This window comes from Serratia sp. CY38905, assembly GCF_052168875.1.
Classification (GTDB): Bacteria; Pseudomonadota; Gammaproteobacteria; order Enterobacterales; family Enterobacteriaceae; genus Serratia; species Serratia sarumanii.
This window is the reverse complement of the sequence record NZ_JBJNLV010000018.1, coordinates 1-56,240: the sequence shown is the minus strand read 5'-3', so window position 1 is coordinate 56,240 and position 56,240 is coordinate 1. Positions and strand designations below refer to the sequence as shown.

General features: G+C 56.7%; 54 protein-coding genes, 3 tRNA genes and 1 pseudogene (1 of these 58 running past the window's edge). 14 read left to right on the top strand and 44 right to left on the bottom strand.

Features of this window, described 5'->3' with window-relative positions:
* The 5 genes from ACJ8MK_RS24010 to ACJ8MK_RS23990 form a co-directional block, all read right to left on the bottom strand.
* On the bottom strand, window positions 1–688 hold the 5' portion of the coding sequence (locus ACJ8MK_RS24010) for a hypothetical protein (protein ID WP_442518101.1). It extends 1,058 nt beyond the left edge of the window; 688 of the gene's 1,746 nt are visible here — the first part of the coding sequence; it begins with the start codon at window positions 686–688; its stop codon lies off the left edge, out of view.
* A gap of 684 nt (window positions 689–1,372) precedes the next feature.
* Window positions 1,373–3,508: a DUF927 domain-containing protein gene (locus tag ACJ8MK_RS24005; protein WP_442518100.1), complete on the bottom strand. Its 2,136-nt coding sequence runs from the start codon at window positions 3,506–3,508 to the stop codon at window positions 1,373–1,375.
* The gene (locus ACJ8MK_RS24000) at window positions 3,505–3,819 is read right to left on the bottom strand and encodes a DUF4222 domain-containing protein (protein ID WP_442518099.1); all 315 of its coding nucleotides are present in this window, start codon (window positions 3,817–3,819) and stop codon (window positions 3,505–3,507) included. Before ACJ8MK_RS24000 ends, ACJ8MK_RS24005 begins: the two co-directional genes overlap by 4 nt.
* Before the next feature lie 4 nt (window positions 3,820–3,823).
* Window positions 3,824–4,012: a hypothetical protein gene (locus ACJ8MK_RS23995; RefSeq protein ID WP_196354537.1), complete on the bottom strand. Its 189-nt coding sequence runs from the start codon at window positions 4,010–4,012 to the stop codon at window positions 3,824–3,826.
* Window positions 3,999–4,193: a host cell division inhibitor Icd-like protein gene (locus ACJ8MK_RS23990; RefSeq protein ID WP_442518098.1), complete on the bottom strand. Its 195-nt coding sequence runs from the start codon at window positions 4,191–4,193 to the stop codon at window positions 3,999–4,001. Before ACJ8MK_RS23990 ends, ACJ8MK_RS23995 begins: the two co-directional genes overlap by 14 nt.
* A 190-nt stretch (window positions 4,194–4,383) precedes the next feature.
* Between ACJ8MK_RS23990 and ACJ8MK_RS23985 the strand changes: the two genes are divergently transcribed.
* Window positions 4,384–4,569, top strand: coding sequence for a YlcI/YnfO family protein (locus ACJ8MK_RS23985; RefSeq protein ID WP_045134685.1), 186 nt, complete (start codon window positions 4,384–4,386; stop codon window positions 4,567–4,569).
* 150 nt (window positions 4,570–4,719) lie between these two features.
* Here ACJ8MK_RS23985 and ACJ8MK_RS23980 read toward each other — a convergent pair whose 3' ends face one another.
* The 14 genes and pseudogenes from ACJ8MK_RS23980 to gpt form a co-directional block, all read right to left on the bottom strand.
* Window positions 4,720–5,241 (bottom strand): BRO-N domain-containing protein, encoded by a 522-nt coding sequence (locus ACJ8MK_RS23980; RefSeq protein WP_442518103.1) that lies wholly within the window; start codon window positions 5,239–5,241, stop codon window positions 4,720–4,722.
* Window positions 5,242–5,552: 311 nt separating this feature from the next.
* Window positions 5,553–5,708, bottom strand: a complete 156-nt coding sequence (locus tag ACJ8MK_RS23975; protein WP_442518097.1) for a hypothetical protein — start codon at window positions 5,706–5,708, stop codon at window positions 5,553–5,555.
* Window positions 5,701–6,495, bottom strand: coding sequence for an antA/AntB antirepressor family protein (locus ACJ8MK_RS23970; protein WP_442518096.1), 795 nt, complete (start codon window positions 6,493–6,495; stop codon window positions 5,701–5,703). Before ACJ8MK_RS23970 ends, ACJ8MK_RS23975 begins: the two co-directional genes overlap by 8 nt.
* Window positions 6,496–6,598: 103 nt before the next feature.
* Window positions 6,599–6,796, bottom strand: a complete 198-nt coding sequence (locus ACJ8MK_RS23965) for a helix-turn-helix transcriptional regulator (protein WP_442518095.1) — start codon at window positions 6,794–6,796, stop codon at window positions 6,599–6,601.
* 114 nt (window positions 6,797–6,910) lie between these two features.
* Window positions 6,911–7,729, bottom strand: a complete 819-nt coding sequence (locus ACJ8MK_RS23960) for a hypothetical protein (RefSeq protein ID WP_442518094.1) — start codon at window positions 7,727–7,729, stop codon at window positions 6,911–6,913.
* 68 nt (window positions 7,730–7,797) lie between these two features.
* Window positions 7,798–8,976: pseudogene (locus tag ACJ8MK_RS23955) on the bottom strand (tyrosine-type recombinase/integrase).
* A gap of 164 nt (window positions 8,977–9,140) precedes the next feature.
* A tRNA-Thr gene (locus tag ACJ8MK_RS23950) sits at window positions 9,141–9,216 on the bottom strand.
* A gap of 387 nt (window positions 9,217–9,603) precedes the next feature.
* A complete protein-coding gene (locus tag ACJ8MK_RS23945; RefSeq protein WP_442518093.1) occupies window positions 9,604–11,883 on the bottom strand; it encodes a UvrD-helicase domain-containing protein in 2,280 nt (759 codons plus the stop codon).
* Window positions 11,870–12,667, bottom strand: coding sequence for a hypothetical protein (locus ACJ8MK_RS23940; RefSeq protein WP_442518092.1), 798 nt, complete (start codon window positions 12,665–12,667; stop codon window positions 11,870–11,872). The genes ACJ8MK_RS23945 and ACJ8MK_RS23940 overlap by 14 nt, the downstream gene beginning before the upstream one ends.
* A 414-nt stretch (window positions 12,668–13,081) precedes the next feature.
* Entirely contained in the window at window positions 13,082–14,335 is a 1,254-nt protein-coding gene (proA, locus tag ACJ8MK_RS23935) for a glutamate-5-semialdehyde dehydrogenase (protein ID WP_060422182.1), read from the bottom strand.
* A 9-nt stretch (window positions 14,336–14,344) separates the two neighbouring features.
* Window positions 14,345–15,448, bottom strand: coding sequence for a glutamate 5-kinase (gene proB / locus ACJ8MK_RS23930; RefSeq protein ID WP_033637217.1), 1,104 nt, complete (start codon window positions 15,446–15,448; stop codon window positions 14,345–14,347).
* A 116-nt stretch (window positions 15,449–15,564) separates the two neighbouring features.
* Window positions 15,565–15,966 (bottom strand): sigma factor-binding protein Crl, encoded by a 402-nt coding sequence (gene crl, locus ACJ8MK_RS23925; protein WP_004930258.1) that lies wholly within the window; start codon window positions 15,964–15,966, stop codon window positions 15,565–15,567.
* 60 nt (window positions 15,967–16,026) lie between these two features.
* Window positions 16,027–17,274 carry an esterase FrsA gene (gene frsA / locus ACJ8MK_RS23920; RefSeq protein WP_442518091.1) on the bottom strand — a complete coding sequence of 416 codons (1,248 nt, stop codon included), beginning with the start codon at window positions 17,272–17,274 and terminating at the stop codon, window positions 16,027–16,029.
* A gap of 141 nt (window positions 17,275–17,415) precedes the next feature.
* Window positions 17,416–17,874: a xanthine phosphoribosyltransferase gene (gene gpt, locus ACJ8MK_RS23915; RefSeq protein ID WP_033637215.1), complete on the bottom strand. Its 459-nt coding sequence runs from the start codon at window positions 17,872–17,874 to the stop codon at window positions 17,416–17,418.
* A gap of 339 nt (window positions 17,875–18,213) precedes the next feature.
* Here gpt and pepD point away from each other — a divergent pair, with 339 nt between their 5' ends.
* Window positions 18,214–19,674: a beta-Ala-His dipeptidase gene (pepD, locus tag ACJ8MK_RS23910; RefSeq protein ID WP_197839152.1), complete on the top strand. Its 1,461-nt coding sequence runs from the start codon at window positions 18,214–18,216 to the stop codon at window positions 19,672–19,674.
* A 42-nt stretch (window positions 19,675–19,716) separates the two neighbouring features.
* On the opposite strand, the gene dinB is transcribed toward pepD, so the two are convergent.
* Entirely contained in the window at window positions 19,717–20,778 is a 1,062-nt protein-coding gene (dinB, locus tag ACJ8MK_RS23905; RefSeq protein WP_033653334.1) for a DNA polymerase IV, read from the bottom strand.
* Window positions 20,779–20,961: 183 nt separating this feature from the next.
* Between dinB and ACJ8MK_RS23900 the strand changes: the two genes are divergently transcribed.
* Window positions 20,962–21,858 (top strand): glycerophosphodiester phosphodiesterase family protein, encoded by an 897-nt coding sequence (locus ACJ8MK_RS23900; protein ID WP_442518090.1) that lies wholly within the window; start codon window positions 20,962–20,964, stop codon window positions 21,856–21,858.
* A gap of 32 nt (window positions 21,859–21,890) precedes the next feature.
* Here ACJ8MK_RS23900 and nqrM read toward each other — a convergent pair whose 3' ends face one another.
* The 8 genes from nqrM to ACJ8MK_RS23860 are packed head-to-tail and all read right to left on the bottom strand — an operon-like array spanning window position 21,891 to window position 29,000.
* On the bottom strand, window positions 21,891–22,118 hold the full coding sequence (nqrM, locus tag ACJ8MK_RS23895; protein WP_004930244.1) for a (Na+)-NQR maturation NqrM: 228 nt from the start codon (window positions 22,116–22,118) through the stop codon (window positions 21,891–21,893).
* A gap of 7 nt (window positions 22,119–22,125) precedes the next feature.
* Entirely contained in the window at window positions 22,126–23,157 is a 1,032-nt protein-coding gene (locus ACJ8MK_RS23890) for an FAD:protein FMN transferase (protein WP_103774567.1), read from the bottom strand.
* Window positions 23,158–24,381: an NADH:ubiquinone reductase (Na(+)-transporting) subunit F gene (gene nqrF, locus ACJ8MK_RS23885; protein WP_043135532.1), complete on the bottom strand. Its 1,224-nt coding sequence runs from the start codon at window positions 24,379–24,381 to the stop codon at window positions 23,158–23,160.
* A 15-nt stretch (window positions 24,382–24,396) separates the two neighbouring features.
* The gene (nqrE, locus tag ACJ8MK_RS23880; protein WP_004930235.1) at window positions 24,397–24,993 is read right to left on the bottom strand and encodes an NADH:ubiquinone reductase (Na(+)-transporting) subunit E; all 597 of its coding nucleotides are present in this window, start codon (window positions 24,991–24,993) and stop codon (window positions 24,397–24,399) included.
* 6 nt (window positions 24,994–24,999) lie between these two features.
* Complete coding sequence (locus ACJ8MK_RS23875; protein ID WP_033653338.1) at window positions 25,000–25,629, bottom strand: NADH:ubiquinone reductase (Na(+)-transporting) subunit D; 630 nt, start codon at window positions 25,627–25,629, stop codon at window positions 25,000–25,002.
* Window positions 25,622–26,416, bottom strand: a complete 795-nt coding sequence (locus ACJ8MK_RS23870) for a Na(+)-translocating NADH-quinone reductase subunit C (protein ID WP_015376731.1) — start codon at window positions 26,414–26,416, stop codon at window positions 25,622–25,624. The genes ACJ8MK_RS23875 and ACJ8MK_RS23870 overlap by 8 nt, the downstream gene beginning before the upstream one ends.
* Window positions 26,406–27,647 (bottom strand): NADH:ubiquinone reductase (Na(+)-transporting) subunit B, encoded by a 1,242-nt coding sequence (locus tag ACJ8MK_RS23865; RefSeq protein ID WP_033637208.1) that lies wholly within the window; start codon window positions 27,645–27,647, stop codon window positions 26,406–26,408. The genes ACJ8MK_RS23870 and ACJ8MK_RS23865 overlap by 11 nt, the downstream gene beginning before the upstream one ends.
* 3 nt (window positions 27,648–27,650) lie before the next feature.
* Entirely contained in the window at window positions 27,651–29,000 is a 1,350-nt protein-coding gene (locus tag ACJ8MK_RS23860; protein ID WP_308414496.1) for a Na(+)-translocating NADH-quinone reductase subunit A, read from the bottom strand.
* Window positions 29,001–29,552: 552 nt separating this feature from the next.
* Between ACJ8MK_RS23860 and dpaA the strand changes: the two genes are divergently transcribed.
* Window positions 29,553–30,323 carry a peptidoglycan meso-diaminopimelic acid protein amidase gene (gene dpaA / locus ACJ8MK_RS23855; RefSeq protein ID WP_033637205.1) on the top strand — a complete coding sequence of 257 codons (771 nt, stop codon included), beginning with the start codon at window positions 29,553–29,555 and terminating at the stop codon, window positions 30,321–30,323.
* Here the strand turns inward: dpaA and ACJ8MK_RS23850 are convergent.
* Complete coding sequence (locus tag ACJ8MK_RS23850) at window positions 30,258–31,061, bottom strand: class II glutamine amidotransferase (protein ID WP_019454310.1); 804 nt, start codon at window positions 31,059–31,061, stop codon at window positions 30,258–30,260. The genes dpaA and ACJ8MK_RS23850 overlap by 66 nt on opposite strands.
* A 97-nt stretch (window positions 31,062–31,158) precedes the next feature.
* Complete coding sequence (lpcA, locus tag ACJ8MK_RS23845) at window positions 31,159–31,740, bottom strand: D-sedoheptulose 7-phosphate isomerase (RefSeq protein WP_004930220.1); 582 nt, start codon at window positions 31,738–31,740, stop codon at window positions 31,159–31,161.
* A gap of 246 nt (window positions 31,741–31,986) precedes the next feature.
* Between lpcA and fadE the strand changes: the two genes are divergently transcribed.
* Both fadE and ACJ8MK_RS23835 read left to right on the top strand, forming a co-directional pair.
* Window positions 31,987–34,443: an acyl-CoA dehydrogenase FadE gene (fadE, locus tag ACJ8MK_RS23840; RefSeq protein ID WP_033637204.1), complete on the top strand. Its 2,457-nt coding sequence runs from the start codon at window positions 31,987–31,989 to the stop codon at window positions 34,441–34,443.
* 284 nt (window positions 34,444–34,727) lie between these two features.
* The gene (locus ACJ8MK_RS23835) at window positions 34,728–34,880 is read left to right on the top strand and encodes a Hok/Gef family protein (protein WP_004930217.1); all 153 of its coding nucleotides are present in this window, start codon (window positions 34,728–34,730) and stop codon (window positions 34,878–34,880) included.
* 73 nt (window positions 34,881–34,953) lie between these two features.
* On the opposite strand, the gene mtnK is transcribed toward ACJ8MK_RS23835, so the two are convergent.
* Complete coding sequence (gene mtnK, locus ACJ8MK_RS23830) at window positions 34,954–36,153, bottom strand: S-methyl-5-thioribose kinase (protein ID WP_074027412.1); 1,200 nt, start codon at window positions 36,151–36,153, stop codon at window positions 34,954–34,956.
* A gap of 146 nt (window positions 36,154–36,299) precedes the next feature.
* Between mtnK and mtnA the strand changes: the two genes are divergently transcribed.
* Window positions 36,300–37,328: an S-methyl-5-thioribose-1-phosphate isomerase gene (gene mtnA / locus ACJ8MK_RS23825; protein WP_172904955.1), complete on the top strand. Its 1,029-nt coding sequence runs from the start codon at window positions 36,300–36,302 to the stop codon at window positions 37,326–37,328.
* 17 nt (window positions 37,329–37,345) lie between these two features.
* Here the strand turns inward: mtnA and ACJ8MK_RS23820 are convergent, their stop codons facing one another.
* From ACJ8MK_RS23820 to ACJ8MK_RS23810, 3 genes are read right to left on the bottom strand one after another with little or no spacing between them, the layout of a single operon-like run.
* Entirely contained in the window at window positions 37,346–37,888 is a 543-nt protein-coding gene (locus ACJ8MK_RS23820) for a 1,2-dihydroxy-3-keto-5-methylthiopentene dioxygenase (protein ID WP_033649920.1), read from the bottom strand.
* Window positions 37,885–38,574, bottom strand: a complete 690-nt coding sequence (mtnC, locus tag ACJ8MK_RS23815; protein WP_033653343.1) for an acireductone synthase — start codon at window positions 38,572–38,574, stop codon at window positions 37,885–37,887. The genes ACJ8MK_RS23820 and mtnC overlap by 4 nt, the downstream gene beginning before the upstream one ends.
* Window positions 38,571–39,185 carry a methylthioribulose 1-phosphate dehydratase gene (locus ACJ8MK_RS23810; RefSeq protein WP_048321291.1) on the bottom strand — a complete coding sequence of 205 codons (615 nt, stop codon included), beginning with the start codon at window positions 39,183–39,185 and terminating at the stop codon, window positions 38,571–38,573. Before ACJ8MK_RS23810 ends, mtnC begins: the two co-directional genes overlap by 4 nt.
* Window positions 39,186–39,349: 164 nt before the next feature.
* Between ACJ8MK_RS23810 and ACJ8MK_RS23805 the strand changes: the two genes are divergently transcribed.
* Both ACJ8MK_RS23805 and ACJ8MK_RS23800 read left to right on the top strand, forming a co-directional pair.
* A complete protein-coding gene (locus ACJ8MK_RS23805; protein ID WP_033649917.1) occupies window positions 39,350–40,510 on the top strand; it encodes a pyridoxal phosphate-dependent aminotransferase in 1,161 nt (386 codons plus the stop codon).
* Window positions 40,498–41,271, top strand: a complete 774-nt coding sequence (locus ACJ8MK_RS23800; RefSeq protein WP_047569199.1) for an amidohydrolase — start codon at window positions 40,498–40,500, stop codon at window positions 41,269–41,271. Before ACJ8MK_RS23805 ends, ACJ8MK_RS23800 begins: the two co-directional genes overlap by 13 nt.
* Here the strand turns inward: ACJ8MK_RS23800 and hpxK are convergent.
* The 4 genes from hpxK to ACJ8MK_RS23780 form a co-directional block, all read right to left on the bottom strand.
* Complete coding sequence (hpxK, locus tag ACJ8MK_RS23795) at window positions 41,263–42,516, bottom strand: allantoate amidohydrolase (protein ID WP_197807314.1); 1,254 nt, start codon at window positions 42,514–42,516, stop codon at window positions 41,263–41,265. The genes ACJ8MK_RS23800 and hpxK overlap by 9 nt on opposite strands.
* Window positions 42,513–43,757, bottom strand: coding sequence for a pyridoxal-phosphate-dependent aminotransferase family protein (locus ACJ8MK_RS23790; RefSeq protein WP_442518089.1), 1,245 nt, complete (start codon window positions 43,755–43,757; stop codon window positions 42,513–42,515). Before ACJ8MK_RS23790 ends, hpxK begins: the two co-directional genes overlap by 4 nt.
* Window positions 43,758–43,965: 208 nt before the next feature.
* A complete protein-coding gene (locus ACJ8MK_RS23785) occupies window positions 43,966–44,805 on the bottom strand; it encodes a MurR/RpiR family transcriptional regulator (RefSeq protein ID WP_442518088.1) in 840 nt (279 codons plus the stop codon).
* A 136-nt stretch (window positions 44,806–44,941) separates the two neighbouring features.
* Window positions 44,942–45,820, bottom strand: coding sequence for a siderophore-interacting protein (locus ACJ8MK_RS23780; RefSeq protein WP_033653350.1), 879 nt, complete (start codon window positions 45,818–45,820; stop codon window positions 44,942–44,944).
* A 229-nt stretch (window positions 45,821–46,049) separates the two neighbouring features.
* Here ACJ8MK_RS23780 and ACJ8MK_RS23775 point away from each other — a divergent pair, with 229 nt between their 5' ends.
* The gene (locus tag ACJ8MK_RS23775; RefSeq protein WP_164105754.1) at window positions 46,050–48,290 is read left to right on the top strand and encodes a TonB-dependent siderophore receptor; all 2,241 of its coding nucleotides are present in this window, start codon (window positions 46,050–46,052) and stop codon (window positions 48,288–48,290) included.
* A gap of 105 nt (window positions 48,291–48,395) precedes the next feature.
* On the opposite strand, the gene ACJ8MK_RS23770 is transcribed toward ACJ8MK_RS23775, so the two are convergent.
* A tRNA-Asp gene (locus ACJ8MK_RS23770) sits at window positions 48,396–48,472 on the bottom strand.
* A 144-nt stretch (window positions 48,473–48,616) separates the two neighbouring features.
* Window positions 48,617–49,360 (bottom strand): DNA polymerase III subunit epsilon, encoded by a 744-nt coding sequence (gene dnaQ / locus ACJ8MK_RS23765; RefSeq protein ID WP_004930195.1) that lies wholly within the window; start codon window positions 49,358–49,360, stop codon window positions 48,617–48,619.
* A gap of 72 nt (window positions 49,361–49,432) precedes the next feature.
* On the opposite strand from dnaQ, the gene rnhA reads away from it, so the two are divergent.
* On the top strand, window positions 49,433–49,900 hold the full coding sequence (gene rnhA, locus ACJ8MK_RS23760) for a ribonuclease HI (protein WP_033649910.1): 468 nt from the start codon (window positions 49,433–49,435) through the stop codon (window positions 49,898–49,900).
* Here rnhA and ACJ8MK_RS23755 read toward each other — a convergent pair.
* A complete protein-coding gene (locus ACJ8MK_RS23755) occupies window positions 49,897–50,616 on the bottom strand; it encodes a class I SAM-dependent methyltransferase (protein WP_033637192.1) in 720 nt (239 codons plus the stop codon). The genes rnhA and ACJ8MK_RS23755 overlap by 4 nt on opposite strands.
* Before the next feature lie 44 nt (window positions 50,617–50,660).
* Between ACJ8MK_RS23755 and gloB the strand changes: the two genes are divergently transcribed.
* Window positions 50,661–51,416, top strand: coding sequence for a hydroxyacylglutathione hydrolase (gene gloB, locus ACJ8MK_RS23750; protein ID WP_033637191.1), 756 nt, complete (start codon window positions 50,661–50,663; stop codon window positions 51,414–51,416).
* Between the two features lie 71 nt (window positions 51,417–51,487).
* Window positions 51,488–52,873, top strand: coding sequence for a murein transglycosylase D (gene mltD, locus ACJ8MK_RS23745; RefSeq protein ID WP_151265670.1), 1,386 nt, complete (start codon window positions 51,488–51,490; stop codon window positions 52,871–52,873).
* 52 nt (window positions 52,874–52,925) lie between these two features.
* Here the strand turns inward: mltD and ACJ8MK_RS23740 are convergent, their stop codons facing one another.
* The gene (locus ACJ8MK_RS23740; protein WP_028127832.1) at window positions 52,926–53,720 is read right to left on the bottom strand and encodes an endonuclease/exonuclease/phosphatase family protein; all 795 of its coding nucleotides are present in this window, start codon (window positions 53,718–53,720) and stop codon (window positions 52,926–52,928) included.
* Window positions 53,721–54,051: 331 nt separating this feature from the next.
* On the opposite strand from ACJ8MK_RS23740, the gene yafC reads away from it, so the two are divergent.
* A complete protein-coding gene (yafC, locus tag ACJ8MK_RS23735) occupies window positions 54,052–54,939 on the top strand; it encodes a DNA-binding transcriptional regulator YafC (protein ID WP_197828139.1) in 888 nt (295 codons plus the stop codon).
* A 43-nt stretch (window positions 54,940–54,982) separates the two neighbouring features.
* On the opposite strand, the gene dkgB is transcribed toward yafC, so the two are convergent.
* Together dkgB and ACJ8MK_RS23725 are read right to left on the bottom strand one after the other, a co-directional pair.
* A complete protein-coding gene (gene dkgB, locus ACJ8MK_RS23730; protein ID WP_049213734.1) occupies window positions 54,983–55,786 on the bottom strand; it encodes a 2,5-didehydrogluconate reductase DkgB in 804 nt (267 codons plus the stop codon).
* 212 nt (window positions 55,787–55,998) lie between these two features.
* Window positions 55,999–56,075 (bottom strand) — tRNA-Asp (locus ACJ8MK_RS23725).
* Window positions 56,076–56,240 lie beyond the last annotated feature (165 nt).

Below are 56,240 nucleotides of genomic sequence, written 5' to 3'. Positions count from 1 at the left end.
GGTCGGAGCCTATACTTTCGGCCAGTTGCCCGAACTGGGTTTGCAGCATCCCCATACGCTGAATAAACAGTTCGGTATCTGCATCCAGATTTTCAGGCATATTCCTGCCGACCTGCGCCCAGGACTGCATGGATTTATCCAGGTGTTGAACACCAGCATTCAGAAACGCCTGTGATTTTTCATCCTGTCCGATTGTCGAATTAATTAACTGCTGACGCAGGGTTTGATCCTGCTCCCTGTTTACAGCATCCAGGTAATAGCGAACTGCAGCCAAAGGATCACGTTTATACTCGGCGTTGAATTTTTCAGGTGAAAATGCTCCGCTGATGTACGCTTTCTCATTCAGGGTATGGCTGTCAATCGCGAACTGCAGCTGCTTCATCTTCTGGATAAACCCGATAGCGTCATTCCCGTTTCCGGTCAGCATGGCGAATGAATGCTTTAGCGCCCTTATTTTCTCTACCGCAAGGCCGGTATTGCGTGAGAGATTCATCATGCCCTGTACAGTATCCGCCAGATCACTGGTAACCGCCTTGAACCCCATCCCCGTTCCGGTCGCTGCAGCAAGCTGGAGCATGCTACTTTTTATCCCGTTAATCGTGTCACTGGCCTTTCTGAAAGAGCTGGCATCAGTTTCCAGCTTCAGGGACATCAATAATTCATCTATCACGTTTGAACGATCGCTCATTTCCACTCCTGAAAAATTCGTTATATACACAGAAAAGTAGTCAGCCCAGTTGGACCATTTAGCCCAACGCACTTAACTTGTTGATTTAACTGAATGCACTCTGTTTTTTTTTGGGCTAACTGTTTAGGGGTTTGGGCTAAATTTGCGGATTTTTGGGTTGGACCAGCCCTGCTCTGAAGATTAGTTAGCCCAGAAACCTGAATATTTAGCCCAAACACACCAATATTTAGCCCAGAGTTAGACCAGCTTTTGGATAAGGTTTATATAAATAACAATGAGTTAATTAGTTCACCAGCACTCTGGTCTAACTGGGCTAACTGTTTTATGCCTCGCGTGTGAATCTTTGTCCTGACCCTGCATTTGTTTTCGGTGCCAGGAATAGCGCGTATAGATATACAAAAAGTGGTTGCCTCAGTTGCCTCATTGCCTCAAAAACCACAACCAATTGATTTTTAGATGTTTAATTTTCAAAGTTGAGGCAACTCATGGTCGATTTGAGGCAACTTGCGCTGAAATCCGGTTGCCTCAGTCTGTAAGTTGCCTCAAAACACGCCTTATTTGCCTCAAACAGGGTAGTAATTGCCTCAGAGTTGCCTCAATAATCTTTGTAAAAAACCATATATATTAGCTAGTTAGAAAATCCAACAAGCTCTGAGGCAACTGAGGCAACTAATAAGCACTTCGTTACTGCGTTTTTTCTTCAGCCAGTTCAGGGGCAAACAGCAAAACATAAGTCCATGGCTGAGCATTATTGAGATGCTTTAACCGCGGCGTTTTAACCTGCCACCCTTTCCCGTGGGCAGGCTTTTTCAGCATCCCCGACTCACTGAGAATTCTTGCGACCGTGTCCTTATTAAAGCCCTTGGCTACTTCATTCTTGAATGGCGCTGGCAGGACATAAAACAGAACCGGTTCGTCAAAGTCAGCTCCTTTATCCCTGTAGCCGTACAGTTCGTGAATCGGCAGATCACGCGGATCATAATCCAGCGGAGCAAAACGGCTCATGCCGTACGCGTTGAGAAAGGCTTCGCACTGTTCAATGACCTGCTGGTATTCCTTGTTTCCGGTACCGAACTCGCGTACCCAGGCATTAAAGCTGTGCTGTATCGCGTCACGGCTGGTCTGTGTGTCCCATCCGGTTATCATTTCCCCCAGCACCAGCGCCGCCTCAAGAATCGCAAACCGCGCGCCTACACGGTGAACCTGTTCCCCATAGTCGGCAGGAATAAGACTGCGCCAGCGAGCCTCTGCCGCCCGCACAGCGTCTTTCGCTTCCTGCTGGTGGTCAGCCAGCCATTTCACCCATTCACGCCCTGCAGCGCCGTGCTGGTGCTGCCAGGCATCCTTCAGCGCGTCGGCGTGCTGCTTCCCGTTCTGGTATTCCTGAAAATGAATGGCCTTGCTCAGCGGAATATTCAGAAGGCGCACCAGTTGCCCCGCTTTGGCCTTGCGCCCCGCTCCGGCAATGAAGGTTTCTAAATCCACCTCCCCCGTACTGATAGCGATAGTTCGCCAGCGCTTCAATTCACGGTTTCCGCCTTCCTTTGCGCCCTGCAGCTTGCCCGTGCCGTTAAACAGGGCGTAGGCCGACTTATAGACCTCCACAGGGTCAGCACCCTGCCCGATTTCATCCAGAGGCATCAGCGCGTCATTGTGGGCCGCTGCTTCGTTTGCCAGCCCCAACGCCGTCCCGTACCACGTCAGGCGCAACAGGTCAGGATTTCCGTACAGACTGGCGGCAACGTTGGCGGTCGTGGTTTTACCTGCACTCGACTGCTCGTAGAAATGCAGCCCGAACCCGTCAGCCTCCACCAGCCCGATTAGCGGCGCGGCCAGCGCTGCAGCGATACCCGTCATCATGGAATAATTCCCCGCGGCTAAACGCCCGATGCTTTCACGCCAGCCCTCTGCAGAGCCTTTTACCGTGTAGCCGGCTGCAGCAGAACTGCGGCCGTTAAACAGAACAGGCGCTGCAGGTGTCCCGATGATTTCACCGTCAGGCATGATATAAGCGCCATGCTGCCAGCCCGTGGCGTGTGAAACCTGCCATACGTCACCGTTGCCGGAACGCTGCAGCCAGTCAGCCAGAGTTGCACGGAGGCCTGTTTTGGTGGTCACGTTAACGCCGCCCGCTTTTAACTTGCGCCAGCCCTCCCGCTCACCGATATCAGCCAGGGGAATGGCCTGTGTGGTTTCAGTCGATGCGCCCTGCGCCAACCAACGCAATATCAGGAAACGCTCGGTACCATCCGTACCAATGCCGATCACATCAAGCGGGGAGCACAGCCAGCTCTCGCGGTTGAACACTTCACCTGTATCACGGTCTGTTTTTGGCTCTACCCAGTAAATACCATCTTTGCGGCTCGATACATGAGGCTTTAACGGGTCTTTAAGGCTCTCCGTATTAGCTGGCAGGTGCTCCAGAATCCCCACCTCCAGAACCTCTTTTGCTTCACGTATGCGCTCAAGGTATTCACGCCAGTTTTCAGGATTCTGGTCAGGAATGCCCTTATAAAGTTTCGCGTCCTGAACTCCTGCTATTGCGAGTTTTTCGCCAATAGCATTAATTAGAATCGGTTTAATATCGCCCGCAAGATAGACACGCACGCAGCGGCGACCCTGATCAACGATATTCAGGTTATGCAGTTCAGCCAGTTGCTTACTGCCCAGATAAATCGGTGGTGTGGTGTCATGAGCAATTTGCTTACCCAGGCCTTCTTCCCACCCTTTGGCATGTGCATAGGCATCAGCCCCTGCAAAAATGACCGCCTCAATAAATTTATCTTTTGGCAGGTGCTTTAAATTCGGTGCATTTTTCATTTTTGCTTTCCCCGTTCCTGAATAATTTCCCGTACAACCCTGATCCTCTCTGCCCCCGTAACGCTCGTGACTCTGCTCAAATCACTGCTTTGCGCTGGTGGAGCTTTGGCAACCAGCCGAAAGTCACGCCTCAACCTTTCCGGTGAGCAGATACATGGGGAGGAGTAACCCTCCCGGTAATAAATCACCCTGTTCCGGGCAAATTCAGAAACAGTAACGACAGAGCCATGCTTGTCTTTCCATTTATCGCCAGGTCTGATCTCAGGCTGAGTTTTGCCCCCGGAACTTAATCCGGATTTAATTTTCTTCATGGTGTTACTCGCTTACGGCTGCAGGGGGAATAACCGTAAAACCAGCCAGACGTGCGGTTTCAATAAATCCCTCAAGGGTTGCCAGATGTTCGTCAGAGCGAACAGCCTGTTCACGGATGATCTCGCCGTTCTCAAACGTTACCAGCACACGGCCACTGAATTTCTCAGCCTGAACGTATTTAGTTGCTAGCATGATGCACCTCCACCAGCCTTGTACGTGCCATGAAGATGATCACGCAGCCTGAAGGGGTTAGCTCCCGAGCCTCTCGCTCAGTAGAGGCATCCACAGACAGGATTTCACGGGTTGAGAGGCCAAGCGCCAGAAAGCGCCATGTAAATTTAGGGTGAGTTTTGGTACACTGCGGCACAGCCATAGCGTTATCTCCGTTAACGTCGTGGTAAGACGCCTCGATAGTGTTCCCGCACTTCGGGGCGTCGCTACTTAAAACCTTACAATACGCAAGGTGGACTCCACTATAGATTAAAGGTGGAGTCCACGTCAACGATTTACAGTGTGTCTGAAATGCGTATACTGTACTCCACCTATTGCAAGGAGAGTCAGTAATGGCAACGGGTACAAAGAATGCGAAATCCCAAAAATTACAAGCTCGCGCACCACACGAGTTGATTGAAGAGATGGAAGCATTGAAAGAACCTGGCGAAAGCACTGCGCAATTTATTGTTGCCTCATTAGAAGGTGAAATTAAGCGCAGACAGCGCCGTAAGAAAGCAGATACGTCAGAAGATTGATCCGCTTGGTACCCAAGGGCGAGGCCGCGAACCTCGCCCTTTTTATTGGCGATATCAAAGGCCGTCATTTTGCTGGTATGTTTAACGTACCAGGCAAAAGGAATCTGCTCGATGCAACACGCCGTAATTTTAGCGCCTTTGATTGAAACGTTATTCATCGCTTACGTCCCCCAGAAAATCAGGCTGATACTTGCGCCATAATTCTGCTTCTTCGCTCTCCAGCGCCTGTTTTACCTCCTTGCAACGTTGCAACTTGTACCCGCGTTTACTGGCCTCATGCTGGTACGCCGCCATACGCTTGCTGAAATCGTTCAGGAACGCGAACGGCACACCATAGGAGCCAGTTTTACGGATCGAAGGTATTACCTCACCGAATACCCACTCGCTGAATCGGAATGCCGCCGAGCCCTCTGTCGAGGCCTTTCGGCTTCGGGCAATCAATTTGTAAAAACCAGACTCAGAAACGGCAATCATCCGCTGAATACCTCCAAGGGTAGGTATTGAATACTCCCCCTTTTCCTGTGCGCCCAGACGGCGCAAAGGTACCAGATGATCGGCGATTTCCAGCGCCGCACAGACATCCTTAACAATGAACCAGGGTTCGCCATTGCTCTTAACAATGCGGACTTTTACACCCTCAAAGTTGATTACTGAAATATCATCAGGGCTGATTTTGGGCTGAGTTTGGCCCTGACCAGAAAGGCCATATTTTTTCTTTGTCACTTTTTACTCCGCTAAAATTTTGCTATCACACCAACGAACAGATACCTGCCTGCTGTGTCTGAAAAAAATACCATGTCTCAACATGACGGGTTGATTAATCGAAATCAGATACATTCCTGCTGAAACCGCAGCCTGCAGCCGGTTCAGCTTTTATAGCCCCAGAGTAGTTTTCCAAGACCCGTATGAAGCCTGGCTCCATATTGATTATTAAAAATCAGCTAAACCCGTTTTTTTCACATTCACGAAGAACCATGAATTCATCAAAACAAGCGGATACGAAGACGACGAATTGCAGCCGCAACAGTTCCTTTAGGTCGCTGGTGGGCTTTATCCACCATAGCGAACTTGACCACTCTTTGCCCTTGATACTCCACCAGCGGCATACGGCTGTTTTGTACAGTGATGGAATTACGCATAACTGACCTCCATGCGACGGGACAGCCAACGCTGAGAAAGACGCAGCAGCTCCGCTTTGCGTTGTGGGTAATCCTTCCCCAGTTCCAGTAAAGTGATGTTGGTCTGCTCGAGGTATGAGAGGTGCTCAAGCTGAGCCGTATTCATACTGTCACGAGGCTCACCAGCAATACCGTTCACTTTCGCCCACTGTTTGGCTGTCATACCGCCCAGTACGATACGCGCCAACATGTTTGATTCGGTGGTGTAATGGTGTTGCAAGGTGGTTTTACCCTGGTCAGCACGGTAAGCCTCCAGCGCCGCGCACATTGGTTTGAAGTAACTTGCGACGGTAATACGGGCTTTTAACTCCCGGCGCAGTGCTGCGGCCTTTTCCGGAGCTCTCCTGCGTAGTTCTTCCTCACATTTTATGAAGTAGTGCCGTATGGCTCGCCCCTGTTCCGTGCGTTCAACCATAGACAACTCTTTCCCCATATGCAGGGTGATCAAATACTCATACATAATTTGCTGGCGAGATTTTGAGCTCGCCGAATTTGGCGAGCTCAAACTTTCTACAACCTCAAAATCAATTCCCTCAGTAAAACCGTACTCAGCAATTCGACCTTTAATCCAATTGGTAAAATCTCGCCTTACCCCTAAAGCTGAATGCAATGTTCTAGCGTTCACAATATCAGAGGCATGACGTCCGATAACCCCTGTAATAACCGGGATCATTTCTGCGAAGTTCTGCTGTTCATCGTTTTTAGCGTGAGCGAAGCCCTGCCCAAAATGGGCATGATTTTTTTTCATGATTTTTACCTGTATCGAAAGTGTTAGTGAGCTATCGCGACAAACCAATTCTGAGGGATAGTTAACGCAAGTGCTCGCAAGAAATTCCTGTGGGGGTGTATTTTTAGCTTGCCCCCTTGCGCGATGCTTCTATGCGCTCGTTTATCCACTCATCAACTTCACTTTCAATAAAGGCTATTGCACGAGAGCCAATTTTGATCGATGCAGGGAAACGCTTGTCAGCCATGAGGCGATACAGCCATGCCTTAGAATATCCAGTTCTACGTTGTACCTCTGGAAGCCTAATGAGATTTTCAGACATGTTTTCTCCAATCACAGTTTAGAAGCCAATAGACTTAACAATAATTAGAGATACTAGCGGTAAATGTTTGCTTAAAGTGGGATTCCCAGTAATTTACTGGGAATCCCAAGGAGATTAATCATTGAAAATTTCTAAATATTTATTTAATGTTTTCCTATCTATTGTCTTGTAATCATTTAGGAAATTCTTTAAGGCACTGTCTTTAGCGCTACTTTCAGCCCATAACTTTTCCAAAGATTCAACTATATGGTTTACAGACGAATTAGCAACATTGACACCTAATTTAGGGTTGGCAGCGATCAAGAAAGATAGAAATCCTTTTGCTCGCTGCTTGTTAAAGCTCTTAGGTTGTTCAAAGGAGTGCCCATTAACTTCGATAAGGCTCATCCCCCCTTCCTTTAAGAGATTTAGTTCATAATTAGAAATCAAAAAATCAGATTTATTAAACTCATATTGCACATCCAAATTGAAACCACGAACACTATAACCACTAGTCGCAACTATGTTTTCCGAACGCGGAAAAAGGAGAAAATCTGTAGATAAAGAACCATATTCTGAAATTAAATCACTTTCATAGTATTCAATATCCTTTTGAGAGAAAGCTACCAAACCACTTAGGTGTGCAGTTGCTTTTACTCCATGCTTAACAAAGGCTAATTCTTTACAAGAGGTATAACTAGATGAGTACTCCAACAGGATACCATTGCTCACTTCGTCAGCATTACCCCCCATATGCGAATAGGAATTCCCATCAAAAACTGAGTCAGGCCCGATATGAGCATCCTCACAATTAAAACCACATCCTAAAGGTGGGATCTTCACGCATAGTTGCAGTAGCCCAATAACTGCATAATGTATTAAATCATCAATGTCACAACCTGCATTCAGTGCGGCTTTTTCAAGTGAATAATATTTTCTTAGTGGTAATGGCATTATAACCTCGCTTAAAAATTTTCTAGTCCGCATCTACCTAGCTAGATGAGAACCTCATATAAATAGGCTCAATACGACGTCCATTCCTCAAGACGATCTGCATACCACTGAAGCATTTCTCTACGTCCTTCAAGATACTGAGCGTGGTTGTATGTACCGCGGATAGCATTCTTATCTATGTGCGCCAGCTGTGTTTCAATCCATGCTGTGTTGAAACCTTTTTCGTGCAGGATCGTACTCATGGTATGGCGGAATCCATGGCCAGTGACTCTGCCCTGATAACCAATACGCTTGAATACTTGATTAATACTGGCTTCACTCATTGTCTTACGTGGGTCATTACGTCCAGGGAAGACCAAAGGATATCGGCCAGTAAGTTCATGGACGCGAGAGAGCACTGCGATAGCTTGTTTTGACAAAGGGACAATATGCGGACGGCGCATTTTCATTCGTTCTGCAGGTATTTCCCAAGTTTCGCCGTTGAGATCGAACTCTTCCCATCTGGATGCTCGAAGCTCACCTGTTCTAACCCCCGTCAGTATTAGCAAATGCGCGGCAAGCACCACCAGCTCACTACCTGAATATTGCGATAGAGCGTTGAAGAAAGCTGGCAGTTCTGTAGCAGACAAAAAGGGGTGATGCTTGGACTGGTGGCCTTGCATCGCAATGCTTAGGTCAGGGGCGGGATTATACTCAGCGCGCCCCGTTACTATGGCATAGCGAAAAACTTCACCGCAGCGTTGGCGTACTTTTTTGGCTTTTTCTGTTGCTCCCCTGGCCTCCATTTTCCTCAAAACCTGCAATAGTTCCAGAGGTTTAATTTCTGAGATAGCTCTATCGCCGATAAAAGGAAAGATGTCTTTGTTGAAAGCCTCAAGGATGTCAGAGGCATATCCAGCAGACCATTTCTTAAGCCTGCTTTCATGCCATTCCAAAGCAATTTCTCTGAATGTGTTTTTTACTGCCAGAGCCCGAGTGATTTTTTTCTCTCGCTTAGATACCCCCGGATCGATACCCCCAGCGATACCCCTTTTCGCCTCATCACGTTTTTAGCGAGCATCAGCAAGGGTAACGGCAGGATAAACGCCCAGCGCCAAGAGTTTCTCTTTGCCATCTACACGGTATTTTAAGCGCCAGTAGCGAGCACCATTGGGGTTAACAAGCAGATAAAGCCCACCGCCATCAGCCATCTTGTATGGCTTATCCTTTGGCTTAGCGGTCTCTACCTGTCGAGCGTTTAGCTTCATTGGGGGTATCTCCTTTAGACCGAACAGCATATACCCCCGGATATACCCCCAAAATGATGTAGATTAAGGGGTACTTCGCTAGACCTCAAAATAATGAGAAAGGGCGTAAAGCTAGAGTATATAGGGTTCTAGAGGACTTGAGTAGACTTTGAGAGATGCTTGAATGGTGCCGATAATAGGAGTCGAACCTACGACCTTCGCATTACGAATGCGCTGCTCTACCAACTGAGCTATATCGGCATCGAGCCGGGCCTGCGGGGCAAGCCGGAAGTGCGTTGAACAAGGTAGACCTATGCGCGGAACGAGTCAATAGTCGCCGTAGCGTTTGGTTGTTTTGCAAACACCTATTCTAGAGCATCAAACATTCCTTCTTTCAATATATAGAACGAAATATTTTATTAATTACATTGATTTCCCCTATGGGGGGATTCAACTAATATTAAATCAAAATAAACTAATTTCAACCATATAAAATAGCCATGTCAGACCATAAAAAATTAAAAAATAATTACAGCTAAAAATCATTGCATTTAAAAAATGCCATCACAATACTAGATAAAAACCCTTTCATATTAAATCAATGCGGCTTCTTATTATTCATGGTAAGCCGCATGCCATAGAACATCTTTACTTTGTTAGTTCTATTTTTTTGTTGGTTATAGCACTTTCAAGCACGTCACTAGCCCCCCTTATAGCTTCACCGAGAATGACAACATCTTTTCTTGCCCTTGTAACAGACACATATAATCTGTTATGAGCAACATAATTCTGATACATTTTTGTAGCGCTAGAGTTTGCCTTTGCATCATCTGGAATTCTACCTTTATCTACACCAACTAGTATTACGGCCTCAAATTCTAGTCCTCCAACATAATCTGCCATTGTCAAAATGTAAGAAGAAATTTTTTCTGCTTGCGCAACACTAGATAAATCCCCTCTCTTTGTTATTTCAACAAACCTTTTCCTTGTTTCCGTCGCAAAAGAAACCCCCTCTGAATAGGTAAATCTATCGAAAAATATTATTGCCACTTCATGTTTTTTTAATTTTAACTCATCCCTAACAACATCCGCCAACTCGAAAGATTTCAAATATATATTTTGAGAACCATCTATCAAGTAATAGCGTGGAATTCTATCCTCTAGCTCACTATCATAAATATATGGCGACTCAGTTATTGGATTGTCAAAATTGGTAAATATATTTGCTCCATGTGAAGTTATTGAGAAAGCCAAATCTGTTATTGCGGGAGAAGAACGGAACACTGCACTTAAAATAACTTCTTCGGTGCCATTTTTTATCCCTACGGAATTATTAAAATCATTATCATTCCATGCTATATCTCCCAGAGCTTGAGAAAGATCAATAGCATAAGAAATAGGGGAGATTTTACTATCCTTAGTTAAGAAATGAACAAGGGAGAGCTCATTCATATTAAAAAGATGTACTTCATCAATGAATATAGCATCATATCCATCATTTTTTCTTCTTCTTCGCCATATAGGAGAGTCTAATTTTGATAAAGCTGATATAGCTATATCGTCGACATCAAATTGAGATATGTTATCTAATACCTCCGAATATTCACTAAAAATTTCAAATACAAACTTTCTATCATTTATATTTTTTATAGGCAGCCCATAAGCAGGTCGACCTATATCTTTGTATATATTAAAGTCTTCATCGGAACGCCCTTTAATCACCACACTAATCTCGTGCCTAATAAGCTCTGCAATATGAAAATCGTCTTCAATTTCGAAAAATTTATAAAGCTCTTCGCTAAGACCAGATTTAAACTCTCTTAATCGATTTTTATAGCCTGATACCAACTCAACCAAATGTAAAAGCTGCATATTTTTTGATTCTAAAGTATCTTCATCTAGAAGCTCTGTTTCATGAATGTCTTCCTTTAGAAATTTAGTGCATATTTCTTGCAGCGTTTTAACTTCTATATTTTTTAGTATCTCAGGACGATAACTTTTTGTACCCTCAACCAAAACATCCAAGAAGTATTTTACATTATTTACCATTTCTTGACTGGGAGCTATAAATAGAAACTTAACATTTAAATTCCTATTAAATGTATCATTAAGCCAATATATTATTTTCAAAACCATGCAAATGGTTTTTCCCGAACCGGCAGGCCCCTCTATGCGTGCAGGTTCATCATACGCCGTTTTGATAAAAAGTAATTGTTTTGAGGATAGACTCTTATAAGGATCTGAACTACCTAAAATTGATTTTGTCTGTATAACTTCGTCTTTTAGGCTTGTTGACAAAAAAATAGGCTGAGGCTCGTCTTTTTTTTTCTCAATAACATAAGAGTCATGTGAAAAAAGAGATTCAATAGACTTACTAAAGTTAGTTGTAGGATAATCCTCCTTTGTGCCATCACCTCCTGAAGTTCCGAATCGATAAGCTAGCAAATGCTTCCCTGTGTATCTTTTAGATAACCTTTTCTCACTCGGTTGCCTTTCCAAGGTAATTCTATATGAATTTCCAGATGACATTGGATATGGGAATATTATAGCTTTACTAGAACCAGGTGGTATATATTCATTGTTATTGAAATTCAAATTACCCCAATATTTCACACAAAATCTGAATGTCTTTTGTATTGCTGAAATGATCAGTGCTTCACTAACAGCAGAGAAACTGCACGTGGAAAAGTCAATTGTCAAAGTGTTTTTTTCTGAAGAAAACCCCTCATCCTGAGCAACCAAAATATATCCGAATTTATTCTTTATAAATTTTAACCCAACTTGTTTTGCGTCCTCATCACTTCCACATCCAGTCATCAAGTTTATTAAGTTTTGAGACTTCAAAAAATCATGACTCTGCAACTCACGATTACTAATAACCGCCCTTACAGCATCCTCTGTTAATCCAACATAATCAGCGCTTTTCATATGAATCCTTTAATATGTCAACAACTCCGACAGGAACATCTTCAGTTCCAATTCTACAATAGAATTGTGAAAATCGTTGCAGCAGATGTTCTAAATATGGTGAATTTATTACTGATAAGAACCTTGCTGTTTCCAAACCATGCAATTTTATACTTTTATAATCACTCCCTTCATTCCTCTTCCTATTATATTTCTGATAATGTAATCCTTTGGAGATATCAATCATAACACCAATAGGAATACTGATAGGTTCGCTAAGGTCTACAATATACCCCTCGATTTCATCACTAATTAAACTTTCAAAAAAATGAGCATCTGCCTTTGAATTGTAAACCAATGACTCAAAATATCTTTTATTTGCCTCCTTTACATTTTTTAATTCACTTTTTAAATTTCCTCCATGAATAAATTCATGCGCCTTAGTTAACAAATCTCTTTTATCCTTCTTTGCTCCTTTTTTCTCTAAGACATCCAAAACATGCTCTATGCCAAATATTTTATATGTCCCATAACTTAAATCATATTTTAAAAGCATGGTGTTTAACTGTTCTTCAACCCCAGCCTTTGCTTTTGAAAATACTTCATCGTTCCCTAAATAGAGCATCCAATCTGATAACTTATATATAGGCAGACACACTATTTTTTTTACCTTCTGATGTTCTATGTCACATCTAGCAGTGATAACAACCCCAAGGGTTTGCTGTCCGACAGAATTTTCCAACCCATTAAATATCGCCCCTTGGGTGAATTGTAAGGGCTGGCAAGGAGATGTTATTTCCCTCATTTTAACTCCGGCAAATAAAGTTAAGAATCAAACAATAGTGAGTATACCAATAAATAAAATAAGCATATCAGATGAACATCACACAAAAATAAAAAAACACCAATTAACGTTAAAAAACCATTTCATTCTTTAATCAAAGAAAATAGTATGGCAATTATTGGAATTGAAATAATTATGCAAGATTGGAAATAAAAGTCCCAAAGCTAATACTCTAGCTCGATTTATTAGCTAAGGTAACTACACATAAAAATATTATTTAATTTTTAAATAAATATGAATTATAATATTTGTTAAGAAATTATCTAACAAATATCCAACTCTAACCTCATTGTTTCCGATGAAGCATTTCTAACAATCAGGGCGCAGCACGCTACGCCCTGACGTCTTTATGACCGCAATGACCGCAATCCGGCCTTAGCTGCGCACCAGATCGTCGCCGTAGCCAATCCACTTGTAGGTGGTCAGCGCGTCCAGGCCCATCGGGCCGCGGGCGTGCAGTTTCTGGGTGCTCACCGCCACTTCCGCGCCCAGGCCGAACTGGCCGCCGTCGGTGAAGCGGGTGCTGGCGTTGACGTACACCGCCGAGGAGTCCACCGCGCGCACGAAGTACTCGGCGCTGCTCAGCGAACGGGTGAGGATCGCGTCGGAGTGGTTGGTGCCGTGGGTGCGGATGTGGTCGATGGCCTGATCGATATCGTCCACCAGCAACACGTTCAGATCCAGCGACAGCCATTCATCGTCGTAATCCTCCGCGTTCACCGGCACCACCGTCGCCGGGCCGCCCTGCAGCAGCGGCAGCGCGTTTTCCGCCGCGTGCAGCGTCACGCCCGCCGCCGCCATTTTGGCGCTCAGCGCCGGCAGGAACTCGGCGGCGATGCTGCGGTTCACCAGCAGCGTTTCCAGCGAGTTACAGGCGCTCGGGCGCTGGATCTTGGCGTTTTCAATGACCGTTAGCGCCTTGTCGAAATCGACGTCGGCATCCACGTAGGTGTGGCATACGCCGATGCCGCCGGTGATCACCGGGATGGTCGATTGCTCGCGGCACAGCTTGTGCAGGCCGGCGCCGCCGCGCGGGATCAGCATGTCGACATAGCGATCCAGGCGCAGCAGTTCGTTCACCAGCGCGCGATCCGGGCTGTCGATCGCCTGCACCGCCGCCGCCGGCAGGCCGCACTGTTCCAGCGCCTGCTGGATCACTTTCACCGTCGCCTGGTTGGTGTTATGCGTCTCTTTACCGCCGCGCAGGATCACCGCGTTGCCGGTTTTCAGGCACAGGCTGGCGACGTCGATGGTGACGTTGGGCCGCGCCTCGTAAATCACGCCGATCACGCCGAGCGGCACCCGGCGGCGCTCCAGCTTCAGCCCGCTGTCCAGCAGGTTGCCGTCCAGCACGTGGCCGACCGGATCGTTCAGGCGGCACACCTGGCGCACGTCGTTGGCGATCGCCGCCAGCCGCGCCGGGGTCAGCAACAGGCGATCGAGCAGCGCTTCGCTCATGCCGGTGGCGCGCGCCTGCGCCATGTCTTGTTCGTTCGCCAACAAGATCGCTTCGCTGTTGGCCTCCAGCCTGTCGGCCATCACCGACAGCACCTGATTCTTCTTCGCCGTGCTCAGCACCGCCAGCTGCCAGGAGGCCTGCTTGGCGGCCTTCCCCATCTGCTCCAGCATGCTCACTCCTTAACTGACAATCATATCGTCGCGGTGCACTGCCACCGGACCGTATTCATAACCGAGGATTTCGCTGATTTCCTGCGAGTGGTGCCCGGCGATCATGCGCATCGCGTCGCTGTTGTAGCGGCTGACGCCGTGCGCCAGATCGCGCCCCGCCAGGTTGCGGATGCGGATCACTTCGCCGCGCGAGAAGTCGCCCTTCACATCGCGAATGCCCTTCGGCAGCAACGAGCTGCCGCGTGCCATCATCGCTTCCACCGCGCCATCGTCGACGGTGATCTCGCCGGCCGGCGGCGCGCCGAAGATCCAGCGTTTGCGGTTTTCCAGCGGGGTTTCCAACGCGTGGAAACGGGTGCCCACCGGTTTGCCTTCGATCACGTCCGCCACCACGCCCGGTTTGCTGCCCGCGGCGATCACCACGTCGATGCCGGCGCGGCAGGCCACGTCGGCCGCCTGCAGCTTGGTGCCCATGCCGCCTGTGCCCAGGCCGGAGACGCTGTCGCCGGCGATGGCGCGCAGCGCGTCATCGATGCCGTGCACTTCACGGATCAGTTCGGCCTGCGGGTTGTTGCGCGGATCGGCGGTGTAGAGGCCCTGCTGATCGGTCAGCAGCAGCAGTTTGTCGGCCCCGGCCAGAATGGCCGCCAGCGCCGACAGGTTATCGTTGTCGCCCACCTTGATTTCGGCGGTGGCGACGGCGTCGTTCTCATTGATTACCGGCACGATGCGGTTGTCCAGCAGCGCCGTCATGGTGTCGCGCGCGTTGAGGAAGCGCTCGCGGTCTTCCAGATCGGCGCGCGTCAGCAGCATCTGCCCGACGTGGATGCCGTAAATGGAAAACAGCTGTTCCCATAGCTGGATCAGGCGGCTCTGCCCCACCGCCGCCAGCAGCTGCTTGGAAGCGATAGTGGCGGGCAGCTCGGGGTAGCCCAGGTGTTCGCGCCCGGCGGCGATGGCGCCGGAGGTGACGATGACGATGCGGTGGCCCGCGGCGTGTTGCTGCGCGCACTGGCGCACCAATTCGACGATGTGGGCGCGGTTCAGACGCAACGATCCGCCGGTCAACACGCTGGTGCCCAATTTCACAACCAATGTCTGGCTGCCGTTCATAGTATTTCTGCCGTGTGTAATGATGAGAAGAAGAGTGCAAAGGTCTTTGTAACAGGAGAGACGCGTTATGCCAACAGGCACAACGCGAAATCAGCACAATACGTGGTCAAACGGGGTCAGGCGGAGAGTTTGATCAGTTTTTCTTTGAAATCGTCGGCGGGTTCCAGCCCCAGTTCCATGGTCGCCAGCAGCTCGCCCAGGCGGCGATGGAAGTCGCGCAGGGTGTCTTCCAGCTTGGCGTTCACTTCATCATCCTTAATGTTTTGCGCCGTCCAGTCGCCTTCTTTGTCGAACAGGCCGAATTGGTACGAATAGGTGAAGCGCGCCTCTTCCGCCTGCAGCTCCATCCACCAACCCCAGAACTCGCGCTTCTCCGGAGCGGGCTTTACATTGACGCAGACGGCCAAACAATCAAAGAAAAAACGGTCGTTTTCACATTGCCCTTCACGCAGGTACGGCCCCAAGCTGGCAAAACGTTTCATTAGTCGGCTTTTAGGGTGACCACTCGGTAACGTCATTCTCTAACCTCCTCAATGTAGACCACTCTTTTTAACAAACTGTTAAAATTTAGCAACTAATTAACGCATTTTGTCCTTCAGCCAGCCGGACATTTGCAGCAGCGCCCGGTGGAAACTGTCGTAAACCGGGGTGCGTGGGATGGCGACCAGCTTGCCGCTCACCGAGGAGGTGACGATCAGCTGCGACTCCTCTTTCGGGCTGAGCGTATCGCGCTCCCAGTAGCCGGAGATCATCGGCGTCGGGCAACGGCGCCCCAGCAGCCCCTGCATTTTCAGCGAGTAGCTGTTCAGCTCCACCTTCAGCACGTTGTCGGAGGCGTTGGCCATGCCCATGCGGCTGGCCAGCACGTCCATATACATGTCCGGTACGTTCAGTTGGGTGCTGCTGTCGCACAGCAGGCGATGCACCACCGGCCCCAGGCAGGCTACGCCGCGCAGCCGCTGCGGCTCCAGGTAGGCCAACCGCACCGCCACGTTGGCGCCGAAGCGGAAGCCGAAGGCGCTCACCCGCTGATGATCCACCCACGGCACCGAGGCCAGCTGGATCAGCACCTGCTGGTGCAGGTAGCTGGAATCCTGCGTCAGCTTCCATTTGCAGGAGGAGCCGATCGACGGCATGTCGAGCGTCAGCATGGCGATGCCGTGCGGCGCCAGGTAGTCGCGGAACAGGCGATGATAGTCGGTCTGCAGCGTATCGAGGCTGCCGCACATCAGCACCGTCGGGAACGGCGCTTCGCCCTTCTCCGGCATGTGCAGGAAGCCGGTGACGCTGGCGCCGCCTTCGATGCGGAACTCCAGCTCTTTCAACTGATACGGCAGCAGTAGCGCCGCCTCTTCGTACGCGCGGTTGGCGAGCATCTCCGCCTGTTCGGCCAGCTCGTCGCCCTTCAGGTGCGGGTAACCGGCGATGCTGTACAGGCTCGCGGCCTTCAGCCAGTATTGGCCGCCGAGCAGCGGATCCTGCTGCTCCGTCGCCCGCTGCTGCCACTGCATGCCCTGATGGATCCACTCGTAGATCCAGTTGCCGTTGCGGTAGCCCACCACGGTATCCAGCCGCTGCAGATTGCTGCGTTCGGCGTCCGAGGCGGCGATGCGCGCCAGCACTTCGTGGATTTCGATCGGGCTGACGCCACGCCAGGCCCACAGCAGCGGATTCAGCATGCGGTACCAGCTGCCGGTGGTGTCGCCTTCCAATGCGGAATGCATGGCGGCGCTCACTTTGTTGCGCGCGCGCAGCACCAGCGTCGAGGTTTCAGGGTGTTTGAATTTGGGCTTGAAAAGAATTTCAGAAAGGTTGGCCTGTGCCATGGTAACAACAGCCTCCGTAAATCTGGCGATAGGCCGCAAAAGGCCTACTTAACTGGAGGTAGTGTACCTAACTCTGGCGGGAGAAACCAAAATAACGCAAACGCCCGGCATCACCGGGCGTTTACTTGGAACTGGCTGGGCTTAGCGGCCGCCGATCGGTGGAACGAAGCTGACGCCCATATCCCACGGCTGTTCGATCCAGGTGTCCTGCGGGATGTCGACCACGTAGTCGTCCACCAGCGGACGGCCCGCCGGTTTGGCGAAGATGGTGACGAAATGCGCTTTCGGGTACATATCGCGGATCGCTTTCGCGGTGCCGCCGGTATCCACCAAATCATCCACCACGATGAAGCCTTCACCGTCGCCTTCGGCGCGCTTGAGCACTTTCATTTCGCGTTGGTTGTCATGGTCGTAGCTGGAAATGCAGACGGTATCCACATGGCGGATGCCCAGTTCGCGCGCCAGCAGAGCCGCCGGCACCAGGCCGCCGCGGCTTACGGCAATGATGCCCGTCCATTTGTCGGCAGGCAGCAGGCGGTGCGCCAGCTTGCGTGCGTGCATTTGCAGCATATCCCAGGTAACAACGTATTTTTCGCTCATAGAATCGTGTCCCAGCCGGCTGGTGAAGCGGCTTACTTTATAGTTCAGGGGAAAAAAGGTTGCGCGAGATTATAGAGACTGGCCGCGTTGAATTCCAGTTGTACCGAGGAAAACCTCGCGATTTCCGCCGTGCGGCTTTTCGGTGATTGATGCTGAAAAAGCGAACGTTCCCGCAGCGAAGCCGTGTGATCAAGCGCTTAAACCGCACAATACGGTGCGCGCACCGCCGGAAATAAAGTGATATTCTCTGGTGATTGTGCCACGACGCACAGATACCCGCTCACCTTAACCGCGCGGCACGCCCGTCCTGTCGGAGCCTGCCGTCACAGGAGACTTATAGTGTCTGAATTGTCTCAGCTTTCGCCACAGCCGCTGTGGGATATTTTCGCCAAGATCTGTTCTATCCCGCACCCTTCTTATCATGAAGAAGCGCTGGCGCAGCACATCCTCACCTGGGCCAAAGAAAAGAACCTGCACGCCGAGCGCGATCGGGTCGGCAATATCCTGCTGCGCAAGCCGGCCACCAAAGGCATGGAAAATCGCAAGCCGGTCGCGCTGCAGGCGCACCTGGACATGGTGCCGCAAAAGAATAACGACACCGTGCACGATTTCGCCAAGGATCCGATCCAGCCTTATATCGCCGGCGAGTGGGTGAAAGCGCGCGGCACCACGCTGGGCGCCGACAACGGCATCGGCATGGCCTCCGCCCTGGCGGTGCTGGCCGACGACAGCGTTGAGCACGGCCCGCTGGAAGTGCTGCTGACCATGACCGAAGAGGCCGGCATGGACGGCGCCTTCGGGCTGCAGCCGAACTGGCTGCAGGCGGACATCCTGATCAATACCGACTCCGAAGAAGAAGGCGAAATCTACATGGGTTGCGCCGGCGGTATCGACTTCATCACTACCCTGCCGCTGCAGCGCGAAGCGGTGCCGGCCGGTTATCAAACCCTGAAGCTGACCCTCAAGGGCCTGAAAGGCGGCCACTCCGGCGCCGAGATCCACGTCGGTCTGGGCAACGCCAACAAGCTGCTGGCGCGCTTCCTGTTCGCCCATGCGGCGGCGCTGAACCTGCGCGTGCTGGATCTAAACGGCGGCACCTTGCGCAACGCCATCCCGCGTGAAGCCTCTGCGGTGGTTGCGGTGCCGGCGGACAAGGCCGACGCGCTGAAAGCGCTGAGCCAGGAGTTCCTGGCGGTGCTGCAGAACGAACTCTCCGCCAAAGAGAAGAACATCACCGTGCTGCTGGAGCCGACCACCAGCGCTTGGCAGGCGCTGAGCGCCGACAGCCAGCAGCGCTTCCTGGCGCTGCTGAACGGCACGCCGAACGGCGTGATCCGCATGAGCGATGCGGTAAAAGGCGTGGTGGAAACCTCGCTGAACGTCGGGGTGGTCACCACCAGCGAAAACGAAGCGGAAATCATCTGCCTGATCCGCTCCCTTATCGACAGCGGCAAAGACTACGTGGTCGAGATGCTGACCGCGCTGGGCCAGCTGGCCGGCGCCAAGGTGGCGCCGAAGGGCGGCTACCCGGGCTGGCAGCCGGACGCCGACTCGCCGGTGATGCACCTGGTGCGCGAGCTGTATCAGGAGCTGTTCGACAAGACGCCGAACATCATGGTGATCCACGCCGGCCTGGAATGCGGTCTGTTCAAAAAGCCGTATCCAAACATGGACATGGTATCGATCGGGCCAACCATCACCGGCCCGCACTCGCCGGATGAGCAAGTGCATATCGAAAGCGTCGGTCTGTACTGGAAGCTGCTGACCTCGCTGCTGAAAGCGATCCCTGAGCGCGCATAAGCCGCGCGCTTAACGCAAAAAGCCGGCGACTTGCCGGCTTTTTTATTCCCAAGGCAGCGCCAGCTGCCGCTCCAGCTGCGGATCGAGCAGCGTCACGTGCAGCCCCACCAGCCGCACGCCGCGCCCTTCGCGCCGCTCGCGCCACGCCTGCCGCGCCACCTCCAGCAAATCCTGCCGGTTCAGCACCGGGAACACGTGCTCCTGGGTGGTTTGCTGAAAATCCTGAAACTTCAGCTTCACGCCCTGCCGGGCGATGTGCAGATCCGGCTTCACCTTGCGCAGCCGCATCTCCAGCTCGGGATAGAGTTTGTCGATAATCAGCGTTTCGCAGTCTTCCCAGTCGTGAATGTCTTCCGCCAGCGTGCGCTCCACCCCCACCGATTTGCGCAGCCGCTCAGGAGAGATTTCGCGCCGATCGATGCCCTGACACCGCTCCCACAGCACCCGGCCGAACTTGCCGAAGCGCTTGAGCAACTGCGCCAAATCGTATTGCTGCACGTCGGCGCAGGTGATAAGCCCCACCTCTTCCAGGCGCTTGGCGGTCACCTTGCCGACGCCGGGGATCTTGCTGAGCGGCAGCTGCTGCAAAAACGCCGGCACCTGCGCCGGCGTGATCACGTACTGCCCGTTCGGCTTGTTCATCTCGGAGGCGATTTTGGCGAGAAACTTGATAGGCGCGACGCCGGCCGACGCGGTGAGGTTCAGCTCGTCGGCGATCGCCTGGCGGATCTCCTGGGCGATCAGCGTCGCCGAACCGTTGCATTGCGGGCTGTCGGTCACGTCGAGGTAGGCCTCGTCGAGCGACAGCGGCTCGATCAGCGGCGTATAGCGGGCGAAGATTTCACGGATGTGCAGCGAGGCCTCTTTGTAGGCCGCTATGCGCCCCGGCAGCAGGGTGAGGTGCGGGCACAGCTTGAGCGCCATCGCCGTGGACATGGCGCTGTGCACGCCGTAGCGCCGCGCCGGGTAGTTGGCGGTGCTGATCACCCCGCGCCGATCGGCGCTGCCGCCAATCGCCAGCGGGATATCGCGCAGGCTGGGATCGTCGCGCATTTCCACCGCCGCGAAGAAACAGTCCATATCGACATGAATGATTTTACGCATCGCACCCTCCATTAACACTGTATAAGTATACAGTCAGATACCGAAAGCTCAAGGCCGCAGGGTTCGACGAAAGCGCCGTTTCCGCCAGATATTTCCGCGTTGTTAAAAAAGCTTAATTTTTCAATAGTATGATTTCCGCCATCCCGTGCGGCTCACCACAACGACAACGAAAAGGTACCCTACATGATCAGATTTTCTCATTTGCTGCTGGCTTCCGCGCTGTCGCTGAGCGCGCTGGCGGCCAGCGCCGCCGCCGGTCACGCGCCGGCGATCGTCGCCCACCGCGGCGGCACCGCCGATGCGCCGGAAAACACCCGCATCGCCATCGAAACCGCGTTGAAAAACGGCGTCGACGCCATCTGGATCACCCTGCAAGAATCCAAAGACGGCGTCATCGTGCTGTATCGCCCTTCGGATCTGAAAATGTTGACCAACCGACAGGGCCCGGTCTCTGCCTATACCGCCGCGCAGCTGGCCGAGATCGACGCCGGCTGGGCTTTCGCCAAGGGGGATGCGCACCCGTTCCGCGGCCAGGGCATCGGCATTCCGCGGCTGGATGAGGTGTTGAAGGCCTTTCCGCGCGTGACTTTCTATCTGGACATCAAATCCCCGGACGCCGATCCGGCGCAGTTTGGCCGGGCGCTGCTGGCGACGCTGGAAAGCACCGACAGCCTGAACCGCATCCGCGTCTACTCCACCGACGCCAAATACCTGCAGGCGCTGCCGCCGGCCATCCCGCGCTTCGAAAGCCGCGACGAGACCCGCACGCTGCTGGCCAACGTCACCATGGCGCACCAGTGCGATGTCAAACCGGACAACCGCCAGCCGCGCTGGTACGGGCTGGAGCTGAAGCGCGAGGTGGAAGTGGTGGAGAAATATACCCTCGGCGAAGGGCGTTCGAAGGCGTTTCTGACCTGGGATAAAGAGTCGATGGACTGTTTCCGCTCGCAGGGCCCGGCGCACATCATCCTGTTCGGCGTCAACTCGCCGCAGGATTATCAGCAGGCGCTGGCGCTGGGCGCCGACGGCGTGATGGTCAACTCACCGGCCGAGGCCAAAAGCTTCCGCAAGGCGAAGTAAAAAACCCGGCCAAGGCCGGGTTTTCGCTACAGCTACAGAATGCGGTGCTTGTCCAGCTGCTCGCGCCGCTGTGCCGCTTTGGCTTCGCGCTTTTTGCGCGCATCGCAAGGCTCCGGGCAGTCGCAGACTTTCTCCATCCCCAATGCGGTGATGCCGCCGCAGCTGCCCTGCAGGCTTTTGCGTTTGAACACGTAACCCAAAGACATCCCGCCGACGATCAGCAGGAACAACACGAAGGTGGCGGCGAATACCGTCAACATAGCAACCTCACGAACGCTTTTTCATATAGGGTTTGAACGCGTCGGAATAGCGCTCCTCAAACCCGTCGGTGGTTTTCACGATCATGAACACCGGAATGCCGAGCAGATTGGCCAACGCCATGCCGCGCTCCGGCCCCATCACGTTCAGGCCGGTGGACAGGCCGTCGGCGGTCATGCAGGCCGGGCTCAGCACGGTGATCGACACCAAACGGTGGTTGATCGGCCGGCCGGTGATCGGATCGATGGTATGCGAATAGCGCACCCCGTCCTGCTCGAAGTAGTTGCGATAGTCACCCGAGGTGGCGATCGACATCTCACCCGGCTGGATCACCAGCTGCGCCTGCTGCTGCGTACCGGCGGTCGGGCGCTCGATGGCGATACGCCACGGCTTTTGCTCGCCGTTGCGCCCGCGGGTGCGAACTTCACCGCCGATATCCACCATGTAGTCTTTCACGTGTTGCGATTGCAGGTACTCCGCCACCACGTCCACGCCGTACCCTTTGGCGATCGACGACAGGTCGACATACAGCTCGGGGATGCTTTTCACCAGCGCGCTGCCCTGCACCGACAGTTTTTCGGCGCCGGTCCAGGCGCGGCGATGCGCCAGCTCCGCCTCGCTCGGCACTTTATCCGGCCGCCCTTCCGGGCCGAAGCCCCACAGGTTGACCAGCGGCCCGACGGTCACGTCCAGCGCGCCATCGGTCACGCGGTTGATGCGCAGCGCTTCGCGCACCACCTTGGCGGTCGCCGGCGAAACCGGGAACGGCCGGTCAATGTCGCGGCTGGCGTTGAAGCGGCTCAGCTCGGAGTCCGGCCGGTAAGTGGACATCTGGTCGTTCACCTGTTCCAGCCGTTTGTCGATCTCCGCCTGCATCTCGCGCGCCGACGGCGTATCGTCGCCGGCCACGTAACGGATCGAATACGAGGTGCCCATGGTTTTACCCGTCAGGTCCACCTGTTCCGGCCCGCAGCCGGTCAGCAGCAGGGTGGCGCTCAGCGCCACGCCCGTCAGCCAGTTCTTCATCGCCAGTGCGCGCATTTAGCCACCAAAGTCATCCAGCATGATGTTCTCGTCTTCGACGCCCAGATCTTTGAGCATCTTGATCACCGCGGCGTTCATCATCGGCGGCCCGCACATGTAAAACTCGCAGTCCTCCGGCGCCGGGTGATTCCTCAGATAGTTCTCCAGCAGAACATTATGGATAAAGCCGGTGTAGCCGGTCCAGTTATCTTCCGGCTGCGGATCCGACAGCGCCACGTGCCAGGTGAAGTTTTCGTTCTCCGCCTGCAGCTGGTTGAAGTCGTCTTCATAGAACATCTCGCGCAGCGAGCGCGCGCCGTACCAGAAGGTGATCTTGCGCTTCGAGTTCAGGCGCTTGAGCTGATCGAAGATGTGCGAGCGCATCGGCGCCATGCCCGCGCCGCCGCCGATGAAGATCATTTCGGCGTCGGTGTCCTTGGCGAAGAACTCCCCGAACGGCCCGGAGATGGTCACCTTGTCACCCGCCTTCAGCGACCAGATATAGGAAGACATGATGCCCGGCGGCACGTCCGGGTTGTTCGGCGGCGGCGTGGCGATACGCACGTTGAGCATGATGATGCCCTTCTCTTCCGGGTAGTTGGCCATCGAGTAGGCGCGCACCGTGGTGTCGTTCACCGTCGAGCGGTAGCGGAACAGATTGAACTTGTCCCAGTCGCCGCGATACTCCTGCGGCACGTCGAAGTCGGCGTAGCTGATATCGTGCGCCGGCGCTTCGATCTGGATGAAGCCGCCCGCGCGGAACGGCACGTCTTCGCCATCCGGGATCTTCAGCTTCAGCTCTTTGATAAAGGTGGCTTTGTTATCGTTGGAGATAACCTCGCACTCCCATTTCTTCACGCCGAAGATCTCTTCCGGCAGCTCGATCTTCAGGTTCTGCTTCACGTTCACCTGGCACGCCAGGCGGCAACCCTCTTTCGCTTCGCGCTTGTTGATGTGCGAGAGCTCGGTCGGCAGGATATCGCCGCCGCCCTCTTTGATCACCACCCGGCACTGGCCGCAGGAACCGCCGCCGCCGCAGGCCGAGGAGACGAAGATCCCCTGGCTGGAGAGCACGTTGAGCAGCTTGTCGCCCGCCGGCGCATGGAAGCTCTTATCCAGATCGCCGTTGATCTCCACCGCGATGTCGCCGGTGTTCACCAGCTTCGATTTGGCGAACAGGATCAGCAACACCAGCACCATCACGATGGTGGTGAACATTGCTACGCCTAAAATAATTTCCATAAATTCTTCCCGCCTTTACAACTGAACACCGGAGAAGGACATGAAGCCCAGCGCCATCAGTCCGGTGGTGATAAAGGTAATGCCCAGGCCGCGCAGTCCCGCCGGCACGTTGGCATACTTGAGTTTCTCGCGGATCCCCGCCATGGCGACGATCGCCAGCATCCAGCCGGTGCCGGAGCCGAAGCCGTACACCACCGATTCGGCGAAGTTGTAGTCGCGCTGCACCATGAAGGACACACCGCCGAAGATGGCGCAGTTCACGGTGATGAGCGGCAGGAAGATGCCGAGCGCGTTATACAGCGACGGGAAGAAGCGATCGAGGATCATCTCCAAAATCTGCACCAGCGCCGCGATCACGCCGATGAAGGTGATGAAGTTGAGGAAGCTCAGATCGACGCCTTCCACCAGCGCGCCGTCGCGCAGGATCAGGTTGTAGACCAGGTTGTTCACCGGCACCGAAATGCCGAGCACGATGGTCACCGCGATGCCCAGGCCAAAGGCGGTCGAGACCTTCTTCGAGACCGCCAGGAAGGTACACATCCCGAGGAAGAACGCCAGCGCCATGTTCTCGACGAACACCGCGCGCACAAACAGGCTGATATAGTGTTCCATCGGCCTTTACTCCTTTTCGATCTGCGCCGGCTTCAGGGTGCGCAGCACCCAGATCAGCAGGCCGATGATGAAGAACGCGCTCGGCGCCAGCAGGAACAGGCCGTTCGGCTGGAACCAGCCGCCGTTCTGCACCGTTTCCAGCACCGGGACGCCGAACAGCTTGCCGGAGCCAATCAGCTCGCGCAGGAAACCGACCAGCACCAGGATCACCCCGTAGCCCAGCCCGTTGCCGATGCCGTCCATAAAGCTCTCGATCGGCGGCGACTTCATGGCATAGGCCTCGGCGCGCCCCATCACGATACAGTTGGTGATAATGAGTCCAACGAACACCGACAGCTGCTTGGAGATCTCGAACGCGTAGGCGCGCAGCAGCTGATCGACCACGATCACCAGCGAGGCGATGATCGCCATCTGCACGATAATGCGCACGCTGTTGGGAATATGGTGACGGATCAGCGAGATGAAGAAGCTGGAGAACGCCGTGACCAGCGTCACCGCAATGGTCATCACCACCGCCGTCTCCAGCTTGGTGGTCACCGCCAACGCAGAACAGACGCCCAACACCTGCAGGGCGATCGGGTTATTGTCGAACAGCGGCCCCAGCAGGACCCGCTTTATCTCTTTGGAATCAGCCATTTTTCAGCGCTCCTTCACGAACTTTTTTCAGGAACGGGCCGAAGCCGTGCTCGCCCAACCAGAAATCAAACGTATGCTGCACGCCGTTGGAGGTCAGCGTAGCGCCGGACAGGCCGTCCACCCCATGCACATCCCCCTGACGCGCGCCGCCTTTCACCACGCGGATCGCCGGCTGGCCGTTGTCGTCGAACAGCTGTTTGCCGACCCACTGCTGGCGCCAGGACGGGTTCTCGACCTCGCCGCCCAGCCCCGGGGTTTCCCCCTGGTCGTAGTAGGTGATGCCCTTGACCGTGTTGCCGTCGTTATCCAGCGCCACGAAGGCGTACATCATCGACCACAGACCGGTGCCGTATACCGGCAGCACAATCTTGTTCACCTGGCCGCTTTCGTCGCGCACCAGGTAGATTTCCGCCTGGTTGCTGCGGCGCTTGATGCCGGCCGGATCGTCGCCCGCCGCCAGCGCCACGCTTTTGGCATCGTCGCGCAGCGCGGCGCCCAGATCGAACGCCGCCGCCTTGCCGGCGACAAACTCGCCGCTGTTCAGATCCACCAGGCGCGGTTCGATGCGCTCGCTGTACAGGCGTTTGACCTGCTCGCTCTCCATTTTCGGCTGCAACAGGCCGGCTACATCGAGAATATTGCGCTGCTTGTCGAGCAGCTTTTGCTCCTGCTGTTTGGACTTCAGGCCGACGGCGGAGCCCGCCACCACCACTGAACACACCAGACACAGCAGCAGCACTACCAGCAGCGTTTTACCGATGCCGTCGTTTTTCGCTTCATTCGCCACGGGCTTTTCTCCGCTTGATGTTGGCCTGCACCACCAGATAATCGAACAGCGGTGCGAACAGGTTGGCGAACAGGATCGCCAGCATCATGCCTTCCGGATAGGCGGGGTTGACCACCCGGATCAGCACGCACATCACGCCGATCAGAATGCCGTACCACCATTTCCCCTTGTTGGTGAAGGAGGCGGAAACCGGGTCGGTCGCCATAAAGATCATGCCGAAGGCGAAACCGCCCAGCACCAGATGCCAGTACCACGGCATGGCGAACATCGGGTTGGTATCGGAACCGATGGCGTTGAACAACAGAGCGGAAGCCACCATGCCGAGCATCACGCCGGCGACGATGCGCCAGGAAGCCACGCGGCCGAACAGGATAATCGCCCCGCCGATCAGGATCATCAGCGTGGAGACTTCACCGACGGAGCCGGGAATGTTGCCGAGGAAGGCGTCCATCCAGCTGATGGACTGGCCGGTAGCCACGTTGCTCAGGCTGTGCGCCCCGCCTGCGCTCCACTGCGCCAGCGGCGTCGCGCCGGAGAAACCATCCGCGGAAGTCCACACCAGATCGCCGGAGATCTGCGCCGGATAGGCGAAGAACAGGAAGGCGCGGCCGGCCAACGCCGGGTTGAGGAAGTTGCGCCCGGTGCCGCCGAAGATCTCTTTGGCCACCACCACGCCGAAGGTGATGCCCAGCGCGGCCTGCCACAGCGGCAGGGTCGGCGGCACGATCAGCGCGAACAGGATAGAGGTGACGAAGAAGCCTTCGTTGACCTCATGCTTGCGGATAATGGCGAACAGCACTTCCCAGAAACCGCCGACGACAAACACCACGGCGTAGATCGGCAGGAAGTAACAGGCGCCCAGCACCATCTTGCTGACCCAGCCGGCGTCGGCCGCCAGCGAGGCGCCGAGCCACTGCGCCAGGCGATAATGCCAGTCGCCCGCCAGCACCTGTTGCAGCTCGTCGCCGCTGTACAGATGGTGCAGCGCCGGGATCGCCTGTTGGCCGACGTTGTACATGCCCCAGAACATCGCCGGGAACACCGCCAGCCACACCAGGATCATCATGCGTTTCAAATCGATGGCGTCGCGCACGTGCGAAGCGCCGCGCGTCACCGTGCCGGGGGTGTAAAACACCGTGGTAGTCGCTTCATACAGCGGGTACCACTTTTCCAGTTTGCCGCCCGGCGTGAAGTGATGCTCTATCTTCTCAAAATAATTCTTCAGGCCCATCGGTTATCCTTCCTGCTCAATCTTGGTCAGCACCTCGCGCAGCACCGGCGCGTACTCATACTTGCCGGGGCAAACGAAGGTGCACAGCGCCAGATCTTCCTCGTCCAGCTCCAGACAGCCCAGCGCCTGCGCGCTGTCGCTGTCGCCCGCCAGCAGATCGCGCAGCAGCAGCGTCGGCAAAATATCCAGCGGCATCACCCGCTCGTAGTTGCCGATCGGCACCATGGCGCGTTCGCCGCCGTTAGTGGTGGTCGAGAAGGCGAACAGTTTGTTCTTCAGGAAGTGGCCCAGCGTGGTGCGGGTAATGGAGAACTTGTTCGGCGAAGGCACGATCCAACCGAACAGCTCTTTGTCGCGCCCTTCTTCCAGCACCGACACCTGCGAGTGGAAGCGGCCGAGCCAGGCGTTCGGCCCGGTGGCGTGCATGCCGTTCAGCACCGAACCTGAGATCACCCGATTCTCGCCGTTTTTCAGGCGGCCGGCGGTCAGCTCCTCGAGGCTGGCCCCCAGGCGGGTGCGCAGCAGCGCCGGCTGCGCCACCTGCGGCCCGGCCATCGCCACGACCCGGCGGGTATCGAGCTGACCGGTGGTGAACAGCGTGCCGATGGCGATGACGTCCTGATAGCCAATGTGCCAAACGGTTTTCTTCAGGCTGACCGGTTCGAGGAAGTGAATGTGGGTGCCCACCAGCCCGGCGGGATGCGGGCCGGTGAATTCGCTGTAGGCGATCTGCGGGCCGCTCTGCTGGCCAACTGAGGCGCCGGCGGCGTGGCATACGTGCACCTTGCCCGCCGTCAGGCGCGCCAACACCACCAGCCCGGCGTTGAACGCCGCCTGCTGTTCGGCGATGATCACCTGCGGATCGGCGGCCAACGGCCGGGTATCCATCGCGGTGACGAAAATGGCGCGCGGTTCGCTGCCGGGGCTCGGCGTTTTGCTGAACGGGCGGGTGCGCAGCGCGGTCCACAGGCCGCTGGCGATCAGTTCGCTCTCGACCTGTTCGCGCGGCAACTGGGCCAGTTCACCCAGCGGGTAATGCGCAAACTCGAGCTGGTCATCGCCGCCGTTTTCCAGCGCAATCACCACCGATTGCAATACGCGCCGCTCGCCGCGGTTAATCGCGGCGATGCGGCCGCTGGCGGGAGCCGTGAAGAAAACCCCGGGGTTTTTCTTATCTTCGAACAACGCCTGGCCTTTCTTAACGGTATCGCCTTCCTGCACCAGCATGGAGGGACGCATTCCGACATACTCTTCCCCAAGCAGGGCAACATGCTGAATGTTCGGGCCGTCTTGGATCGCCTGAACCGGGGCTCCGGCTATCGGCAGATCTAACCCTTTTCTGATCTTAATCATAGGATTTATACGATGTAGTTTGGTTTACACGTCTGCCCGGCCCCAGAGGCGGGTGCTGACGATGCCAGGATTGCCGGGCAGTGCGCATGACGGCACGCCCAACATGAACTTTCTCGCAGTGAAAAACTGGGGTAACGCGCATTCCCTTGATTCCCCCTTTCCGTTGTTAGCGCGACGGTCGATATGTTAACGGCCTGTAGCCAAATAACCATCAAAATGGCCGGGTTATATGCCATAACTCCTGCCGCTTCAATCGCCACAGCGCGTTAAATTGAAGGGGGAATATTAACATTGTTCGCAACATTGTTCTGCGTTCCGTCGTGACTTGGGTCAAGCAAACGCAATTAAATTTCGCCTGTTTTTCACTACTTATCGTTAAAATCTGCCGGTCATTTCACTTTTATCGAGCTTTGTCGTTTTTTTATACATATCACGTATTGCTAAAAATAAACGCGCTGGTAATCTGGCGGTGTTTTGCAGCAGTAAAAACAATATCAGTGGCATGCCGACCAACGTCATTGCGCCGGCAAATAAATATAAGCAGGAATAATAATGAGCAAAATCGCGCTGTTGTTTGCGATGCTTGTTTCTATGCCGATGATCACGGCCTGCAGCGCCAGCGAGCAGGTACCCGAAGCGCCGGTAGTTAAACAGCAATTATTGGGTTCGCCGGTCTATATTCAGATCTTCAAAGAGGAACGCAAGCTGGAATTGTATGCCAAAATGGGCAATGAATTCCGCCTGGTCAACACGTTCCCGATCTGTAATTTCTCCGGCGGGCTGGGTCCTAAACGCCGTGAAGGCGACTTTAAAAGTCCGGAAGGCTTTTATAGCGTTGACGCGCGCCATCTGAAACCCGACAGCAAGTATTATCGGGCGATCAATATCGGTTTCCCTAATGATTACGATAAGTCGCAGGGCTATTCCGGCGCTTATCTGATGATCCACGGCGAATGTAAATCGATTGGCTGTTACGCGATGACCAACACCTATATGGACGAGATCTATCGCTACGTCGAAGCCGCCTTCGCCTATGGCCAAAGCCGCGTCAACATCAGCATTTACCCGTTCCGCATGACCGAGCAAAACCTCAAGCGCCATGCGTCATCCAGCTATATCGCCTTCTGGCGCCAGCTGAAGCCGGGCTACGATTACTTCGCGAAGAACCACCAGCCGCCGACAATGGGCGTGGTCAATGGCCAGTACGTCTTGGGTCAACCGTTGATGAGCAGCGGCGGCATGATGACGCAGTACGCGTCAGCCAGCCCGACGCCCAACACCAATCCCTTCGCTCAGAACAAGCCGCTCACCGAAGTGAAATAACGCGAACTCGCCTGGCTCAATCTTGTGCCAGGTTTCGTTGGCGGTCAGCGGTTGGGTGGCGATCACCGTGACCACATCGTTCGGTGTGGTCTGCTGCTGAAAATCGATTTCCACGTCCTGATCGAGCAGCGTCGCCTTGCCGAACGGCGCGCGGCGCGTGATCCAATACAGGTTGGTGGAACAATAGGCCATCACGAAGCGCCCGTCCGACAACAGCATGTTGAACACCCCCTTCTTGCGCAGCTGGCTCGCCAACAGGCCGATATAGCGGAAAACCGCCGGCCATTGGCTCGGGGTGCGCGGGTATTTCAGCGCCAGCTGATGCAGCAGCCAGCAGAACGCGTATTCGCTGTCGGTCTGGCCGACCGGGCGAAACGTGCCGGTATCCAGCTGACGATAGCCTTTCAATTGGCCGTTGTGCGCGTAGGTCCAGTTGCGGCCCCACAGTTCGCGGGTGAACGGGTGGGTGTTTTCCAGCGCCACCTCGCCGCGATTGGCCTGGCGAATATGGGACACCACCGCGCAGGACTTGATCGGATAGTCCTGCACCAGGCGGGCGATCGGCGAGTTGAAGCTCGGCTGCGGATCCTTGAATGTGCGGCAGCCGTTCCCTTCATAGAAGGTAATGCCCCAGCCATCCTTATGCGGCCCGGTGCGGCCGCCGCGCTGTACCAGGCCGGTAAAGCTGAAGCAGATATCGGTCGGTACGTTTGCGCTCATCCCGAGCAGTTCACACATCGCCAGCACTCCTTAACCACACTGACACAGGCTGTGCGGGCGCAGCATGCGGCGCCCGCCGTCTTATTCATGGGGAGCCGCAGCTCCCCGCAGGCTATCAAGCCTTAACCATCTCTTTTTCGATCAGCTGAATCAAGATGTGAATCGCTTTAATGTGGATTTCCTGAATGCGGTCGGCGTAGCCGAAGTGCGGCACGCGAATTTCCACATCGGCGGAACCCGCCATCTTGCCGCCGTCCTTGCCGGTCAGGGTGATCACTTTCATCCCCTTGGCGCGCGCCGCGTCGATGGCCTTGATGATGTTGCCGGAATTGCCGGAGGTGGAAATGCCCAGCAGCACGTCGCCTTCGCGGCCTACCGCTTCCACATAGCGAGAGAACACGTACTCATAGCCGAAGTCGTTGCTGACGCAGGACAGGTGGCTCACGTCCGAGATGGCAATCGCCGGGTAGCCCGGGCGGTTTTCACGGTAGCGGCCAGTCAGCTCTTCGGCGAAGTGCATCGCGTCGCAATGGGAACCGCCGTTGCCGCAGGAAATCACTTTACCGCCGGCTTTGAAGGAATCCGCCAGCAGCACCGCGGCGCGTTGGATGGCGTCGATGTTGGCGTCGTCATTGATAAATTTCGCCAGGGTATCAGCCGCTTCGTTCAGTTCACTGCGAATAAGGTCGTGGTACATGAGGAACCTCTTGTTATCGTCAAATCTTCCGCTCCGCAGTGTACCGGATCGCGGAAACAGCGAGAAGCATTCTCAGCCAAACAGCGCGCCGGTTAAGGAAGCGGAGAGGTTTTTGATGATTGGTGCTGTCAGTTTGTGACCTGAGTTGTAATTAAACTGTAAACGCATTGATAAAAATTCTGCCTTGTACTAAAACCTATTACATACACACAACAGGTCAGACCTCTTACTACTTCGGAGCTTCTTATGATGGTTCTTAGTATCGTCGTTTTCCTGGCTCTCCTCGGCGTGGTGTTCTACCACCGAGTGAACCTTACCCTCAGCAGCCTGATCCTGGTGGCGTACACCGCCGCCATGGGCGCTATCGGCCTGTGGAGCTTCTGGCTGTTGCTGCCGCTGGCTATCGTGCTGCTGCCGCTGAACCTTTCCTCTGTGCGCCGTTCCCTGCTCTCCGCGCCGGCGCTGCGCGCCTTCCGCAAGGTGATGCCGCCGATGTCCACCACCGAGAAGGAAGCGATCGACGCCGGTACCACCTGGTGGGAAGGCGATCTGTTCCGCGGCGCGCCGGACTGGAACAAGCTGCACAGCTACCCGAAACCGCGCCTGACGGAAGAAGAGCAGGCGTTTATCGACGGCCCGGTGGAAGAAGCCTGCCGCATGGCCAACGACTTCCAGATCACCCACGAACTGGCCGATCTGCCGCCTGAACTCTGGGCATACCTGAAAGAACACCGTTTCTTCGCGATGATCATCAAGAAAGAGTACGGAGGTCTGGAATTCTCTCCTTATGCTCAGGCGATGGTGCTGCAAAAACTGGCCGGCGTTTCCGGCATCCTGGCGATCACCGTTGGCGTGCCGAACTCCCTCGGCCCGGGCGAACTGCTGCAGCACTACGGTACCGAAGAACAGAAAAACCACTATCTGCCGGGCCTGGCGCGCGGCGACGAGATCCCTTGCTTCGCGCTGACCAGCCCGGAAGCGGGTTCCGATGCCGGCGCCATTCCGGACGTGGGCACCGTGTGCATGGGCGAATGGCAAGGCAAGCAGGTGCTGGGCATGCGCCTGACCTGGAACAAGCGCTACATCACGCTGGCGCCGGTCGCCACCGTACTGGGCCTGGCGTTCAAACTGCATGACCCGAACCGCCTGCTGAGCGACAACGAATCCCCGGGCATCACCTGCGCGCTGATCCCGACCAGCACGCCGGGCGTGGAAATCGGCAACCGCCACTTCCCGCTGAACGTGCCGTTCCAGAACGGCCCGACCCGCGGCACCGACGTGTTCGTCCCGATCGATTACATTATCGGCGGCCCGAAAATGGCCGGCCAGGGCTGGCGGATGCTGGTTGAGTGTCTGTCGGTAGGTCGCGGCATCACCCTGCCGTCCAACTCTACCGGCAGCCTGAAATCCATCGCCCTGGCGACCGGCGCCTACGCGCACATTCGCCGTCAGTTCAAGATCTCCATCGGCAAGATGGAAGGCATCGAAGAGCCGTTGGCGCGCATCGCCGGCAACACCTATGTGATGGACGCCGCCGCTTCGCTGATCACCTATGCGCTGGTGCAGGGCGAGAAGCCGGCCGTGCTGTCGGCCATCGTCAAATACCACTGTACGCACCGCGGCCAGCAGTCGATCGTTGACGCCATGGACATCGCCGGCGGTAAAGGCATCATGCTGGGCGAATCCAACTTCCTGGCTCGTGCCTATCAGGGCGCACCGATCGCCATTACGGTGGAAGGCGCGAACATCCTGACTCGCACCATGATGATCTTCGGCCAGGGCGCGATCCGCTGCCATCCTTATGTGCTGGATGAAATGGCGGCGGCGCAGAACAACGATCTGAACGCCTTCGATAAATCGCTGTTCGGCCATCTGGGCCACGTCGGCAGCAACAAGGTACGCAGCTTCTGGCTGGGTCTGACCAACGGCCGCACCAGCGCCACGCCGACCAAGGACGCGACCCGTCGTTACTATCAGCAGTTGAACCGCCTGAGCGCCAACCTGGCGTTGCTGTCGGACGTTTCCATGGGCGTGCTGGGCGGCAGCCTGAAGCGCCGCGAGCGCATCTCCGCTCGCCTGGGGGACATCCTCAGCCAGATGTATTTGGCTTCCGCCGTGCTGAAACGCTTTGACGACGAAGGCCGTCAGAAAGAAGATCTGCCGCTGGTGCATTGGGGCGTGCAAGACAGCCTGCATAAAGCCGAACAGGCGCTGGATGATCTGCTGCGCAACTTCCCGAACCGCTTTATCGCCGGCGCGCTGCGCTTCGTGGTCTTCCCGTTTGGCCGCGTGCATACCGCACCGTCCGACCGTCTGGATCACCAGTTGGCCAAGATCCTGCAGGTGCCTTCCGCCACCCGCAGCCGTCTGGGGCGCGGTCAGTACCTGACGCCGAGCGAGCATAATCCAATCGGCCTGCTGGAAGCGGCGCTGGCCGACGTGATGGCCGCCGAGCCGATTCACGAGCGTCTGTGCAAGGCGGCCGGCAAAAACCTGCCGTTCACCCGCCTGGATCGTTTGGCGGAGCGCGCGCTGGAAGAAGGCAAGATCAGCGCCGACGAGGCGAAGATCCTGGTGAAAGCCGAAGAGAGCCGCCTGCGCTCCATCAACGTGGACGACTTTGCGCCGGATGCGCTGGCGGCCGCCAAGCCGGAAAAGCCGGCGGCGCAGTCTAAGCGCCAACAGCAAACCGAAGCGGCTTAACGTTCACTTCACGCATCCAAGGGGCGATCATCATCGCCCCTTTTTCTTTTGCTTTCATGACAAACTGCGCACCGCGCCGCAGGTTGGCGCAACGGCGGATTTCACGGGAAGGAAGTTCGAGTAGACTGCGCGACGGGTGCTCTGGATCTTTCTGTCCGGAGCCTTGGCAAAGGAGAGAAAGAGAAAGGCCCCGAGTCGATATTATCAACCCGAGGCCACTCTGATGCCCAACAACATCAGGTTAGCCTCTTACCCGCCGCAAGGCAAGGATAGGGAGGTCAAAAATGCAGCAAAAACGGGTCGTACTTAAACTGGTGATCGTCTGTATGACGCTGATCGCGTTCATCTGGCTAACCCGCGGTTCGCTGTGCGAACTGCGCATCAGGCTGGGAGACTCGGAGGTTGCGGCCACTTTGGCTTACGAATCCGAACGGTAAGGCAACCCAACGGCGGGGTTCGCCCCGCCCGTTGGCTGATGGTGTCAGGCAAGATCCACGAGCATCCGCCTTTTTAGCCCTGCTGACGAATGCGCGCCAACAGGGCGTCAATATGCTCGATCTGCGGCGCATTGACGATCAGCGTGCGCCCCAATCCCAGCGCATGGCGCTGACAGTCGAGGCGCATATCAGCGTTGGCGATGCTGTCCAGATCGGCGACGTGCGCCAGACCGATGGTGCGCCGAATCAGTTCGGTGCCGCAGTACCCGACCGCATCGGTCCAGACCTGTTGCAGGAACAGCTCGGCGTAACCCGGCGTCGCCAGCGCCGCATCCCGGCTTTGCTGATGGCACAAAGCCAAAAAGCGATCGGCGAAGATCAGCCACAGCTCGCGCACATCCTGCAGGCGCTGCTCGCGCCCGGCGGCGGCGTCGCGCGGCCCGAACAGCCCCGGCAGCCCGCAATAGTTGAGCAGCAGGTTGCCTAACGCAGTACCGATATCGAAACCGATCGGGCCGTAGAAGCCGAATTCGGCGTCGATCGCTTTCAACCGGCCTTCCGCCACGAAGATCGAACCGCTGTGAATATCGCCGTGCAACAGCGCCTCCGCCTTGCTGAGAAAGCGATGTTTCAGGCCGGCGACCGCCAGCTTCAGCGGCGCATCCTCGCGCAGCGCCTGCACCTGCGGCAACAGCGCCACCTCGAACTGATTGCGCTCATGGTCGATATAGGGATCGGTAAAGAACAGGTCTTCGGTGATCTGGCACAGTTCGGGGTTAGTGAAACGTCTGACTTCCGCCTTCTTCTGCTGCGCCGACTGATAAAAATCGGAGGTGTGGAACAGCGTCTGCGCCAGGTATTCCGCCAACTGCCCGGCCGCCAGCGGGTGATAGTTGCCCTGTACCAGCTCACTGCGCCAGATGCGATGATCGGAGAGATCTTCCTGCACCATCACCGCCAATTCGGGATCGTGATGCAAGACTTTTACCGTATGCCGCGGGCAGAAACCGCCGTGAACCCGCAGCGTTTCCGCTTCGATGCGCGCCCGATCCAGCGTCAGCGGCCAGGATTCGCCCACGCAGCGCACGTAGGGCAGCGCCTGTTTGACGATCACCCGGCTCACGCCTTCGCGATCGCGGATCTTGAACACCAGGTTCAGGTTGCCGTCACCGATCTCGTCGGCGCTCACCAGCGCCTGCGGATCGGCCACCTGCCCGTATTGGCGGGCATATTCAACGGCATCGGCAGCCGTAAACGTACGATAAAGCGACATTCCCCAACCCCTCTGTTCTCTCTCACTGACCCCAGCGATTCTGTTTATTTAGACGTAAAAGCATTTGGACGTCTATACATCTGGAAGTCATGTTGGCAGAATAGCGTTTCAGATGCAATAACCACGCAACAAGGAATTAACCGCCGATGCAAGCGCTTAACACCACCAGTTTGACCCTGCAGGACAACCGCCTTTGGATCCTCGATCAGCAAGCCCTGCCGCAGGAAAAGCGGTGGCGCGCCTGCGACAGCGTGGAGGAACTGGTCGGACACATTCACAGCCTGCGGGTGCGCGGCGCGCCGCTGATCGGGCTGTCCGCCAGCCTGCTGCTGGCGCTGCTGGCGGAACGCGGTCTGCCGCGCGCCGAGCTGGAACAGGCGCTGCACACGCTGCGCGCCGCTCGCCCGACGGCGGTCAACCTGATGAATAATCTGGATCGCATGAAGCTGGCGCTGGCGGAGCCTGATTGGGTGCCGGCGATGGTGAACGAAGCGCTGCGGCTGGTGGAAGAGGATCGCCGATTGTGCGATCGCATCGCCGATCACGGCGCTGGGCTGGTCAAGCCCGGCAGCCGCCTGCTGACCCACTGCAATACAGGCGGATTGGCCACCGCCGGCGTCGGCACCGCCATCGGCGTGCTGCTGCACGCCCACCGGCAGGGCAAAGTGCAACAGGTATGGGTCGATGAAACCCGGCCGCTGCTGCAGGGCGGTCGTCTGACCGCCTGGGAATTGGGCGAGCTGGGCATTCCCTATCGCCTGATCTGCGATTCGATGGCCGCCAGCCTGATGGCGCAGGGCCAGGTCGATGCGGTATGGGTCGGCGCGGATCGCATCGCCGCCAACGGCGACGTCGCCAACAAGATTGGCACCTACAGCCTGGCGGTGCTGGCGCACTATCACGGCATCCCGTTCTACGTGGCCGCCCCGCACACCACCCACGATCCGCACTGCCCGGACGGCGCAGCCATCCCGATCGAGCAGCGCGCGGCGGCCGAAGTCACCGGCGTTTCAGGTAGCTTCGGCGCCTGCCAGTGGGCGCCGAACGATGCGCCGGTCTACAATCCGGCGTTCGACGTCACGCCGGCGAAGCTCATCAGCGGATGGATATTCGACAGCGGCGTGATTACGCCGCAGCAGGTTGAAGCGGGGATTTTCCAGCGGGCGTTGGGTTAACGCCCGCCCATCGGCACTCAGTCCAAACGCGGATAAGCATCGGCGATCTTGTCGCCGGTGAAATGCGCCACCCAGCCTTCCGGGTTGTCGAACACCCGGATCGCGGTGAAATGCGGGGCCGATCCCATATCGAACCAGTGCCGGATGTTGGCCGGCACCGAGATCAGATCGTTCTTTTCGCACAGGATCTGGAAGATCTTGCCGTCCAGATGCAGGCAAAACAGCCCTGCGCCTTCGACGAAAAAGCGTACTTCATCTTCGCCGTGCGTATGTTCGGACAGGAATTTTTCACGCAGTGCCTGGCGCTGCTCATGGTCCGGCCGCATGCTGATCACGTCCCAGCTCTGGTAACCCTTTTCCGCCACCAGTCGGTCTATTTCATGCTGGTAGGCGGCGATCACCGCCTCCGGCTGCGGGTTGTCGCCCAGCTCGCGATCCGCCTGCCAGCGCTCAAAGCGCACGCCGATCTGCGCCAACTGCCGCTGGATCTCCTGCGCATCACGGCTCTGCCACAGCGGTTGCTGCGGCGCTGTATCGCTGAAAATGGTCAATCCACTCATGAGACGAACTCCCCTAAATCGATACGATCAAAACGGTTAACCTGCGGATGTCGGCTCTGCACGTCCGCCTCATCGCGGATCAGCTGGCAGGTATGCCAGCCGGCGGCCTGCGCCGCATCCAGCTCCTGGCGGATGTCGGACAAAAACAGCAGCTCGTCGGGCGCGATGCCGATAGCCTGCGCGATGTTGCGGTACGACGCGGTTTCACGCTTGGCGCCGACGTGCGTATCGAAATAGCCACTGAACAGCGGCTGCAGATCGCCCGCGTCGCTGTGGCCGAACAGCAGCTTCTGCGCCTCCACCGAACCGGAGGAATAGACGTAGAGCTTCACCCCTTGCCGCTGCCAGGCGGCCAACTGCCCGGCGACTTCCGGATACAGATGCCCGCGGAAATCACCCTCGCGGTAGCCGCTGCGCCAGATGATGCCCTGCAGCGCCTTGAGTGCGGTGGATTTGCGGTCTTCATCCATAAAGCGGTACAGCGCGGCGATCAGCACGTCTAGATCGGCCTGCGGTTGGCCAATTTCAGCACGCAGCGCCGCCAGCGGTGCGGCGACTTCGCTCTCAGCGGCATGGCGGCGCACAAAATCCGCCAGCCGTTCGCGGGCGTAAGGAAACAGTACCTGATGCACGAAGCGAATATCGCTGGTGGTGCCTTCTATATCAGTCACGATGGCGCGGATCATTTCGCCTCCAGTAAACGGCGTTGCAGTTCACACTGGAACAAGAATTCCAGCCCTTCAAGATGGCGGCGAGCTTCCGCCACCTGGCTTCCCCAGCAATACAGACCGTGGCCGCGCACCAGAAAGCCGTATTGCAGCGGCGTGGCCTCGGCATAGGCTGCCACGCGCGCCGCCAGCCGAGGGATATCCTGATCGTTGTCGAAAATGGGGATCGCCACGCTGTCCAGGTGGCTGCGCTGGCCGGCCAGCGACTTCTGCATTTCGTACCCCTGCAGCACCAGCGCATCACCGCGTTCCACCCGCGACAGGACGGTAGCGTTGACAGAATGGGTATGCAGCACCGCGCCGATATGCGCAGACAGGCGATAGAGCAGCGTATGCAGCCCGGTCTCCGCCGACGGCGTGCGGCCGCTCGGCACATGATTGTCGGCAATATCCACCCGCAGAAAATCGGCGGCGCTCAGGCTACCCTTGTCTTTGCCGGACTCGGTGACCAGGCACTGACGTTCGTCCAGGCGCAGCGACATGTTGCCGCCGGTCGCCGGGCACCAGCCTTTGTTGCCAATCCAGTGGCAGGCCGCCAGCAATGCGGTAAGTTGCGGATTCTCCGTCATTATTATCGTTTCCCGTTCGGTAAGGCGGCCGGCAGATGAGGCTTGGCCTGCCGCGTGGCGGGCTAAGCACTTTTTCGCATTTAGCCATCTAAGCGTCTTGATTGCCAAATACTAGCATCGTGTTATATTGACGGCAATATAAGCGCCAGGAGTATTCACCCGCTATGAGCACTTCCGCATTGATTCCCGAAAGCAAACTGCCCTCGCTGGGCACCACCATCTTTACCCAGATGAGCGCGCTGGCGCAGCAGCACCAGGCGATCAACCTGTCGCAGGGCTTCCCCGATTTCGACGGCCCGGACTACCTGAAAGAACGCTTGGCCTGGCACGTCGCCCAGGGCGCCAACCAATATGCGCCGATGACCGGCGTGGCGCCGCTGCGCGAAGCCATCGCCGACAAAACCGCCGAGCTGTATGGCTGGCAGCCGGACGCCGGCAGCGAAGTGACTGTCACCGCCGGCGCCACCGAAGCGCTGTTCGCCGCCATCAGCGCGCTGGTGCGCCCCGGCGACGAGGTGGTCTGTTTCGATCCCAGCTACGACAGCTATGCGCCGGCGGTGACGTTGGCCGGCGGCATACTCAAACGCATCGCCCTGCAGCCGCCTGCGTTTGCCGTGGATTGGCCAGCGTTCGCCGCCGCGCTGTCGCCGCGCACCCGCCTGGTGATCGTCAACACGCCGCACAACCCGTCCGCCACCGCTTGGCAGGCGGAAGACATGCAGCAGCTGTGGCACGCTATCGCCGAACGCGAAGTCTACGTGCTCAGCGACGAGGTTTACGAACACATCTGCTTCGCCAAAGGCGGCCACGCCAGCGTGCTGGCCCACCCGCAGCTGCGCCAGCGCGCAATCGCGGTGTCCTCTTTCGGTAAAACCTTCCACATGACCGGTTGGAAAGTGGGCTATTGCGTGGCACCCGCCGCGCTGAGCGCCGAGGTGCGCAAAGTGCATCAATACCTGACCTTTTCGGTCAATACCCCGGCCCAGCTGGCGCTGGCGGATAGTCTGCGCGCCGAGCCGGAGCACTGGCGACAGCTGCCGGCGTTCTATCGCGCCAAACGCGACCGCTTTGTGCAGGCGCTGGCGAGCAGCCGACTGGAAATTTTACCCTGCGCGGGTACATACTTCTTGCTGGCGGACTACGGCGCCATCTCCGATCTGGACGATGTGGCGTTCTGCCATTGGTTAACCGAGCACGTGGGCGTGGCGGCCATTCCGCTGTCGGTCTTCTGTGCCGATCCTTTCCCCCATAAATTGATCCGGCTGTGCTTCGCTAAACAGGACGCCACGCTGGATGCAGCTGCGGAGCGGTTATGTCGACTTTAAAAATTACCCTGTTGCAGCAACCTTTGGTCTGGCGCGACGGCCTCGCCAATCTGGCCGCCTTCGACGCGTTGCTGGCGCCGATCGTCGGCCGCGATCTCATCGTCTTGCCGGAGATGTTCACCACCGGCTTCGCCATGGATGCCGGCGAGAGCGCCCTGCCCGAACAGCAGGTGATCGACTGGCTGCACGGTTGGGCGGTGAAAAGCCACGCGTTAATCGGCGGCAGCGTGGCGCTGAAAACCGACGAGGGCGCGGTCAACCGTTTCCTGCTGGTCGAGCCGGGCGGCCAGGTGCACGCCTATGACAAACGCCACCTGTTCCGCATGGCCGGCGAACACCTGCACTACCAGGCCGGCAACCGGCGTGAAATCTTCGAATGGCGCGGCTGGCGCATCCTGCCGCAGATCTGCTACGACCTGCGTTTCCCGGTTTGGGCGCGCTATCAGCAGGATTACGATCTGGCGCTATACGTCGCCAACTGGCCGGCGCCGCGCAGTCACCATTGGCAAACGCTGCTGGCGGCGCGGGCGATTGAAAACCAGGTGTATGTGGCGGGCTGCAACCGGGTGGGCGACGATCCCAACGGCCTGAGCTACAGCGGCGACAGCCTGATCATCAGCCCTCAGGGCGAGATCCTGGCGGATGCGGAGCCAGGCGCGGCCACGCGGCTGGACGCCGAGCTGTCGCTGGAAACCCTGCAGAGTTACCGCAGCGCCTTCCCGGCCTGGCGCGACGCCGACAGCTTTCTGCGTTTAGACTGACTCCCCCTTTTCCCAGCCGGCGATCGTCAGGCAATAGGCCTGGATCGCCAGCGCCACGTCCGCCTGCCGCACCGCTTCGGCCGGATGATGGCTGACGCCGCCGGCGCAACGCACGAACAGCATGCCGACCGGCCAGTGCGCCGCCACGGCGATGGCGTCATGCCCGGCGCCGCTCGGCAGCGCCAGGCTGCGCCCCTGTACCTGCTCGACGGCCGCCTGCCAGCATTGCTGCAGCTCGCTATCGCAGGCAGTGGCGTCAATGCGGTAAAACTCCTCGCTGGCGAAGCGCACGCCGCGGCGTACGCAGATCGCCTGCGCCTGCGCCAGCAACGCCGTCAACAGCGGCGCCAGTTGCGCATCCTGCGGGCCGCGGACGTCGAGCGTCAATCGCACTTCGCCGGGGATCACGTTGATCGCGCCCGGCAGGCATTCAATACACCCCACGGTGGCCACCAAATGCGGATCGGCGGCGCGGGTCAGCGTTTCGACCGCCGTTATCCATTCCGCCGCGGCCGCCAACGCGTCTTTGCGCTGCACCATAGGCACCGTGCCGGCGTGGCCCGCTTCACCGCTGAAAGTGCAGGTAAGCCGGCGCGCGCCATTGATCGCCGTCACCACGCCCAGCGCCAAATCGGCCGCCTCCAGACACGGCCCCTGCTCGATATGCAATTCGAGATAGGCGCGAATTTCGTTTGGCGCGCGACGCGCCTGTGCGATCGCCGCCGGATCCAGCCCAAAGTCGCGCATGGCCTGCGCGATGCTCACCCCGTCGGCATCCGTCTGCGCCAGCCACTCCTGCGGCCATTGGCCGGTCAGCCCGCGGCTGCCGAGCAGCGTGACGCCAAAGCGCGCGCCCTCTTCGTCGGCAAAACCGATCACCTCCAGCGCCAGCGGCAAACGACGCCCCTGGCGGTGATAGTGCGTCACCGTTTCCAGCGCCGTGAGCACGCCGAGCATGCCGTCATAGCGCCCGGCGTTGCGCACCGTGTCCAGATGCGAACCGAGCAGCAGCGCAGGGGCAGCGGGCGTGAGCCCTTCATAACGGCCGCAGATATTACCGACGCTGTCTTGCCACACCCGCATGCCGCTCTCGCGCATCCATTCACCCACCAGAGCGTTGGCGCGCCGATGTTCCGCAGACAGATAAAGACGCGTCAATTTACCGGGCTCCGCGCTGATCGCCGCCAGCTCGTCACAGCGCGCCATCACCCGTGCGGCAGCCTGCTGCGCCTCCAGCGGCGTCATCCACGCTTGCCTGCGTCATAAACGTTCCAGGCGGCCTGCAACGCCTCGCCCTGCTTGCTGGCGAAGCCGAGACGGTTCAACACCGCCTCCAGCGCCGCCAGCGTTTGCAGCACGCAATCCTTGCGCGCGTTGTAGCCCATGGTGCCGATGCGCCAGATCTTGCCCTGCAGCGGGCCGAACGAGGTGCCGATTTCGATGGCAAAGTCGTTCAGCATCATCTGCCGCACCTGTTCGCCGTGCACCTGCGGCGGGATCATCACGCCGAGCACGTTATTCATGCGGTGTTCGAGATCGCCGAACACCGCCAGCCCCATGCCCCGGATGCCCGCCAGCATCGCCGCGCCATGCAGCCGGTGGCGGGCGATGGCCTGATCCAGCCCTTCTTCAAGGATCACCCGCGCACATTCGCGCGCTGCGAACAGCATGCTGGTGGCTTCGGTATGGTGATTCAGGCGTTCCGGTCCCCAATAATCCATGATCATGCCGATGTCGAAATAGTTGGAGTAAATCATCTCGTCGTCGCCGTCGGCATGCTCGGCGGTGCGGATCCCCGCCTCCACGCATTTACGGCGGCGCACCGCCTCTTCAAACTGCGGGCTGAGGGTGACCGGCGAACTGCCGGAGGGGCCGCCCAGGCACTTCTGCAGCCCGGCGGAGACCGCATCCAGCCCCCAGGCATCGGTCTCCAGCGGATTGCCGCCGAAGGAAGCCGTCGCATCGGTATAGAACAGCACGCCGTGGCGGCGACAGATATCGCCCAGCTCATGCAGCGGCTGCAGCATAGTGGTGGAAGTGTCGCCCTGCACCGTCAGCAGCAGGCGCGGGCGCACTCGCTTAATCGCGTCTTCGATGCGATCGGCGCTGAACACCTCGCCCCACGGAACCTCGATCGTGTGCACCTCGGCACGGCAGCGGCGGGCAATCTCGCACAGCAGATGCCCGAAACGGCCGAAGACCGGCACCAGCACCTTATCGCCCGGCCGAATGGCGGAAACCAGCAGCGCCTCGATACCGGCGCGCGAGGTGCCGTCCACCAGCATCGTCCAGCGGTTTTCGGTGCGGAACAGCGCGCGGTACAGCGCCATGACCTGATTCATGTAACCGGTCATCGCCGGATCGTACTGGCCGATCAGCTGGCTCGACATGGCGCGCAGCACGCGCGGATCGGCGTTGATCGGCCCCGGCCCCATCAGCAGGCGTGCCGGCGGGTTAATCTGATCGAATTGCGAGATATCCAACATGTTCATTCCCTGTCAGCTTAGTAAGTTATTGAGTTATGCCGTCAGCGTCGACATGACGTTTGTTTGCTGCCCAACAGCCTACTCCCGATAGGGATTCAGTTGAAACAAAAGATTCTTATGATCAATTAATGAAACCAAAGTAACACAATGAGGTGACCGATCCGTCTTAAACGGCGGAGGGTGCAGGAAGGGAAATGACCTGCCGCGCTTAACGCAGCTCCAGTTCGTCCAGCGCCTGGAACAGTTCGGCGACGTGATGAATGCGCTGCCGCCCCTGCGCCAGCCGCTCATGCAGCAACGCATTGCTGAGCAGGCTGGCCAGGCTCATGGCGGCGGCATAGCTGTCGAACGCCGACACGCTGTCGAGCGGCACGGTCAAGTGCCAGTTGACCAGTGGGAACAACGCCTGCGCCTGCGGTTCGCAGATCAGCAGCGTCGGCACCTCGCGGCTTTGCAACAGCGCCAGCAGCGCCTTTATCTGGCGCGGCCGGCGACGGAACGCCACCACCACCGCCATGTCCTGCGGCGTCAGCCCCGCCAGATCTTCCGCCAGCGTTTGCCCCGGCTGCGGCGCCAGCAGCACCTGCTCCCGCACCTGCATCAGCTGCTGGCGCAGGTGCATCGCCACCGGATAGCTGTTGCGCAGCCCCAGCAGCATCACGCTTCGCGCCTGCGCCAGTGCGGCGATCGCCGCGCTGAACTGCACCGCATCGATCTGCTTTACCCAGCGGGTGAGATTGGCCATTTCCTGCTTACAGTGCCGCGCCAATAGCGTATAGCCCTGCACCGCATCGCGGCTGTCGGTCAGCGGCATGCCGCTTTGGCGCAGGGTGCGCAGCTCATCGCGCATGGCGCGGTAGTTGGGGTAGCCCAGCCGTTTGAACAAGCGGCTGACCGTGGCTTTGGAAACGCCGCTCAGACGCGCCAGCTCGGCGCTGTTGTAGCCGATCAAATCGTCATAGTGATCGAAGATGAAGTCGGCCACCCGCTGCTCCTGCGGCGTCAGCTGTGGGTAGTCGCGGCGCAGGCGTTCGTCGAACCGTTGCATTATCGTTCTCGCTGTAACCTTCGTTTCAGCGGAACATAACACGGTCGAACTACCCGCTGGCAAGCGATTATTCGTTGAGGGGGAATAGCAGCGGCATGCCCTGCTCCAGCGTTAATGCCGGAAAAGGGCCGCGCGTTCAGCACCAATAGGCCATGAAGTTGACGGTAGCGCGATCCAGATCGCGTTCGCCGATCAGATAACGCCGCAGCGTTTTCACCGTGGAAGACTCGGCCGCCACCCAGGCATAAAAAGCGTTACCGCCGGCCGCCCGCTCCCAAAGCACCTCATCGCTCAGGCTGCTTTCCGCCAGGGACTGCGCCTGCGCACACGCCGACGCGGGGATATCGACCCGCTGGCGCACCGCTTCCACCAGCAGCGTACCGTGCGCCAACTGGCGGCCCACGTCACGCGGCAGCCAGTAAACCTCGGCGAACGGGAAACGGGCCAAATCCAGGCAATCCCCCGCCACCGGCACTTCGAAGAACGCCTGCACCCACGGCGGATTGGCCTGCTGCGCCAGCTGCTCCAGAATGCCCATCGCCGCCGGCACCGCCGTCTCATCGGCGATCAACAGCGCCTGCTGCAACTGCGCCGGCGGCGCCCATTCGTAGCCGCCGCTGTCGCCGCCGAACTCGCCGTTGGGCGCGACCGTCTGAATGGCGTCACCCGGCTCGGCGTGGGTCGCCCAGGCGGAAGCCGGGCCGTTCACACCATGCAGCACGAATTCGACGTCCATCTGATTCTGCTCACGGCGCAGCGCACGCAGCGTATAGGTGCGCATCACCGGCCGTTGTTCTTTGGGGATCGCCATGTAATCGCCGTACCAGTCCGGGCCGTTGACCAACTGCGGGCTCTGGCCGTCCGCCGCCGGGAACAACAGTTTGATGCGCTGATCCGGCGCTTCAAGCTTCATCCGATGAATATCCGCACCTTCAAACACGCAGCGCACCAGCGAAGGTGAAATCAGCGTTTTGCTTTTCAGGGTGATATCAAAAATTCTGTAGCTGGCGGACATGTTCTCGATTCTCCGGCAACGCTGTCGCTTGCGCGTATGGCCGATCGGCTGCCGTGTTGACGGCGTGGGGTGCTCGATCGCGCAGTGGGTAAAATGTTAATAAAACTAATTAATTACGTTAATGTATCGCAAAAAATCATATCATGATTTTATTGATAACAAGAAACGTTATTGATAAAAGAAGCATTCTCAAAAATAGAGTAATAACAAAATCACCTGGGAAATAACGATGAAACGCAAACACCTTTGGGTATTGAACCCTTGTCTGCTGGCAATGCTTGCGCCGGCGGCTTGGGCAGAAGATCAGAAAACCGGCAACGAAGAGCAGTTGGTGGTCTCCGCCAGCCGTTCGCACCGCAGCGTGGCGGAAATGGCGCAGACCACTTGGGTCATCGAAAGCCAGGAGATCGAACAGCAGGTTCAGGGCGGTAAAGAGATCAAGGACATGTTGGCGCAGCTGATCCCCGGCATGGACGTCAGCGGCCAGGGCCGCACCAACTATGGCATGAATATGCGCGGCCGTTCGATGATGGTGATGATCGACGGCGTACGCCTGAACTCATCGCGCAGCGACAGCCGCCAATTGGATTCTATCGATCCGTTCAATATCGATCATATTGAGGTGATTTCCGGCGCGACCTCGCTGTACGGCGGCGGCAGCACCGGCGGCCTGATCAACATCGTCACCAAAAAGGGGCAACCGGAACCGCAGGTCGAGTTGCAGCTCGGCGGTAAAACCGGCTTTGGCGGCCATAACGATCACGACGAGAACGTGGCGGCGGCGGTCAGCGGCGGCAACGACAACGCCTCGGGGCGCCTGTCCGTTTCTTACCAGCGCTACGGCGGCTGGTATGACGGCAAAGGCAACGAGGTGCTGATCGACAACACCCAAACCGGCCTGCAGTATTCCGATCGCCTCGACGTGATGGGCACCGGCACCCTCAACATCGACGATCATCAACAGCTGCAGCTGACCACCCAATACTACAAAAGCCAGTCCGACGGCGACCACGGCCTGTTCTTGGGAGAAAACTTCGCGGCGGTGACCGGCAACGCCAAGGCCTACAACAGCGGTAGCTTAGATTCCGACCGCATCCCCGGCACCGAACGCCATCTGATCAACCTGCAATATTCCAACACCGATTTCCTCGGCCAGGATTTGGTGGCGCAGGTCTACTACCGCGACGAAACCCTGACCTTCTACCCGTTCCCGACGTTGGCGGGCAAAGCGCCGAACTATTACGTCAGCAGCATTGGCGCCTCGCAGCAAAAAACCGACTTCTACGGCGGCAAACTGACGTTAAACAGCAAACCTGTCGACGCGCTGACGCTGACTTACGGCATCGACGCCGAGCATGAGAGCTTCAACGCCAACCAACAGTTCTTTAACCTGGCGAAGGCGCAACAGTCCGGCGGCATGACGCTGGAGAACGCCTACAGCACCGGCCGCTACCCGAGCTATACCACCAGCAATCTGGCGTCGTTCCTGCAGGCCAGTTACGACATCAACCCGATCTTCACCCTGAGCGGCGGCGTGCGTTACCAGTACACCGAAAACAAGATCGACGACTTCGTCGGCTATAACCAGCAGCAGGCGATCGCTACCGGTGCCGCCGCCTCCGCCGACGCCATTCCGGGAGGGAAAACCGACTACAACAATGCGCTGTTCAACGCCGGCCTGTTGGCGCACCTGACCGAGCGCCAGCAAACCTGGTTCAACTTCTCTCAGGGCTTCGAGATCCCGGATCCGGGCAAGTATTACGGCAACGGCACCTACGCGCTGAACGGCGGCCACTACCAACTGCTGAAAAGCGTTAACGTCGGCGATTCCAGGCTGGAAGGCATCAAGGTCAATGCTTACGAGCTGGGCTGGCGCTATACCGGCGATAACCTGCGCACGCAAATCGCCGCCTACTACTCGCTGTCCGACAAGAGCATCGCCATCAACAAAACCGACATGACCATCAACGTCAATGCGGATAAGCGCCGCATCTACGGGGTAGAAGGCGCGGTGGATTATTTCTTTGAAGACAGCGACTGGAGCGCCGGCACCAACTTCAACGTTATCCGTTCCGAAACCAAGGTCAACGGCGAATGGAAGAAGCTGGTGGTGGATACCGCCAGCCCATCGAAAGTCACCGCCTATGTCGGCTGGGCGCCGGGCGACTGGAATCTGCGCTTACAGTCGCAGCAGACCTTCGACGTGTCGGACGACGGTGATTACACCAAGGCCAATTCCACTCAGGGCCGCAAGATCGATGGCTACAACACCCTCGATTTCCTCGGCAGCTATGCCCTGCCGGTGGGGAAAATCAGCTTCAGCGTGGAAAACCTGCTGGACAAGGAGTACACCACCGTTTGGGGCCAACGCGCGCCGATACTGTACAGCCCAACCTACGGTTCGCCTGAGCTGTACAGCTATAAAGGCCGTGGACGTACCTTCGGCTTGAACTACTCGGTGTTATTCTGAGGATAAGGGGCCGGTCTGCCGGCCTCGTTCATTGAGCCGCACCGTTTTTCATAGAGCAGAAACGACGAAGCCCTGAGTTATCGCTAACTCAGGGCTTCTGAATAGTGGCGGAACGGACGGGGCTCGAACCCGCGACCCCCTGCGTGACAGGCAGGTATTCTAACCAACTGAACTACCGCTCCGCGCCATTCCCTCTTGCGGGGGAACGAGGCGCATATTACGGACGCCTTTCGGTTCCGTCAACGCCTTTTTCTCACCAAATGAACCGTTTGCACAGTTTTTCAACGAAGGTTCATCCGCTGAGGTTTTTTCACGCAAAAACGCCGTTATTCGGCCGGCGCTCCGCGCCACAGGCAGCTGCCGCCCTTCTTCGCCACCAGATCCAGACGCGCCTCGTGCGCCTTCACTTCTTCGTCGCTGGCGTAGACCACTTTCATCGCGGTCGCCGGGCGGACAATGCGCTGAATCTCTTGCGCGGCGTCGTTTTGCTGGGTATCCCCCTCCATCTGGAAGGCTATCGAGGTCTGACCGCCGGTCATCGCCAGATAGACTTCCGCCAGGATCTCGGCATCGAGCAATGCGCCGTGCAGCGTACGCTTGCTGTTGTCTATCTCATAACGGCTGCACAAGGCATCGAGGTTGTTGCGCTTGCCCGGGAACAGGCGGCGCGCCATCAGCAGGCTGTCGGTGATGGTGCAGAAGGTCTCTGTCTTCGGGATGCCCTGCTGCAGCATGCGGAATTCGTGATCCATAAAGCCGATATCGAACGCCGCGTTATGGATCACCAGTTCGCCGCCGCGGATAAAGTCGAGGAATTCCTCGGCAACCTGATCGAAGGTCGGCTTGTCGGCCAGGAAGTCGTCGCTGATGCCGTGTACGCCGTAGGCTTCCGGATCCACCAGCCTGTCCGGCTTGATGTAAACGTGGAAATTGCGCCCGGTCAGGCGGCGGTTAATCACCTCCACCGCACCGATTTCGATGATGCGGTGCCCTTCGTAGTGCACCCCAAGCTTGTTCATACCGGTGGTTTCGGTATCGAGGACAATCTGTCTGGTGGTTGTAGAGATCATATTGCAGTGCTCACAGCGCTCGTTTATGTCAGACTTGGCTTTTATAAAACTGATAGGAAGAGTCTACCAGAGATGCTCAAACAGGTAGAAATTTTCACCGACGGCTCCTGCCTTGGCAACCCCGGCCCCGGTGGCTACGGCGCGATATTACGCTATAAGCAGACGGAAAAAACCTTCAGCGAGGGTTTTCGTCTGACCACCAATAACCGCATGGAAATGATGGCGGCGATCGTGGCGCTGGAAGCGCTGACCGTGCCCTGCGCCGTGACGCTCAGCACCGACAGCCAGTATGTGCGCCAGGGCATCACCAGCTGGATCCATAACTGGAAGAAGCGCGGCTGGAAAACCGCCGACAAAAAGCCGGTCAAAAATGTCGATCTGTGGCAGCGGTTGGATCTGGCCATTCAGCGCCACGAGGTAAAATGGGAATGGGTCAAGGGCCACGCCGGCCACCCGGAGAACGAACGTTGTGACGTGCTGGCGCGCGAAGCGGCCGGTAAGCCGACGCAGGAAGACGTCGGTTACCAACCGGAAGCCTAAGGCAGTTTGCGATAGCTCTTGGTCGCGCCCACCGCGCGGCTGAGAGAAGGTTTTCTCGCCCCCAGTTTCATCGGCGTGGGCGTCAGCGGCAAGGTGCGTTTGCGCGCCACAATCACGCTCATGCAGCCCAGCGCCGGCAAATGAGTGCATAAAAACTTGCCGCCCTTGCGGTGCCATGGCAGCACGTGAAAACGCGCCTGGTACAACACCTCATAATTCAGCAGGCTGAGCCAATCCAGCAGCCGCATCTGGGTAAACATGCGGCTGACATAGGGCTGGCGGCGACGCAATCCGGGCACCAGTTTGCCCAATCCCAGCAGGCTGAACGGATTGAAGCTGCTGATAACCAACCAGCCATCGTCGATCAACACCCTGTCGACTTCACGCAGCATGCGGTGCGGATCGTCCGCATAGGACAGCGTATGCGCCAACAGGCAGGCATCCACCGACTTGGCGGCAAACGGCAGTTGATAAGCATCGGCGATCACCTGCAGCCCTTCCCCCTCCAACCCTACGTTGACCTGATGGGAAATCGCGCATTTGTCCGTGGCCAGCTCGGCGCTGAGCATGCCCATCTTCAGCAGATGGAAACCGAACAGCTTTGGCCACCAGGGTTGCAACTGCCGCTCGAGGGCTTCACGATAGTATTCCCCCCACGGCAGCTCCGCCCAAGACTGCGGGCCGGTGAGCTTTTGTAGAGTATGGGCTGGTTTCATGATTTATTATCTTCTTTCAAGCCGTTGCCAACGAGAGGTACACCATGAATCTTATCAGCATTCCCGCCTTCCAGGACAATTACATTTGGTTATTGGATGACCGGCAGGGGCGCTGCATTATCGTCGATCCGGGTGAGGCGCAGCCGGTGCTCGAAGCGCTGCAGCGCCTGCAGCTGACGCCGGCGGCGATCCTGCTGACCCACCATCATCACGATCACGTCGGCGGTGTGGCGCAGATCGTGGCGCAATATCCCGGCCTGGCTGTCTATGGGCCGCAAGAAACCGCGGACAAAGGCGCCAACCACATCGTACGCGACGGCGACACCTTTGCCATTGATGGCCGCCAATACAAGACTATCGCCGTCCCCGGCCATACGTTGGGCCATGTGGCATTCTATAGTGCCCCTTATCTGTTCTGCGGCGACACAATTTTCTCCGCCGGCTGCGGCAGGCTGTTTGAAGGCAGCGCCAAACAAATGTACGACTCATTTCAACAACTCGCGCAACTTCCCGATAACACCTTAATTTGCTGCGCGCATGAATATACTCTTTCAAATCTTAAGTTTGCGCGGGCTATTTTGCCGGAAGATCGAGAGATTGAAACATATCAACAACATGTTGAAGCGTTAAGGGCAAAAGGCCAAGCCAGCGTGCCAACCACATTGCAATTAGAGCGCAAAATTAACCTGTTTTTACGTTGCCATGACGCTGATTTACAAAAGAAATTAGGCTTTAATTCACCACCGGAAAGCCTTCATTCAGTTTTTTCCGAATTACGCCTGCGGAAAGATAACTTCTAAGCTTTTAGTTGTGTTATTTGGCGAAGCAAAGTATTATTGCTCGTCTTTTAAGCAACTACATTGACACACACATGAAGGCTAAAGCGATATTTCTCGCCTCAGTCTTGCTAGTGGGTTGCCAGTCGTCCAGGCAGGACGCACCGGCGCCAGAACAGCATGCACAGAGTTTGTCTTCGGCTGGTCAAGATGGTGAAGCAGGAGAGTACACAGCAAATGGCCGAGCGAGCTCGGCGCGGTGGTTGGATAGCAACAGTCCCGCCGCGCAACAGGACCTGTGGAACTTCATTAGCGACGAGCTGAAGATGGAGGTTCCGGAAAATTCCCGGATCCGTGATCAGAAAAGAAAGTACTTAAAAAGTAAGAGCTATCTCCACGATGTAACATTACGGGCAGAGCCGTACATGTACTGGATAGTCGGGCAGATTAAGAAACGTAATATGCCGATGGAACTGGTACTGCTACCCATAGTGGAGAGCGCTTTTGACCCCCACGCCACGTCAAGTGCCAACGCCGCAGGGCTATGGCAAATCGTGCCGCAAACGGGTCGCAATTATGGTTTGAAAAACAATCAGTGGTATGACGGTCGACGCGATGTCGTCGCCTCGACAACCGCTGCGCTTAACATGATGCAGCGCTTGAACCGCATGTTTAACGGCGACTGGTTACTGACCGTAGCCGCCTATAACAGTGGTGAAGGCCGCGTGATGCAAGCGGTGAAGGCAAACAAACGCCAGGGTAAGCCAACCAATTTCTGGGCATTGTCGCTTCCGCGTGAAACGTCAATCTATGTCCCGAAAATGCTGGCGCTGAGCGACATCATCAAGAACAGCAAGAAGTACGGTGTGAAACTCCCGAAAACGGATGAAACCCGTGCGCTGGCGCGTATCGATGTCGGGCAGCAGATCCAGCTGACTCAGGCGGCTGAGATGGCGGGGCTTTCAGTCACCAAGATGAAAGCGTATAACCCAGGCTACAAAAAAGGCGTTACGGCACCCAACGGGCCCCATTACATCATGGTTCCCAAAGGGCATGCCGAGCAACTGAAAGACTCGCTGGCCGATGGCCAGATCGCCGTGACTCAGCCAACGACGCAGTTGGCGAAGAACAGCGGTTTGACCGGTGGCAGTTCATATAAAGTGCGCTCCGGCGACACCTTATCGGGCATTGCCAAGCGGCTGAACGTTAAGACCAGCGATTTGCAGAGTTGGAACAACTTACGCGCCAAGAGCGCCATAAAAGTTGGGCAAACCCTGCAAGTGGCCAGCAATACTGGCGGTAACAGCAGTATTACCTATCAGGTTCGTAAAGGTGATTCGCTTGCCAGTATCGCACGTCGTCACGGCGTCGATATTAACGACGTGATGCGTTGGAATTCAACGCTCGGTAAAGGCAACAGCCTTCAACCCGGTCTTAAGTTGACCCTGTTTGTCGGCAACAAGCTGACGCCGGACACCTAAGTTTCCGGCACAAAAAAAGCACCCTTCGGGGTGCTTTTTTATTGCCTGCGATTCACCAGACGGGAGAATCTTTTTCCGGGTGGAACTCCACCAACAGCGGATTGTGATCCGACGCGCTGGTCACCAGTACCGACGCCTCTACGACCCCAAGATTGCGATAAAACACAAAGTCCAGCGGGCGGCCAAAAGCCTTACGGCGGTGATCGTCGGCGAAGCTCACTTCGCGCAGCGCCATCTCACCGGCAAAGTCATACAAGGCATTGATACGTTTGCGGCTCCAGGCGTTGAAGTCCCCGGCCATGATCACCGGCCCCCGGTGGCTGGCGATCTGCTCGCCGATCGGCCCCAGCTGCTTGCTGTAGACGTCGACTCCCAGACTAAAGTTCACCGCATGGATGTTCACCACCATCAACAGCTCGCCGTTATACAGCGGATAAACGGTGATCAGGGCCGACTTGGACAGCCGCAGCAGCGGCTCTCGCTCGCGCAGCGGGCAGCAGTAAACCGGATGAGCGGCCGCCAGCGTCATCACGCCGGAAGGGTGCTGCGGCAACACAAAGGCCGGCACCTGATCGGCCGCCAGATAGTTGGCGGTCGCGTAGCTCACCAGCTCCGGCGTAGTTTGCGCTTCTTGCAACAGCACCAGCTGCGCATCTTTGCCATGGTTTTTCAGCACCGAAAGCCAGTCGGCTCGCTGCTGTTTGAAAATATTCCACACCATAACGCGCAAGGCGCCTGTCGTCGGCAGCGCCGCCCCTGGCGGCAACGGCTGATTAACGGCGCCAGGAAAGATTCGCTCAACTGGCTGGCCTGCAACATACCTCATTGCATAAGTTCGTTTCGGCACGCGATTCGCCTATTACCCATTAGCATGAAACTGGCGATGAAGACTTCGCCAACGGTGAATTGATTATACGCCTGCCCCGCACAGACGGCATGGCTTTTACAGGCATAACCTTTTCAGTTATAGGGGCCGCCTGCGGCGATTTCAATCTTCTGAGGGTATAGCAGTGTAAAGGTGATGCAGCAGAGGTGAAAAATGCGAAAGGGCCAGCAAAATGCAGACGGGGAAACAGGAATATGCGCAATCAGATTCCTGTGGGTGACGACGATGCTCCGACGTGTTTAAATGACGAAATCGCTAAAAATTTAGAACAGAGTTTGCCTTTGGAGCAAAAATGAAAGCGAATTCGGACGAGCTCATCACCTTCGTCACCGTAGTGGAAAGCGGCAGCTTCAGCCGGGCGGCGGAGCGCCTGCAGCAGGCCAACTCCGTGGTCAGTCGAACGGTAAAAAAGCTGGAGAGCAAGCTGGGGGTAACCCTGCTCAACCGCACGACACGCCAAATCAGTCTGACCCAAGAAGGCGAAAACTACTTTCGGCAGGTGCAGAAAGTGTTGAGCGATATGGCCGCAGCGGAAAATGCGTTGATGGAAAGCCGTCAACGCCCGCAGGGGCTGCTGCGCGTCGATGCCGCAACGCCGGTCGTCTTGCATCTGTTGACGCCGCTGGTCGCCGAGTTTCGTGAACGCTATCCGGAAATGTCCCTGTCGCTGGTCTCTTCGGAAAACTTCATCAATTTGATCGAACGAAAAGTGGATATCGCAATCCGCGTCGGCGAGCTGACGGACTCTACGCTGAAAGCGCGCAAGCTGATGGCCAGCTATCGACGCATCCTGGCCTCCCCCGCCTACCTGGCGCAATATGGCGCGCCAAAGACGGTAGCCGACCTGGAGCACCATTGCTGCATCGGCTTTAACGATCTGCCCAGCCTGAACCGCTGGCCGCTGACCTGTGCCGATGGTCGACAACTGGAGATCGTTCCGGGGCTGACCACCAACAGCGGCGAAACCCAGCGCCACCTGTGCCTGCACGGCAACGGCATCGCCTGCCTGTCGGACTTTATGAGTGATGAAGACGTCAAACGCGGGAACCTGGTTCCCCTTCTGGTAGGAGACACGCTGCCACTCGAAATGCCGATCAACGCGGTGTACTACAGCGATAGCGCTGTCAGTAACCGCCTGCGCAGCTTTATCGATTTTATCAGCGAGCGGCTAAAGCAATAAAAAGGCGCCCTCTTGGGGCGCCTGAGGTCTTCATATCTGAAGATTAGTCCCAGTTGGGTGCCAGGCCTTCCGGGCTGACCAATCGGCCGTTGCTTTCAAGCGCCGCAATCTGCGCCATATCTTCGTCACTCAGCGTCAGTTGCTGCGCTAACAGGTTGCTTTCCAGGTTTTCGCGCTTGGTCGAAGAAGGGATCACCGCGTAGCCCAGCTTCAACGCCCAAGCCAGAACCACCTGTGCCGGCGTCGCATTGTGACGGGCGGCAATGCTTTTGATCGTCTCATCCTGCAACGCTTTGCCATACGCCAGCGTCATATAAGAGGTGATGGCGATACCATGTTGCCGTGCGAACGCCACCACTTTTTCATTCTGCAAGAACGGTGACAGTTCGATCTGATTAGTCGCAATCTGATCGGCGCCAACCGCATCAATCGCCTGCTGCATCAGATCGATGGTGAAGTTAGATATACCAATCTGACGGGTCAGCCCCAATCGCTTGGCTTCCAGCAGTTCAGCCATAAACTCTGCGACAGGCACCTCATCATTTGGCGATGGCCAGTGAATCAGCGTCAGATCGACATACGGGGTCTGCAGCTTGGCCAAGCTGTCTCGCAGACTGGGAATTAAGGCGCCCTTAGCCAGATTCGCGATCCAGATCTTGGTTGTGATGAACAACTCGTCACGCGGCACACCGCTAGCGGCGATAGCCTGGCCGACGGCCGCTTCGTTTTCATAGATCTGTGCGGTATCGATAGCCCGATAGCCCAATTCCAGTGCCGTGCTCACAGAGTCGATAACGACCTGATCCTGAAGGCGAAAAGTACCTAAACCAAATGCAGGGATGCTCACAATATTTGCTCTCTCATTAGTGGATAAATAGCGATGCGAGAGAGTATGGCAATATTTTTAGTGAGCAAAAACGCCAGGTTCGGCATAAGACTTTTGATCAACAGGCAACAATATTGAGGAAAGCGGCAGGAACGGCGACAAATTCGACGAGGCTTTATAAATTTTGCATATGAAAAAGCCCTGAGTCAGAGACTCAGGGCTTATCAATTAAGTGGCGGAACGGACGGGGCTCGAACCCGCGACCCCCTGCGTGACAGGCAGGTATTCTAACCAACTGAACTACCGCTCCACCGATTCTTTTACGTTGCATCTTTCGATGCCGGCAATATCGCGCTCTGCGATTTGCGCATTACCAGTCGTCACGCTGATAACGTTTATTTGATGCCTGGCAGTGTCCTACTCTCGCATGGGGAGACCCCACACTACCATCGGCGCTACGGCGTTTCACTTCTGA

Coding starts and splice junctions, on each gene's coding strand:
- ACJ8MK_RS24000 (WP_442518099.1), bottom strand. CDS start 3,819: ATGAAGAAAATTAAATCCGGATTAAGTTCCGGGGGCAAAACTCAGCCT.
- mtnK (WP_074027412.1), bottom strand. CDS start 36,153: ATGTCGCTTTATCGTACGTTTACGGCTGCCGATGCCGTTGAATATGCC.
- ACJ8MK_RS23850 (WP_019454310.1), bottom strand. CDS start 31,061: ATGTGTGAACTGCTCGGGATGAGCGCAAACGTACCGACCGATATCTGC.
- ACJ8MK_RS23780 (WP_033653350.1), bottom strand. CDS start 45,820: ATGTCCGCCAGCTACAGAATTTTTGATATCACCCTGAAAAGCAAAACG.
- hpxK (WP_197807314.1), bottom strand. CDS start 42,516: ATGACGCCGCTGGAGGCGCAGCAGGCTGCCGCACGGGTGATGGCGCGC.
- ACJ8MK_RS23835 (WP_004930217.1), top strand. CDS start 34,728: ATGCAGCAAAAACGGGTCGTACTTAAACTGGTGATCGTCTGTATGACG.
- ACJ8MK_RS23970 (WP_442518096.1), bottom strand. CDS start 6,495: ATGAAAAAAAATCATGCCCATTTTGGGCAGGGCTTCGCTCACGCTAAA.
- ACJ8MK_RS23755 (WP_033637192.1), bottom strand. CDS start 50,616: ATGAAACCAGCCCATACTCTACAAAAGCTCACCGGCCCGCAGTCTTGG.
- ACJ8MK_RS23790 (WP_442518089.1), bottom strand. CDS start 43,757: ATGTTGGATATCTCGCAATTCGATCAGATTAACCCGCCGGCACGCCTG.
- ACJ8MK_RS23975 (WP_442518097.1), bottom strand. CDS start 5,708: ATGCGTAATTCCATCACTGTACAAAACAGCCGTATGCCGCTGGTGGAG.
- rnhA (WP_033649910.1), top strand. CDS start 49,433: ATGCTCAAACAGGTAGAAATTTTCACCGACGGCTCCTGCCTTGGCAAC.
- yafC (WP_197828139.1), top strand. CDS start 54,052: ATGAAAGCGAATTCGGACGAGCTCATCACCTTCGTCACCGTAGTGGAA.
- ACJ8MK_RS23945 (WP_442518093.1), bottom strand. CDS start 11,883: ATGAAAAGCGCTGATTATGTTGGATTAACAGAGGATGCTGTAAGGGCG.
- crl (WP_004930258.1), bottom strand. CDS start 15,966: ATGACGTTACCGAGTGGTCACCCTAAAAGCCGACTAATGAAACGTTTT.
- ACJ8MK_RS23860 (WP_308414496.1), bottom strand. CDS start 29,000: ATGATTAAGATCAGAAAAGGGTTAGATCTGCCGATAGCCGGAGCCCCG.
- ACJ8MK_RS23960 (WP_442518094.1), bottom strand. CDS start 7,729: ATGCCATTACCACTAAGAAAATATTATTCACTTGAAAAAGCCGCACTG.
- lpcA (WP_004930220.1), bottom strand. CDS start 31,740: ATGTACCACGACCTTATTCGCAGTGAACTGAACGAAGCGGCTGATACC.
- mtnC (WP_033653343.1), bottom strand. CDS start 38,574: ATGATCCGCGCCATCGTGACTGATATAGAAGGCACCACCAGCGATATT.
- mltD (WP_151265670.1), top strand. CDS start 51,488: ATGAAGGCTAAAGCGATATTTCTCGCCTCAGTCTTGCTAGTGGGTTGC.
- nqrE (WP_004930235.1), bottom strand. CDS start 24,993: ATGGAACACTATATCAGCCTGTTTGTGCGCGCGGTGTTCGTCGAGAAC.
- ACJ8MK_RS23995 (WP_196354537.1), bottom strand. CDS start 4,012: ATGCTAGCAACTAAATACGTTCAGGCTGAGAAATTCAGTGGCCGTGTG.
- proB (WP_033637217.1), bottom strand. CDS start 15,448: ATGAACGGCAGCCAGACATTGGTTGTGAAATTGGGCACCAGCGTGTTG.
- ACJ8MK_RS23890 (WP_103774567.1), bottom strand. CDS start 23,157: ATGCGCGCACTGGCGATGAAGAACTGGCTGACGGGCGTGGCGCTGAGC.
- nqrM (WP_004930244.1), bottom strand. CDS start 22,118: ATGTTGACGGTATTCGCCGCCACCTTCGTGTTGTTCCTGCTGATCGTC.
- ACJ8MK_RS23940 (WP_442518092.1), bottom strand. CDS start 12,667: ATGAGGGAAATAACATCTCCTTGCCAGCCCTTACAATTCACCCAAGGG.
- ACJ8MK_RS23805 (WP_033649917.1), top strand. CDS start 39,350: ATGAGCACTTCCGCATTGATTCCCGAAAGCAAACTGCCCTCGCTGGGC.
- ACJ8MK_RS23865 (WP_033637208.1), bottom strand. CDS start 27,647: ATGGGCCTGAAGAATTATTTTGAGAAGATAGAGCATCACTTCACGCCG.
- nqrF (WP_043135532.1), bottom strand. CDS start 24,381: ATGGAAATTATTTTAGGCGTAGCAATGTTCACCACCATCGTGATGGTG.
- frsA (WP_442518091.1), bottom strand. CDS start 17,274: ATGGCACAGGCCAACCTTTCTGAAATTCTTTTCAAGCCCAAATTCAAA.
- gpt (WP_033637215.1), bottom strand. CDS start 17,874: ATGAGCGAAAAATACGTTGTTACCTGGGATATGCTGCAAATGCACGCA.
- ACJ8MK_RS23965 (WP_442518095.1), bottom strand. CDS start 6,796: ATGTCTGAAAATCTCATTAGGCTTCCAGAGGTACAACGTAGAACTGGA.
- fadE (WP_033637204.1), top strand. CDS start 31,987: ATGATGGTTCTTAGTATCGTCGTTTTCCTGGCTCTCCTCGGCGTGGTG.
- ACJ8MK_RS23820 (WP_033649920.1), bottom strand. CDS start 37,888: ATGAGTGGATTGACCATTTTCAGCGATACAGCGCCGCAGCAACCGCTG.
- ACJ8MK_RS23875 (WP_033653338.1), bottom strand. CDS start 25,629: ATGGCTGATTCCAAAGAGATAAAGCGGGTCCTGCTGGGGCCGCTGTTC.
- ACJ8MK_RS23990 (WP_442518098.1), bottom strand. CDS start 4,193: ATGGCTGTGCCGCAGTGTACCAAAACTCACCCTAAATTTACATGGCGC.
- ACJ8MK_RS23785 (WP_442518088.1), bottom strand. CDS start 44,805: ATGCAACGGTTCGACGAACGCCTGCGCCGCGACTACCCACAGCTGACG.
- dinB (WP_033653334.1), bottom strand. CDS start 20,778: ATGCGTAAAATCATTCATGTCGATATGGACTGTTTCTTCGCGGCGGTG.
- proA (WP_060422182.1), bottom strand. CDS start 14,335: ATGCTGGAGCAGATGGGGAAGGCCGCCAAGCAGGCCTCCTGGCAGCTG.
- ACJ8MK_RS23985 (WP_045134685.1), top strand. CDS start 4,384: ATGGCAACGGGTACAAAGAATGCGAAATCCCAAAAATTACAAGCTCGC.
- ACJ8MK_RS24005 (WP_442518100.1), bottom strand. CDS start 3,508: ATGAAAAATGCACCGAATTTAAAGCACCTGCCAAAAGATAAATTTATT.
- ACJ8MK_RS23775 (WP_164105754.1), top strand. CDS start 46,050: ATGAAACGCAAACACCTTTGGGTATTGAACCCTTGTCTGCTGGCAATG.
- gloB (WP_033637191.1), top strand. CDS start 50,661: ATGAATCTTATCAGCATTCCCGCCTTCCAGGACAATTACATTTGGTTA.
- dnaQ (WP_004930195.1), bottom strand. CDS start 49,360: ATGATCTCTACAACCACCAGACAGATTGTCCTCGATACCGAAACCACC.
- mtnA (WP_172904955.1), top strand. CDS start 36,300: ATGCAAGCGCTTAACACCACCAGTTTGACCCTGCAGGACAACCGCCTT.
- ACJ8MK_RS23800 (WP_047569199.1), top strand. CDS start 40,498: ATGTCGACTTTAAAAATTACCCTGTTGCAGCAACCTTTGGTCTGGCGC.
- ACJ8MK_RS23810 (WP_048321291.1), bottom strand. CDS start 39,185: ATGACGGAGAATCCGCAACTTACCGCATTGCTGGCGGCCTGCCACTGG.
- dpaA (WP_033637205.1), top strand. CDS start 29,553: ATGAGCAAAATCGCGCTGTTGTTTGCGATGCTTGTTTCTATGCCGATG.
- ACJ8MK_RS23900 (WP_442518090.1), top strand. CDS start 20,962: ATGATCAGATTTTCTCATTTGCTGCTGGCTTCCGCGCTGTCGCTGAGC.